At 61.5% G+C, this 57,116-nt stretch carries 51 protein-coding genes (2 of these 51 cut by a window edge); 25 read left to right on the top strand and 26 right to left on the bottom strand.

The window, feature by feature from the left end:
• On the top strand, positions 1-1,338 hold the 3' portion of the coding sequence (gene gptM, locus GMET_RS13705) for a geopeptide radical SAM maturase (RefSeq protein ID WP_004511726.1). It extends 3 nt beyond the left edge of the window; 1,338 of the gene's 1,341 nt are visible here — the last part of the coding sequence; its start codon lies off the left edge, out of view; it ends in the stop codon at positions 1,336-1,338.
• Here gptM and GMET_RS13700 read toward each other — a convergent pair.
• Positions 1,333-2,427 (bottom strand): AAA family ATPase, encoded by a 1,095-nt coding sequence (locus GMET_RS13700; RefSeq protein WP_011366091.1) that lies wholly within the window; start codon positions 2,425-2,427, stop codon positions 1,333-1,335. The genes gptM and GMET_RS13700 overlap by 6 nt on opposite strands.
• A 140-nt stretch (positions 2,428-2,567) precedes the next feature.
• Here GMET_RS13700 and GMET_RS13695 point away from each other — a divergent pair, with 140 nt between their 5' ends.
• From GMET_RS13695 to GMET_RS13685, 3 genes are read left to right on the top strand one after another with little or no spacing between them, the layout of a single operon-like run.
• A complete protein-coding gene (locus GMET_RS13695; protein ID WP_004511728.1) occupies positions 2,568-3,122 on the top strand; it encodes a chromate transporter in 555 nt (184 codons plus the stop codon).
• Positions 3,122-3,646 carry a chromate transporter gene (locus GMET_RS13690; RefSeq protein ID WP_004511729.1) on the top strand — a complete coding sequence of 175 codons (525 nt, stop codon included), beginning with the start codon at positions 3,122-3,124 and terminating at the stop codon, positions 3,644-3,646. Before GMET_RS13695 ends, GMET_RS13690 begins: the two co-directional genes overlap by 1 nt.
• A gap of 50 nt (positions 3,647-3,696) precedes the next feature.
• On the top strand, positions 3,697-5,022 hold the full coding sequence (locus tag GMET_RS13685; protein ID WP_004511730.1) for a radical SAM protein: 1,326 nt from the start codon (positions 3,697-3,699) through the stop codon (positions 5,020-5,022).
• Between the two features lie 85 nt (positions 5,023-5,107).
• On the opposite strand, the gene GMET_RS19300 is transcribed toward GMET_RS13685, so the two are convergent.
• From GMET_RS19300 to ligA, 3 genes are read right to left on the bottom strand one after another with little or no spacing between them, the layout of a single operon-like run.
• Positions 5,108-5,194, bottom strand: a complete 87-nt coding sequence (locus GMET_RS19300) for a PEP-CTERM sorting domain-containing protein (protein WP_390138530.1) — start codon at positions 5,192-5,194, stop codon at positions 5,108-5,110.
• A 23-nt stretch (positions 5,195-5,217) separates the two neighbouring features.
• Positions 5,218-5,499 carry an acylphosphatase gene (locus GMET_RS13680; RefSeq protein ID WP_004511731.1) on the bottom strand — a complete coding sequence of 94 codons (282 nt, stop codon included), beginning with the start codon at positions 5,497-5,499 and terminating at the stop codon, positions 5,218-5,220.
• Positions 5,496-7,511: an NAD-dependent DNA ligase LigA gene (gene ligA, locus GMET_RS13675; protein ID WP_004511732.1), complete on the bottom strand. Its 2,016-nt coding sequence runs from the start codon at positions 7,509-7,511 to the stop codon at positions 5,496-5,498. The genes GMET_RS13680 and ligA overlap by 4 nt, the downstream gene beginning before the upstream one ends.
• A gap of 250 nt (positions 7,512-7,761) precedes the next feature.
• Here ligA and GMET_RS13670 point away from each other — a divergent pair, with 250 nt between their 5' ends.
• The 4 genes from GMET_RS13670 (at position 7,762) to GMET_RS13655 (ending at position 13,553) form a co-directional block, all read left to right on the top strand.
• Complete coding sequence (locus GMET_RS13670; RefSeq protein ID WP_004511733.1) at positions 7,762-8,958, top strand: OmpA family protein; 1,197 nt, start codon at positions 7,762-7,764, stop codon at positions 8,956-8,958.
• Between the two features lie 84 nt (positions 8,959-9,042).
• Complete coding sequence (locus GMET_RS13665) at positions 9,043-9,897, top strand: KPN_02809 family neutral zinc metallopeptidase (RefSeq protein ID WP_004511734.1); 855 nt, start codon at positions 9,043-9,045, stop codon at positions 9,895-9,897.
• A gap of 622 nt (positions 9,898-10,519) precedes the next feature.
• Positions 10,520-11,359 (top strand): PEP-CTERM sorting domain-containing protein, encoded by an 840-nt coding sequence (locus GMET_RS13660; RefSeq protein WP_004511735.1) that lies wholly within the window; start codon positions 10,520-10,522, stop codon positions 11,357-11,359.
• Between the two features lie 157 nt (positions 11,360-11,516).
• Positions 11,517-13,553 (top strand): ATP-dependent helicase, encoded by a 2,037-nt coding sequence (locus tag GMET_RS13655; protein ID WP_004511736.1) that lies wholly within the window; start codon positions 11,517-11,519, stop codon positions 13,551-13,553.
• Positions 13,554-13,724: 171 nt separating this feature from the next.
• Here the strand turns inward: GMET_RS13655 and GMET_RS13650 are convergent, their stop codons facing one another.
• Entirely contained in the window at positions 13,725-14,243 is a 519-nt protein-coding gene (locus GMET_RS13650) for a peroxiredoxin (RefSeq protein ID WP_202943498.1), read from the bottom strand.
• 309 nt (positions 14,244-14,552) lie between these two features.
• Here GMET_RS13650 and GMET_RS13645 point away from each other — a divergent pair, with 309 nt between their 5' ends.
• Positions 14,553-15,068 (top strand): peptidylprolyl isomerase, encoded by a 516-nt coding sequence (locus tag GMET_RS13645; protein ID WP_004511738.1) that lies wholly within the window; start codon positions 14,553-14,555, stop codon positions 15,066-15,068.
• A 109-nt stretch (positions 15,069-15,177) separates the two neighbouring features.
• Here the strand turns inward: GMET_RS13645 and GMET_RS13640 are convergent, their stop codons facing one another.
• From GMET_RS13640 to GMET_RS13630, 3 genes are read right to left on the bottom strand one after another with little or no spacing between them, the layout of a single operon-like run.
• Positions 15,178-17,238: a diguanylate cyclase gene (locus tag GMET_RS13640; RefSeq protein WP_004511739.1), complete on the bottom strand. Its 2,061-nt coding sequence runs from the start codon at positions 17,236-17,238 to the stop codon at positions 15,178-15,180.
• A 26-nt stretch (positions 17,239-17,264) separates the two neighbouring features.
• Positions 17,265-18,647: a TldD/PmbA family protein gene (locus tag GMET_RS13635; RefSeq protein ID WP_004511740.1), complete on the bottom strand. Its 1,383-nt coding sequence runs from the start codon at positions 18,645-18,647 to the stop codon at positions 17,265-17,267.
• On the bottom strand, positions 18,640-18,885 hold the full coding sequence (locus GMET_RS13630) for a DUF4911 domain-containing protein (RefSeq protein WP_004511741.1): 246 nt from the start codon (positions 18,883-18,885) through the stop codon (positions 18,640-18,642). The genes GMET_RS13635 and GMET_RS13630 overlap by 8 nt, the downstream gene beginning before the upstream one ends.
• A 413-nt stretch (positions 18,886-19,298) precedes the next feature.
• Here GMET_RS13630 and GMET_RS13625 point away from each other — a divergent pair, with 413 nt between their 5' ends.
• From GMET_RS13625 to GMET_RS13610, 4 genes are all read left to right on the top strand, one after another.
• Complete coding sequence (locus tag GMET_RS13625; RefSeq protein WP_004511742.1) at positions 19,299-20,177, top strand: formylglycine-generating enzyme family protein; 879 nt, start codon at positions 19,299-19,301, stop codon at positions 20,175-20,177.
• Entirely contained in the window at positions 20,174-21,979 is a 1,806-nt protein-coding gene (gene recQ, locus GMET_RS13620) for a DNA helicase RecQ (RefSeq protein ID WP_004511743.1), read from the top strand. The genes GMET_RS13625 and recQ overlap by 4 nt, the downstream gene beginning before the upstream one ends.
• 57 nt (positions 21,980-22,036) lie before the next feature.
• Positions 22,037-22,594, top strand: a complete 558-nt coding sequence (locus GMET_RS13615) for a hypoxanthine-guanine phosphoribosyltransferase (protein WP_004511744.1) — start codon at positions 22,037-22,039, stop codon at positions 22,592-22,594.
• A gap of 96 nt (positions 22,595-22,690) precedes the next feature.
• A complete protein-coding gene (locus GMET_RS13610) occupies positions 22,691-24,001 on the top strand; it encodes an NCS2 family permease (protein WP_004511745.1) in 1,311 nt (436 codons plus the stop codon).
• Between the two features lie 90 nt (positions 24,002-24,091).
• Here the strand turns inward: GMET_RS13610 and GMET_RS13605 are convergent, their stop codons facing one another.
• On the bottom strand, positions 24,092-25,048 hold the full coding sequence (locus GMET_RS13605; RefSeq protein WP_004511746.1) for an HD-GYP domain-containing protein: 957 nt from the start codon (positions 25,046-25,048) through the stop codon (positions 24,092-24,094).
• 254 nt (positions 25,049-25,302) lie between these two features.
• Here GMET_RS13605 and GMET_RS13600 point away from each other — a divergent pair, with 254 nt between their 5' ends.
• A complete protein-coding gene (locus GMET_RS13600) occupies positions 25,303-26,676 on the top strand; it encodes a S41 family peptidase (protein ID WP_004511747.1) in 1,374 nt (457 codons plus the stop codon).
• Here GMET_RS13600 and GMET_RS13595 read toward each other — a convergent pair whose 3' ends face one another.
• The 14 genes from GMET_RS13595 to GMET_RS13535 all read right to left on the bottom strand — a co-directional run bounded on the left by GMET_RS13595 (position 26,677) and on the right by GMET_RS13535 (position 41,320).
• Entirely contained in the window at positions 26,677-27,921 is a 1,245-nt protein-coding gene (locus GMET_RS13595) for a response regulator (protein ID WP_004511748.1), read from the bottom strand.
• Position 27,922: 1 nt separating this feature from the next.
• Positions 27,923-28,966: a chemotaxis-specific protein-glutamate methyltransferase CheB gene (gene cheB / locus GMET_RS13590; protein ID WP_004511749.1), complete on the bottom strand. Its 1,044-nt coding sequence runs from the start codon at positions 28,964-28,966 to the stop codon at positions 27,923-27,925.
• Between the two features lie 21 nt (positions 28,967-28,987).
• Positions 28,988-31,255: a hybrid sensor histidine kinase/response regulator gene (locus tag GMET_RS13585; protein WP_004511750.1), complete on the bottom strand. Its 2,268-nt coding sequence runs from the start codon at positions 31,253-31,255 to the stop codon at positions 28,988-28,990.
• Between the two features lie 82 nt (positions 31,256-31,337).
• Positions 31,338-32,945, bottom strand: coding sequence for a methyl-accepting chemotaxis protein (locus GMET_RS13580; RefSeq protein ID WP_187148451.1), 1,608 nt, complete (start codon positions 32,943-32,945; stop codon positions 31,338-31,340).
• A 66-nt stretch (positions 32,946-33,011) separates the two neighbouring features.
• The gene (locus GMET_RS13575) at positions 33,012-33,629 is read right to left on the bottom strand and encodes a chemotaxis protein CheW (protein WP_004511752.1); all 618 of its coding nucleotides are present in this window, start codon (positions 33,627-33,629) and stop codon (positions 33,012-33,014) included.
• 24 nt (positions 33,630-33,653) lie between these two features.
• Positions 33,654-35,171, bottom strand: coding sequence for a CheR family methyltransferase (locus GMET_RS13570; protein WP_004511753.1), 1,518 nt, complete (start codon positions 35,169-35,171; stop codon positions 33,654-33,656).
• A gap of 21 nt (positions 35,172-35,192) precedes the next feature.
• Positions 35,193-35,660 (bottom strand): chemotaxis protein CheW, encoded by a 468-nt coding sequence (locus tag GMET_RS13565; protein WP_011366087.1) that lies wholly within the window; start codon positions 35,658-35,660, stop codon positions 35,193-35,195.
• Between the two features lie 264 nt (positions 35,661-35,924).
• Positions 35,925-36,080 carry a hypothetical protein gene (locus GMET_RS18860; protein WP_004511755.1) on the bottom strand — a complete coding sequence of 52 codons (156 nt, stop codon included), beginning with the start codon at positions 36,078-36,080 and terminating at the stop codon, positions 35,925-35,927.
• A gap of 136 nt (positions 36,081-36,216) precedes the next feature.
• Complete coding sequence (phoU, locus tag GMET_RS13560; protein WP_004511756.1) at positions 36,217-36,906, bottom strand: phosphate signaling complex protein PhoU; 690 nt, start codon at positions 36,904-36,906, stop codon at positions 36,217-36,219.
• 47 nt (positions 36,907-36,953) lie between these two features.
• Complete coding sequence (pstB, locus tag GMET_RS13555) at positions 36,954-37,712, bottom strand: phosphate ABC transporter ATP-binding protein PstB (RefSeq protein WP_004511757.1); 759 nt, start codon at positions 37,710-37,712, stop codon at positions 36,954-36,956.
• Positions 37,713-37,732: 20 nt separating this feature from the next.
• Positions 37,733-38,572 carry a phosphate ABC transporter permease PstA gene (pstA, locus tag GMET_RS13550; protein ID WP_004511758.1) on the bottom strand — a complete coding sequence of 280 codons (840 nt, stop codon included), beginning with the start codon at positions 38,570-38,572 and terminating at the stop codon, positions 37,733-37,735.
• Positions 38,572-39,591, bottom strand: coding sequence for a phosphate ABC transporter permease subunit PstC (gene pstC, locus GMET_RS13545; protein WP_004511759.1), 1,020 nt, complete (start codon positions 39,589-39,591; stop codon positions 38,572-38,574). Before pstC ends, pstA begins: the two co-directional genes overlap by 1 nt.
• A 130-nt stretch (positions 39,592-39,721) precedes the next feature.
• Entirely contained in the window at positions 39,722-40,750 is a 1,029-nt protein-coding gene (gene pstS / locus GMET_RS13540) for a phosphate ABC transporter substrate-binding protein PstS (RefSeq protein WP_004511760.1), read from the bottom strand.
• Between the two features lie 132 nt (positions 40,751-40,882).
• Positions 40,883-41,320, bottom strand: coding sequence for a phosphate-starvation-inducible PsiE family protein (locus tag GMET_RS13535; RefSeq protein ID WP_004511761.1), 438 nt, complete (start codon positions 41,318-41,320; stop codon positions 40,883-40,885).
• A 149-nt stretch (positions 41,321-41,469) separates the two neighbouring features.
• On the opposite strand from GMET_RS13535, the gene GMET_RS13530 reads away from it, so the two are divergent.
• The 5 genes from GMET_RS13530 (at position 41,470) to GMET_RS13510 (ending at position 47,774) form a co-directional block, all read left to right on the top strand.
• The gene (locus tag GMET_RS13530; RefSeq protein WP_004511762.1) at positions 41,470-42,060 is read left to right on the top strand and encodes a DUF502 domain-containing protein; all 591 of its coding nucleotides are present in this window, start codon (positions 41,470-41,472) and stop codon (positions 42,058-42,060) included.
• 109 nt (positions 42,061-42,169) lie between these two features.
• The gene (locus tag GMET_RS13525; protein WP_004511763.1) at positions 42,170-43,900 is read left to right on the top strand and encodes a sensor histidine kinase; all 1,731 of its coding nucleotides are present in this window, start codon (positions 42,170-42,172) and stop codon (positions 43,898-43,900) included.
• Entirely contained in the window at positions 43,875-44,603 is a 729-nt protein-coding gene (locus GMET_RS13520; RefSeq protein WP_004511764.1) for a LytR/AlgR family response regulator transcription factor, read from the top strand. Before GMET_RS13525 ends, GMET_RS13520 begins: the two co-directional genes overlap by 26 nt.
• Positions 44,604-44,809: 206 nt before the next feature.
• Entirely contained in the window at positions 44,810-46,657 is a 1,848-nt protein-coding gene (locus GMET_RS13515; protein ID WP_004511765.1) for a carbon starvation CstA family protein, read from the top strand.
• Positions 46,658-46,781: 124 nt separating this feature from the next.
• Positions 46,782-47,774: a D-2-hydroxyacid dehydrogenase gene (locus GMET_RS13510; RefSeq protein WP_004511766.1), complete on the top strand. Its 993-nt coding sequence runs from the start codon at positions 46,782-46,784 to the stop codon at positions 47,772-47,774.
• A gap of 27 nt (positions 47,775-47,801) precedes the next feature.
• Here GMET_RS13510 and pnpS read toward each other — a convergent pair whose 3' ends face one another.
• Together pnpS and GMET_RS13500 are read right to left on the bottom strand one after the other, a co-directional pair.
• Positions 47,802-49,571 (bottom strand): two-component system histidine kinase PnpS, encoded by a 1,770-nt coding sequence (pnpS, locus tag GMET_RS13505; protein ID WP_004511767.1) that lies wholly within the window; start codon positions 49,569-49,571, stop codon positions 47,802-47,804.
• Complete coding sequence (locus tag GMET_RS13500) at positions 49,568-50,248, bottom strand: response regulator (protein ID WP_004511768.1); 681 nt, start codon at positions 50,246-50,248, stop codon at positions 49,568-49,570. The genes pnpS and GMET_RS13500 overlap by 4 nt, the downstream gene beginning before the upstream one ends.
• A gap of 462 nt (positions 50,249-50,710) precedes the next feature.
• Between GMET_RS13500 and GMET_RS13495 the strand changes: the two genes are divergently transcribed.
• The 4 genes from GMET_RS13495 (at position 50,711) to GMET_RS13485 (ending at position 55,489) form a co-directional block, all read left to right on the top strand.
• The gene (locus GMET_RS13495) at positions 50,711-52,369 is read left to right on the top strand and encodes an AMP-binding protein (RefSeq protein ID WP_004511769.1); all 1,659 of its coding nucleotides are present in this window, start codon (positions 50,711-50,713) and stop codon (positions 52,367-52,369) included.
• A 12-nt stretch (positions 52,370-52,381) separates the two neighbouring features.
• Positions 52,382-52,531, top strand: coding sequence for a hypothetical protein (locus GMET_RS18625; protein WP_004511770.1), 150 nt, complete (start codon positions 52,382-52,384; stop codon positions 52,529-52,531).
• Between the two features lie 46 nt (positions 52,532-52,577).
• Positions 52,578-53,771, top strand: a complete 1,194-nt coding sequence (locus tag GMET_RS13490; RefSeq protein WP_004511771.1) for a M24 family metallopeptidase — start codon at positions 52,578-52,580, stop codon at positions 53,769-53,771.
• A 392-nt stretch (positions 53,772-54,163) separates the two neighbouring features.
• Positions 54,164-55,489 carry a citrate (Si)-synthase gene (locus tag GMET_RS13485; RefSeq protein WP_004511772.1) on the top strand — a complete coding sequence of 442 codons (1,326 nt, stop codon included), beginning with the start codon at positions 54,164-54,166 and terminating at the stop codon, positions 55,487-55,489.
• 121 nt (positions 55,490-55,610) lie between these two features.
• Here GMET_RS13485 and amrA read toward each other — a convergent pair whose 3' ends face one another.
• Positions 55,611-56,153: an AmmeMemoRadiSam system protein A gene (amrA, locus tag GMET_RS13480; RefSeq protein WP_004511773.1), complete on the bottom strand. Its 543-nt coding sequence runs from the start codon at positions 56,151-56,153 to the stop codon at positions 55,611-55,613.
• 345 nt (positions 56,154-56,498) lie between these two features.
• Between amrA and GMET_RS18445 the strand changes: the two genes are divergently transcribed.
• Positions 56,499-56,738 carry a hypothetical protein gene (locus GMET_RS18445; protein WP_238378934.1) on the top strand — a complete coding sequence of 80 codons (240 nt, stop codon included), beginning with the start codon at positions 56,499-56,501 and terminating at the stop codon, positions 56,736-56,738.
• A 149-nt stretch (positions 56,739-56,887) separates the two neighbouring features.
• Positions 56,888-57,116, top strand: the 5' portion of a protein-coding gene (gene ndk, locus GMET_RS13475) for a nucleoside-diphosphate kinase (protein ID WP_004511774.1). It continues 185 nt past the right edge of the window; only the first 229 of its 414 coding nucleotides appear in the window; the start codon lies at positions 56,888-56,890; the stop codon falls past the right edge of the window.

The following is a 57,116-nucleotide window of genomic DNA, read 5'->3' as shown; positions in this document are numbered from 1 at the left end:
ATCCTCTCCCGCCACGTGAAAGTCTTCCCCTGCACGGAGCAGCCGGGCCATCTCATTCTCTTCTCCTGCCGCACCGGAGCGGTGCTCCGCGTACCCGCCCCCCTCCTCGAAGCCGCCCGCGGCGGCACCCTTTCGCCTAAGCCCGCCGAAACCCTCTCCCGCCACGGCTTTCTCGCCGAAGACCCGGGAACGGAGCAGCGGGAGATGCTCGCCTGGTTCGACCGGATCAACGCGCGGCGGCGCCGCTGCAGCGCCGTGGTGGTCCTGACCCGGGCCTGCAACCTCGCCTGCCCTTACTGCTTCGAGGCGAATCAGCCGAGCCTGCGCCAGATGGACGGGGAGACCGCCGACCTCTTCGTATCCTTGGTGGAGCGGGAACACCTGGCCCGGGGACGGAGGGTCTCGCTCAATTTCTACGGCGGCGAGGCGCTGCTGCGCCCCGACCTGATCCGCCGGATCGCCGGACCGCTGCGGGCGACCGGCGGCGACCGGTTTTCCTTCAGCCTGGTCACCAACGGTACCCTCCTCACCCGGACGCTGGTGAAAGATCTTCTCCCCCTCGGCCTGGACGGCGCCAAGGTGACCCTCGACGGCCCGCCGCAAATCCATGACCGGCTGCGTCCCTTTGTCTCGGGAGAGGGGAGCTTTGCCGCGATCATCGCCAACCTGCGGGAGGTGTGCGGCCTGATCGGCATCGCCATCGGCGGGAACTACACCCGCGACACCTGGCGGGAGTTCCCCCAACTCCTCGACATTCTCCCTGTCGCGGGGCTCACCCCGGAGCGGGTCCGTCTCGTCAGGTTCGATCCGGTGATCGGCCGGGAGGGTGTTGCGGGGCTTCCCGACTTTTCGGAAGGGTGCGGCGGACTCACTGAGCCGTGGCTCGTGGAGGCGTCCCTCGTCCTTCGGGAGGAGATCGTGAAACGAGGGTACCTGACGTCTAAACCGGCCCCGGCCGCCTGCATGGTGGAGTTCGACACCGATCTGGTGGTCGACACCGATGGGGCCATCTACCGCTGTCCCGCCTTCATCGGCCGGCCGGCGTTCGTTGCCGGCCATCTACGAAACGGCGCCGGCAGCGCAGGGGACGCGTACGGGATGGACGCCTGGAAGCAGGAGGAGTGCCTCGACTGCGCCTACCTCCCCCTCTGCTTCGGTGGCTGCCGCTTCATGAGGCTGGTGGAAACGGGTGCGGTGGACGGTGTGGCATGCCAGCGGGAGTACCTGGACGCGACCCTTGAGGCGATGGTGCGGCGAGGCGAATATCCCCTCACCCGCCCTCCGGGCACCCTCTCCCACGGGGAGAGGGAATTACACCCCTCGCCCTGCCCCCTATGACAGCATCCGGTCCAGTTCGTCGAAATCCAGCACCTTTTCCGCCTGGGCCTTGACGAGATCGATCTTCTCGGCGTCTTCGGCGCTGATCTTGGAGACGTGGTATTTCATGGCCGAGAAGATGTCGGCGGTGGTCTCGTGGATCCGGATGTAGGGGATGGAGCTGTCGTCGAGGATCTTCTGGGTGATGGCGGAGACCGGCGCGTGGCCGGGAACCACGAGGCCGGCGATCTTCTCCCGGTAGGCGGGGATGTTGTAGAGGGACGAGAGGGTGACGAGGAGCTCGTCCCGGGAGCTGGTGACCAGGAGCATGGTCGATTCGGCAAGTCCGTCGATGACCTTCTGGGACGAGGCTGCCCCCAGTTGGATATGGTGGATGATCCGGGTCCCCTGGCTCTGGTCCCCCCTGAGGGGGTGGGCCAGGAGCCGCGCAATGTTGTTGAGGGTGGGGTTGGCGAGGATCGGCGACCAGTCGAAGGCCCCGACGACGTTGATGCCGTGGGGGGTGAAGGCCCGCTGGAGGTAGGAGAGGGAGGTCTCCCGCTTCTCGGGGATGAGCTTGTTGACCAGGAGCATCCGCAGGTCGGCTCCCTCCATCCGGTAGAGGGGGAGGTTCAGCTGGACTGAGTCGATGACGTTGCCGATGCCGCCGCCGGAGACCATGATGGCCGGGGCATCCACCAGCTTGGCCACCTTGGCGTTGTTCATGCCGATGACGGAACCGACCCCGCCGTGGCCCGATCCTTCGATGATGAGGTAGTCGTTTTTCCGCTCCAACTCCCGCACTGCTTCGGTGATCCGCTCCGCGGGCCAGAGGGTGGGGATCTCCCCGTCGATGAAGCGCTTGGTGGAGCCCCGCTCCAGCACTACCGGCGACATATGGTTGATGTCCCCTTCGAGGCCGAAGATGCGCGCCATGAGGGCCGCGTCCATGTCGACGGTGATATCGTTGAAGAGCTGGCACTTGGGGCCGATGGCCTTGATGAAGCCGACCCTGCCGTACTTTTTCCGGGCCAGGTGCATCAGCGAGACGCTGATGGTGGTCTTGCCCGAGTTCATTCCCGTTGCCGCGATGAAAACCTTCTTGCACATGGTGATCGCTTCCATCTCTGACCGCTGAGATCCACTACCCAAACGACGAGTATAATTTTACCAGAAGATTCTATGCAAGCACGTATACCGTATGGCTTTTCCCTTGCCCCCCACGGATGCCCCTTGCTATAAGGAATTACATGGAAACGACAGGTAATCGGGTATCCCTCGGGGAAATTTTTCGCACGTTCCTCATCATCGGTGTTACCGGCTTCGGCGGGGGGATGGCGGTGGTGGCCCTGGTGGAACGGGTCTGCGTCCACGACAAGGAATGGCTCAGCCACGAGGAGTTCATGCACGGCCTCGCCTTCGGGCAGTTCCTGGGCCCCTTCTCCCTCAATTCCTGCACCTTCGTCGGGTGCACCCTCCGGGGCCGCATCGGGGGCACCGTGGCCGCGTTCGCCTTCATCCTCCCGTCGTTTCTGATTGTCTCATTCCTTTCGCTCCTCTACTTCCGCTACCATGAACTTCCCGAACTCCAGTCGGCCCTGCAGGGGACCAACCCCGTCATCATCGCCCTGATCCTGGTGGCGGCCATTGGCATGGGCCGCAAGATTCGCGGTGTGGAGCCGTGGGCCATCGCCCTTCTCACCTTCGGGCTCGCCGCGTTCTTCCAGGTGAACGGCCTCGCGCTCCTGGCTCTGACCGCCTTCTGGTCCCTGGCCCGGGCCCGGTTCCGTCAGGTGCACCACTGATGGGGTCCCTTGCCACCATTGCCTGGACGTTCCTGAAGATCGGCCTGGTCTTCGTGGGGGGAGGGTACGTCCTCATTCCGCTTCTCCACCGGATCATGGTGGACCAGTACCACTGGCTCACCATGAAGGAGTTCCTGGACGGACTGGCCCTCTCCCAACTCACCCCCGGCCCCCTGGCGATCCTCGCCACCTTCGTGGGATACCGGGCCGGAGGCTTTGCCGGCGCCCTGGTGGGGACCGTCGCGATCTTCCTCCCCTGTACCGCCCTCATGGTCTTCCTTACCCGGCGCTACGAGCGGCTGCGGAACATTCGCCTGATCCGCGAGGTGCTGGACGGGGTCGTGCCGGCCGTGGTGGGGCTCGTGGCGTCCGCCGGCTGGAAGCTGGGGAGCACCTCCCTCGGCTCGGCGCGGGACATTCTCCTCTTCGTCGCCGGCTTCGCCATTCTCCAGTTCACGAAGGTGAGTCCCCTCTTCGTCATCCTCGGCGCCGGAGCGCTGGGGTATTTTCTTCATTTTTCCTGAAAGATCATGGCCGGTTGGCAACGCTCACCGGTCCGTGGTAAGGTAACGCCATGAAACGAAAAACCCTTCCAAAACTCCTCTATGCCGACGCCAAGGGGAACATCTTCGACCACCCCGACCTCTGCATGGCCGGCATGAGCGGCCCCGAGGCGGTGCTCCCCGAGGGGGTTGAGCTGATTCCGCTCCCCGAGGGGAGCCGGCTCTTCACCATCCCCGATACCCCGCCAGTTGCCTGGGACGAGAAGCAGCGGAAATTCGTGACCGTGCCCACGGTCCGGGAGGGGCGGCGAAACCTGCCGGTGCAGGCGGTGTCGGCCTTCATGGCGCCGGGGTACGTGCGGACGCTGCTTCCCGCTTGCGATTACGGCAGGAAGAAGGTGCACCTGCCGCTCTGGTCCTACACCGCCGTGGGGTGGGACGAGGAGCGGGACTGCTTCGTGGTGGCCGCCTCAAGGGTGGATACCAACGACAACTGGAACCCGAACAACTACGACGACCGGAAGCTGGATCCCCTGGTGCGACAGCGGCTGGCGGAGATGCCCAACAACCGCCTCCTGGAGCAGCTTGCCCGCTGCGCCGTGGATTACCACTGCTTCGCCGCCAAGAACCTTTTCTTCCGCCGCTGGGAGGCGCCGCTACCCACGTCGCCGGCCTGCAACTCCCGGTGCCTGGGGTGCATCAGCCTCCAGCCCTCGGACTGCTGCCCGTCCAATCACGAGCGGATCGGCTTCGTCCCCACGCCCGAGGAGATCGTGGAGCTGGCCCTGCCGCACCTGGAGCAGGCGCCGGAGCCCATCGTCTCCTACGGCCAGGGGTGCGAGGGGGATCCCATCATGCAGGCCGACACCGTGGCCGAGGCGACCCGGCGGCTGAAGAAGGCCACCAGCCGGGGAATCGTGAACTTCAACTCCAACGGCTCCTTCCTCGACCGGATCGCCATGCTCTGCGACGCGGGGATGGACTCTATGCGCTTTTCCATGAATTCGGTGCGGGAGGAGTTTTACGACAAATACTACCGGCCGGTGGGGTACCGCTTCGCCGACGTGAAGGAATCGGTGCGGCTGGCCAAGGAACGGGGGCTTTTCGTGATGATCAACTACCTGGTCTCGCCAGGGCTCTCCGACAATGCCGACGAGGTGGAGGCGCTCCTGCGGTTCATCGGCGACACCGGCCTGGACATGATCCAGATGCGGAACCTCTCCATCGATCCCGACTTCTACAATAAACGGATGGGGGTCACGGGACGGGGGATCGGCATGTACCGGATGCTGGAGCGGGTGAAGCGGGAGTTTCCCCGGATCCAGTACGGCTACTACAACCGGACCCGGGAGAACTTCTACCCCGAGGGACTGGAGAAGAGCTGGCCGATCCGCTGACTTCGACTTTCCAACGCTGTTGAACGAAAAAGAGGCTTCCCGAACAGGAAGCCTCTTTCTGCGCGTAACGAATGGGCGTGTCGGTTCAGTTCTTGTTCCGACGCCACCCGGCGATGCCCAGACCCAGATGCGCCACAGTGGAGGGCTCAGGGGGCGGGGTCGGGTCTAGCAAAATGAAATCATTGCTGCGTATCTTCAGTACCGCACGTCAAAAGTGTCGAATTCTCCTCTAAAAGACTTTCGTTCGACGATCACCCGGTCGACCCGGGCTCGGGAAGGGCCGTGGTGGCACCATTCAACAAGGGCCTGGACGTCTGTCTCGTCCCCTTCGAAGCATCCTTGCACGTCGCCATTTGGTAGATTTTTCACCCAGCCGGTCACCCTGAGCTGATTTCCCTGGAGTACCGTGTGATGGCGGAATGCGACCCCCTGCACAAGCCCCTTGACGGTGACGATGGCGCGAATCTTCATGGTCATTGCTCTCCCTCCAGCATCTGCAGAAATTCATCCTCGGCGAGAACCGTGACCCCCAGCTGCCGGGCCTTGTCCAGCTTGCTCCCTGCTTCGTCCCCGGCCACCACGTAGTCGGTCTTCTTCGATACCGACCCGGCCGCATGGCCCCCCTCGCTCTCCACCATCTTCTGGGCCTCGCTCCGGCTGAAGCGGATCAGCGTACCGGTGAAGACGAAGGTCTTGCCGGTGAACTTTCCCCCCACCTTTTTCTCTTCCACCGTCGGCTCCACCCCCGCCTCCACCATCCGCCGGATGGTCTCCCGGTTCCCCTCGTTGTGGAAGAAGGTGGTGATGCTTTGGGCCACTTGGGGGCCGATCTCCCGGATGGAGAGGAGCTCCGCCTCCGTGGCCCGGGCCAGGTTGTCGATGCTCCCGAAGGCCGTGGCCAGGAGCTTTGCCGTGTGCTCCCCCACGTGGCGGATGCCGAGGGCGAAGATGAAACGGGAGAGTTCCCGTTTCTTGCTGGCCTCGATGGCGTTCAGGAGGTTCTCCGCCAGCTTCTCCCCCATCCGGTCGAATTTCATGAAATCGTCCCTGGTGAGGGTGTAGAGGTCGGCCACGTTACCCACGAGCCCCAGCCGCAGGAGCTGCTCGATGTACTTCTCGCCGAGCCCCTCCATGTCCATGGCGTTGCGGGAGGCGAAATGGATGATGGACTCCCGGATCTGGGCCGGGCAGGAGAGTCCCATGCAGCGGACCGCCACCTCGTCGGGGATCTTCACCACCTCGGAGCCGCACTCGGGGCAGGCGGCGGGAATGGGGAGGAACCGCTCGCTCCCCGAGCGTTTCTCCGTCAGCACCTTAACCACCGCCGGGATCACGTCGCCGGCCCGCTCGATCACTACCGTGTCGCCGATGCGGATGTCCTTGCGCTCCATCTCCTCCCAGTTGTGGAGGGTGGCCCGGGAGACGGTGACCCCGGAAACCTCCACGGGGCGCAGGTTCGCCGTGGGGGTGATGACCCCGGTGCGCCCCACGGACGGGACGATGTCCTCGATGACCGTGACCGCCTGGCGGGGGGGGAACTTTACCGCCACGGCCCAGCGGGGAGAGCGGCTCTTTTCTCCCAGTTCTCGCTGGAGGGGAAAGGAGTCCACCTTCACCACCACCCCGTCGATCTCGTAGGGGAGGGTGTCGCGCTTTTCGGTCATTTCGCGATAGTAGGCGAGGACCCCGGCGACTCCCGTCACCTGACGTGCCAGGGAGGTCACCGGAAGCCCCCGCTGCCGGAGGGCGGAGAGGAACTCGCCTTGGCTGCCGAAATCGGCGCCGCGAATCTCTCCCGGCGCATAGCAGAACATGGTGAGGGGGCGCCGGGCCGTGATGCGCGAGTCCAACTGCCGGAGGGAGCCCGCCGCCGCGTTGCGGGGGTTGGCGAAGGGGGGCTCTCCCTCCTCCTCCCGCTGGGCGTTCAGCCGCTGGAAGGCCGCCAGGGGGAGAAACACTTCGCCCCGCACCTCCAGGAGCTCCGGGGGATTCTCCCCTTCGAGCCGCAGGGGGATGCTCTTGACGGTTTTCAGGTTCTGGGTAACGTTCTCCCCCACGACCCCGTCGCCCCTTGTGGAGCCCACGGTGAGCGTGCCGTACTCATAGACCAGTTCCACCGCAAGCCCGTCCAGCTTCGGTTCGCACACGTAGGCGATCTCTTCCCCGGCCGGAAGCGCCAGGGCGCGCTTCACCCGGGCGTCAAACTCGGCGATATCGCCATCGGTAAAGGCGTTTTCCAGTGAGAGCATCGGGATCCGGTGGGTCACCTGCTTGAACTTCTCCAGGGGTGCCCCCCCCACCCGCCGGCTAGGGGAGTCGGGGGTGACCAGCTCGGGATGCTCCTCTTCCAGCTTCAGCAGTTCGCGATAGAGAGCGTCGTATTCCGCGTCGGTGAGCTCGGGGCGGTCGAGGACGTAATAGAGGTGGTCATGGCGCCTGATCTCGGCGCGCAACTCAGCAATGCGCCGCTCGGCGGCGTTTCTGTCCATGGTGAATCTCCGTGGTTTGATGATAGGTGCTTATAGCATAGCGGGGATGTCATGGCAATTTGTCGGGATGGTTAACAGGGCTGTGCAGGGATTGGTTACAGGCGCCTCTGGTTTTCGGTAGAGCAGGGTACAAGGACGCGACTTTTCGCTAAAACCTCGAAAGGATTGAATGTCGCAATAAGTATGTTTTAATTGTCACTGCCGGACACGGCGCGAATAGTGGTGATTGCCACGTCACAAGGAGGGAGCCATGGCGACGAACCTGTTGGAGCAGCTTAGCGGGATGTTTACCAGTGACCTAGTGGGGCAGATCGGCCATTTTCTGGGGGAGGGAACGCCGGCCGTCCAGAAGGGGGTGCCGGCTGCCCTCTCGGCATTGGTGGGTGGGGTTGCGGCAAAGGGTGTGTCGACGGACGGTGCGTCGCAGATTCTCGGTCAGGTCCGCTCCGGCGGGTTCGGGGAGAATACCCTCTCGGGGATGGCCGCGTCACTGGCAGGGGGTGAGGCGACCAAGGGGCTCCTGGAGCAGGGAAACTCCCTCGTCGGCTCGCTCCTCGGCAACAGGGCCGGCGGGGTTGCGGAGTGGCTGTCGTCCGTGAGCGGCCTCGGAAAGGGGAGCGCCCAGTCGCTGCTGGCTCTCCTGGCCCCCTTCGTCATGGGGAAGATCGGCAAGGAGGCACAGGAGAAGGATCTGGGGGCGGTGGGGCTTTCGGGGCTCCTGGAAGGCCAGGGGCCATTTCTGCAACAGGCCGCCCCGGCGGGACTGGCCGGCCTGCTCGGCCTCTCCAGCCTGTCGGGCCTCGGGGGCGGCGCGTGCCCCAGCGCCCTCTTCTCCGGCCCCCTCTCGAAGATCGTCTGGATTCTGGCCGGCATCGTGGTTGCCTTCCTCCTGTACACATTGCCCCAGCGCTGCTCCATGAAGACTCCGGCAATCCAGCCGGCGCCGCCCCAAGTGCAGGCACCGGCCGTCAAGGTTGATCCGAAGCTGGGAGCCTTCGGTGATGTGACGCTCCCCGACGGCGTCACCCTGAACATTCCCGAATTCGGCATCGAGCGGAAGCTCCTCGCCTTCATCCAGGATGGGGCGAGACCCGTGGACAAGACCACCTGGTTCACCTTCGACCGGCTCCAGTTCGAGACCGGCAGCGCCGTGCTGAAGCCTTCATCCCAGGAGCAACTCGGCAATATCGCCGCGATCCTCAAGGCGTTCCCCCAGGTGGCCATCAAGATCGGCGGCTACACCGACAACGTGGGTGATCCCCAAGCAAACCTCAAGCTCTCCCGGGACCGGGCAAGCAACACCATGCAGGAACTGGTGAAGCTGGGCATCGATCCCTCCCGCCTTGAATCCGAAGGGTACGGGGAGGAGCATCCGGTTGCCGACAACGCCACGGAGGAAGGACGGCAGCAGAACAGAAGGATCGACGTCCGGGTGACAAAGAAATAGCTGACACGGGGCGCGGATGGTTCATGGGGGTTATCCGCGCCCCGTGTGCATTCAATCGGCAGACCATGACAGGAGTGCCTTGCCATGCGATGGAGTGACGGACGGAGAAGCGACAACGTGGAAGACCGCCGGGGGATGACCGTTGGCCGGAAGGCGGTGGGGGGCGGCATCGGCACGATCATTCTCGCGCTGGTCGCCATGTACTTCGGCATCGACCCGTCGGTGGTCCTGCAGCAGGGGGGCTCTCCCCTCACAGCGCCGACAGAGACGAGACAGGCCGGCAAGCCTCCCGCCAGTGACGAACTTGCCCAGTTTGTGTCGGTGGTTCTGGCCGACACCGAGGATACCTGGCACGAGCTCTTCCGGAAGAACGGCAAGACCTACCAGGAGCCGAAGCTGGTCCTCTTCACCGGCGCCGTGGAGTCGGCCTGCGGCTATGCCCAGGCCGCCATGGGCCCCTTTTACTGCCCCCTGGACCAGAAGGTCTACATCGACCTCAGCTTCTACCGGGACCTGAAGGAGCGCTTCAAGGCGCCGGGGGACTTTGCCCAGGCGTACGTCATCGCCCACGAAGTGGGGCACCACGTCCAGTCGCTCCTCGGCATTTCGGAGAAGGCCCACGACCTCCAGCAGCGGAGCGGTAAGACCCAGGCGAACCAGCTCTCGGTGCGACTGGAGCTCCAGGCCGACTGCCTGGCCGGCATCTGGGCCCACCACGCCGACCGGAGCCGGCAGGTTCTCGAAAGCGGCGACGTGGAGGAGGCGCTCCAGGCGGCCACCAGCATCGGCGACGACCGCCTCCAGCAGCAGGCCCAGGGGTACGTCGTCCCCGAAAGCTTCACCCACGGCAGCTCCGAGCAGCGGGTCCGCTGGTTCAAAACCGGCCTCGACACCGGCAACTTCGGGGCGTGCAATACCTTCGGGGCCCAATCGTTGTAGATTGATGGTGCCTTTCCCCTTGGCACGGTAATCGCCTTCTCGTATTTCGCCTGATACCTCTGCTATCAATGGTGACAGCCGGGCCGACCAGCCCGGCTGTTGTGCGTTTTGAGCACCGATTTGCCGTTTCGAGATTCCAATGCCTGAGCCCTTCACCGGACCTTCCCCCCACGACAAAGCCAATGTGCCAATGTAGCGCCCATCTCCCAATTAGTTGAAATTAGCTAACGTGGCTCGTTATTTCTTGTGATTTCATTAAGTTATGCCTGTGTGTCGAGGGTTCTTACAGATGTGCCCTGGACATTTTACAAAAAGTGTAATGATATTTTAATGTTGGCTCAATTTTAATGTTCAACGTGCGAAGAATCGCCATGTTACGTCATGGCTTGGATTATGCAACTTTAATTTTGAAAAAAGTGCAATAATTCCGTTTGGTTGCCGTTGTGTTGGTTGTGTTGTTTTACTTTGTTACCACCCTGTGCTGGCACTATGAACCTGCCGTAACGCGGTCGATATCTGAGATGCTTACCCATTCCCGTGAGGATGGGTCAAAATCACAGGAAAGGAGGACCGTTACAACACCCATCGGAAGTACAAATCAGTTTGTGAAAGGAGAGTGACAATGAATGGGAAGATGAAAAGTTTCACCAGTAAAGCCTTGGCAATTGCCGCCGGCATGGTAGTGCTGGTCCTCGTTCAGTCAAATCCGACACAGGCGTCGACACTCCAGGTGGGAGTGACCGTGTATGACACCGCCGATCCCACCAATTTCTACAGTCGGGTAATTGTGGACAATGGTGCAGGTGACCTTGATCCGAATCCTCATGCAATCCTCCTCGGGAACAATTTTGAGCCCATCCCAGGTTTTGTTGTCCAAGGTTCATATCATACCGCCCACTTGGAGCCGAATATCCTCACCAGCGCGTCATCGTCCGTGACCAATACCAGGGGGACCACGAGTCGCGCTTTCGTCGTGGTCAGTGATACGGATTTCAAGCCGCCGACCAATGCCACTTTCGTCACCGGCAGCGGCACGTGGACCAATGCGGCAGGCTCGACTATTGCTCTGGGGTATTATAATGATCCCAACAACGGGCAGTATGCTGCTCCGTTCGTTCCATTTGATACCCTGGGAAATCCGAATCCTGCGCCGGTGCTTTTTGCAGATTTTGATAGCTTTGACCAGGGCTGGGCCTCGCTGCTTTCGGGAGATCTGGTTGCGAGCTTCAGCGATACAGCAACCAGTGATCATGATTCGTTCGGTTTCAACGGCGGTCCCTATGGCGTTAGCAATGTCGATCCGTTTTCGATGGCCTTAATGTTCGATTTCAGCGTTGTTCCCAACGGCATGCTGACCTCTCGCGGCCTGTCGATGGAGGCAGACCCGATCCCTGAACCATCCACGTTCCTTCTCCTGGGCGCCGGCCTTGGGGGAGTGGTGTGGCTGAGGCGCCGGAAGTAATTCATTGGAGACATGGTTCCAACCGGTTTCCCTTGGCACGGTAATCGCTCCCTTGCATTTCTCCCGACACCTCTGCTATCAATGATGACAGCCGGGCCGACCAGCCCGGCTGTCGTGCGTCTGGAGCACCGATTCAACCGTTTCGAGGATTATTTTTATGCTTGACCTCTCCACCCTCAATCCACCCCAGCGGGCCGCTGCGGAGCACACCGAGGGGCCGCTCCTGGTCCTGGCCGGCGCCGGCTCCGGCAAGACCCGGGTCATCACGTACCGGATCGGCCACCTCCTTCTCGACAAGAAGGTGAAGGCCGAGGACATCCTGGCGGTCACCTTCACCAACAAGGCGGCAGGCGAGATGAAGGAGCGGGTCCGCGAGCTGGTTGGGCGTGGCAAGGCCAAGGGGATGGTCATCTCCACCTTCCACTCACTGGGGGTCCGAATCCTGCGCCGGGACATCGAACGGCTCGGTTACAAGAAGAATTTCAGCATCTACACCACCTCGGACCAGATCGGCCTCATCCGCCAGGCCATGCGGGAGGTGAACGCCGACGGGAAGAAGTTCGACGCCGAGACGCTCCTCTGGCGGATCTCCGGCTGGAAAAACGGACTCATCCCGCCGGACCGGGCCGTCCCCCGCTACGACGATCCCGACGAGCTCCTGGCCTGCGACGTCTACCCTCGCTACCAGGCGCTCCTCCACGCCTGCAACGCCATCGACTTCGACGACATCATCATGCTGACGGTGCGGCTCCTCCAGGACTACCCTGAGGTGCTGGACCACTGGCAGGAGCGCTTCCGCTATATCATGGTGGACGAGTACCAGGACACCAACGCCTCCCAGTATCTCTTCATTTCGCTCCTGGCGCGGAAGTACCGCAACCTCTGCGTGGTGGGGGACGATGATCAGTCCATCTACGGCTGGCGCGGGGCCGACGTGGGGAACATCCTCGACTTCGAGCGGGACTACCCGGGGTGCCGGGTGGTGAAGCTGGAGCAGAACTACCGCTCCACCGGCACGATCTTGGAGGCGGCGAACCAGGTCATCAAGAACAACGCGAAACGGAAGGAGAAGCGTCTCTGGACCGATGTGGGGGAGGGACGCCCCATCGACATGGTCATCGCCCAGGACGACGAGGAGGAGGCGACCCTGGTGGTGGAGCGGCTCCAGATGGAGCGCTACCAGCATAACCTCTCCTTCGGCGACTTCGCCATCCTCTACCGGACCAACTCCCAGAGCCGGGCCTTCGAGGAGCAGCTCCGCTTCGAGGACATCCCCTACGTGCTCGTGGGGGGGATGCAGTTCTACGAGCGCAAGGAGGTTAAGGACGCCCTCTCGTACCTGAAGGTGATCGACAACCCCCTGGACGAGCAGGCCCTGTTGCGGGTGGTGAATTTCCCCCGCCGGGGGATCGGCGACGGGACCGTGGTGAAGATCAACCAGTGGTCCCTGGAGCACGAATGCCCGCTCTTGGAGGCTATGGGGAGGGTGGAGGAGATCGAAGGCATCCCTGGCGCGACCCGGGAGAAGGTCCTGACCTTCCACCGGCTCATCACGGGCGCGGCCGGGGAGTTCCGCCGTCCGGGAGATCTGGCGGCGCGGGTGAAGGGGTTCTACGACCGGATCGGCCTTGAGGAGGAGCTCTACCGTACCATCGAGGAGCCGGCCACGGCCCGGCGCAAGGTGGAGAACGTGGAGCAGATCATCAACTCCATGGCGGGGTACGAGGAGAGGATTCCGGGGGCGACCCTCTCGGGGTTCCTGGAGAAGGTCTCCCTCATGGACGAGGATCGCTTCAGCGGCAAGGACAAGAAGGAGCATGGCAAGGATGCCGTGACGCTCATGTCGCTCCACTCCAGCAAGGGGCTGGAGTTCCCCTTCGTTTTTTTAGTGGGGTTCGAGGAGGAGATCCTCCCCCACAAGAAGTCCGTGGAGGAGGGGATGAGCATCGACGAGGAGCGGCGCCTCTGCTACGTGGGGATCACCCGGGCCCGCCGGCACCTCACCATAACCCGCTGCCTCCACCGGAAGAAGTACGGCAAGCTCCTGGAGCGGCAGCCGAGCCGCTTCCTGGAGGAGATTCCGGAGCGGCTCGTGCAAGTTCATGAAGGTGAGGTGAAGAAGGCCGCCACCGAGGAGGAGCAGGAGGCCATGGCCCAGGATTTCTTCGCCCGGATGCGGGAGAAACTTTCCTGAAAAAGTTAGTTTGAATAACACGGAGAAACGGAGAGCACGGAGAAAATCAATAACGTTAATGGATTTGGTTGGGGTCTCAGCAGGTGATGCCAATCAGATGGTTTTGAATGGCAATTGACTGATTCTACTCCGTGTTCTCCGGTTCTCCGTGTTATTGAAGGCTTATAAGGCTTATTTGATCGTCTTCTCCCCCGGTTTCCACCCCAGGGGGCAGAGCTCGCCGGTCTGGAGCGCTTCCAGCACCCGGAGGGTCTCATCCACGCTCCGTCCCACCGAGAGGTTGTTCACCACCTGGTACTGGAGGACACCGTTGGGGTCGATGATGAAGAGCCCCCGCAGTGCCACCCCCTCCTTTTCGTCGAGGATGCCATAGCGGGCCGTCGCCTCTTTCTTGTTGTCGGCCAGGAGAGGGTACTTCAGGTCGCCCAGGTCCCCCCGCTTGATCCAGGCCAGGTGAGAGTACTTGCTGTCCACGGAGGCGCCGAGAAGCTGGGCATTGAGTTCCGTGAACCGATCCATGGCCTTGTTGAAGCCGGTGATCTCCGTGGGGCAGACAAAGGTGAAGTCGGCGGGGTAGAAGAAGAGGACCACCCACTTGCCCCGGTAGTCGCCCAGGCTCACCTTCTTGAATTCCTTGTCCACCACCGCATCGAGGGTAAATGGCGGAGCCGGCTCCCCCACCTTGGCCATCTCGGGAGCGGTGCGGACCATCCCCTTGTGGTGCTGGACCATGAGCTCCGTGGCCTTGGTCATGTCGTCGGCTTTTTCGGGGGCGGCGCAGGCTGGGCCCGCAAAGAGTGAGGTGGCGAGGATTGCAGCGAGTAGTGCCGTTATGCGGTTCATGGGAACCTCCTGGTGGGATTTATTGACGACGGAAACGTCACAAGCATATCCCCATCAAAGGAAGTTGCAAGTGGGCAGGGTGATTCAGAAAACGGTTCTCCTGCCACGGCTTTTGTGGTACAAGAGAGCGATTTTTCATCGAGAAAGGAGCACACCATGGGCGAAGAAACCAATCCCCGCGTCGTCATCGAGACATCCCAGGGGAACATCACCGTCGAACTGTTCAAGGACAAGGCCCCCATCACCGTCCGCAACTTCATCTCCTACGTGAAGGAAGGGTTCTATGACGGCCTCATCTTCCACCGGGTCATCAAGAATTTCATGGTCCAGGGGGGCGGACTCGACGAGAATATGCAGCAGAAAAAATACAAATTTGCCATCAAGAACGAGGCCGCCAACGGTCTCAAGAACAACAGGGGAACCCTGGCCATGGCCCGGACCGCCGTGGTGGACAGCGCCACCTGCCAGTTTTTCATCAACCTGGTGGATAACGCCTTCCTCGATCACAAGGGGAAAACCCCTGATATGTTCGGCTATGCCGTGTTCGGCCAGGTTGTGGAGGGGATGGATGCGGTGGATGCCATTGCCCAGGTGAAGACCGGCAATAAGGCCGGCCACTCCGATGTGCCGGTGGAGCCGGTATTCATCACCAAGGCTTCCGTGGTGGAGTAGGCTCCCTGCCCCTCTCCCTTGGGGAGAGGGTGGCCGAAGGTCGGGTGAGGGGAAATAGCGCAGGTTGAGGGTAGATAAAAAGGCCGTCCGAGTCATCGGGCGGCCTTTTTCATGGCAGATTAGTGACGGTCTTGAGGCGGGTGCCGTGTTCCTCCTCGGCCGGCGGTGGGCCGGAGATAACCACCCGGTTGCGTCCCTCCGATTTGGCGCGGTAGAGGGCCACGTCGGCGGCCTTGACGAGTACTGCCTCGACGTTGCCGTCCTCCGGGAAGGAGGAGACGCCGATGCTGGCAGTGAGGCGCCCCTGGGGGAGGTTCTCCTCGTGTGAAAACTCCTCCCCTTCGATCTCGCGCCGAATCCGCTCGGCCACAAAGAGCGATTCCTTCTTGGAGGTGCCGGGAAGGATGATGCAGAACTCCTCCCCGCCGTAGCGGGTTACCACGTCCATCTGCCGGGCGGTGTCGGAGAGGATCCGTGCCATTTTCTTCAGTGCCCGGTCGCCGGCCAGGTGGCCGCAGAGGTCGTTGTAGATCTTGAAGTTGTCCAGGTCGATGAGCATCACGGTGAGGGAGAGGTTCTGCCGGATGCTCCGGGCCAGTTCCTCTTCCATGCGACGCTTGAGAAAGCGGCGGTTGTAGAGGCCAGTCAGCGGGTCAGTGATTGACAGCTGTTCCAGGAAGTCTGCCCGCTCGATGGACAGGGCCCGCTCGATCATGATGGAGGCATGGTCGGCGAAGGTGATGAGCAGATTCAGGTCATTCTCGGTGAAAATCCCCTGATTCTTCTTGTCCGACAGGTTCAGAACGCCGGCGACGCTCTCCCTGAGCTTGATGGGGATGCTGACGAATGACTTTGTCTTGAAACGGGGACGGTTGGGGATGCCGATCCGCTTGTCCTTCTCGATGTCGTTCACAAGGAGGGGGTTGCCGCTGGCCGCCACCTTGCCGGCAATGCCGCTCCCCACCTGGACCACCATGCTCTGGGCCAGCTGCATGTTCATGCCGAGGGCCGCCTCGATTTTGAGGTTTTCGCCGTTTTCGTCGATGAACATGAGGGAGCCGCTGGAGGCATCCGCCAGGTCGGCCGCCATGGCGAGGATTTGCTCGTTGAGCTCTTCCTTGGAGGTGGCCCGGGAGAGGGCGGTGAACATGGTCATGAGCTTGGTTGCCTGGGCATTGTCGGCGGAGTGCTTTTCCTCCTCCCGCAGGCGCAGGAGTTTCGCCGAGGCCCGGTCGGCGACCAGTTGCACGAGGAGCTTGTCCCGGCGGGTGATGGCCGCATCGAAGAGAACCATGATGCCGAGAAAATCACCGTTGGAGGCGAAGCGGATGCACAACCCCTGATTGGCGGCGATTTCAGGGAAGAGGGTCCGGCACTCATCGTCGAGGGTGACGACGTTCTCTTTCCGGTTGCGGGGAAAGATCGACAACGCCCGTGCCGCCGGCATGGTTCCCAGGTCGGGCTCCATCCCCCAGAGCCCCTTCATGGAGAATGTGCTGCTTCCTTCGGGGGAGAGCATGGCGATCCGGCCGATATCGAAGAGGATGCCGAGGGTCTCGCTCAACAGCCCCAGGACTTCGTCGGCGGTCTTTGCCGCGTCGATGCCGCCGGCAACCCCGGAGATGGAGGCGAGCCGCCGCATGGTGTTTTCGAAGATGAGGGTGTGGATGTTCCGGCCGAGCAGTGTCGGAAGCAGTTCGTGAATCTTGCGGGCAGTTTCGGCCACCTCCTCCTCGGTGACGGCGGGGAGGTTTTCCAACTCTTCCAGAAGGGCAACAGCGTCCACGCTGTCTGTCTGGGCGAGGGATTCCATGGGGGCCAGGTCGACATCTTTCTCCCTGACTCCGCCGCCGATGAGGCAGGTGAAGGGGATATCCCTCCCCCGGAGCGGCACGGCAAAATTGAGGAGTCCTGTCTGACACCGGAAGACCACCGCCCTGTTTTCGCCCATGGCCCTCTGGACTGCCTCTTCCACGGCCGTCTGGCAGGCCTTGCCGCAGAGCAGGCTCTGGGCGATGGCCTCGCAGACGGGGAAGAGGGACCGGTAGAGCGGCATTCCCCCTTCTGTCTCGGCGCAGAAGGTCAGCTGGTAGGGCGCGAGGAAGGGGTACGATTTGAGTACCTCAAGCAGCTCCACCGGCTGGATTGTAGTCAGTTCAGCATGGTGCACGATAGTTGTCCCGTTTCTTCCAAAGGTCAGGCGGCTCCGCCCACGGTTATTTCCTCGATGAGCAGCGTCGGCTGGGCATCGGACACCGGCACCCCCTGGCCGTCTTTGCCGCAGGTGCCGATGCCGAAGCCCAGGTCGCTTCCCACCTTCACGATCTTTTTCAGCACGTCGGGGCCGTTGCCGGTGAGGGTCGCACCCCGGACCGGTTCGGTCACCACCCCGTTTTCGATGAGGTATCCCTCGGAAACCTCGAAGACGAAATCCCCGTTAACCGTGTTCACCTGCCCGCCACCCATCTTGCGGACGAAGAGCCCCTTTTCGACCCCTCGGACGATCTCCTCCGGCGAGCTTTCCCCCGGCGCGATCAGGGTGTTGGTCATCCGGACGATGGGCTTTGCGTGGTATCCCTCCCGCCGGCCGTTGCCGGTGGAGGCGCACCCGTCCTTCATGGCGGAGAGACGGTCGTAGAGGTATCCCTTGAGGATGCCGTTTTCCACGAGCACGGTCCGCTGGGCCGGCGTCCCCTCGTCGTCGAAGGAGAAGGAGCCCCGGGCGTTGGGGATCGTGGCGTCGTCGATGACCGTCACCAGGGGCGAGGCCACCTGCTCCCCCACCTTGCCGGTGTAGACCGACATGCCGCTGCCGGCCAGGTCCGCTTCGAGGCCGTGTCCGATGGCCTCGTGGACCATGGTTCCCCCCGCCTCGGAAGAGAGGACCACCGGCATCAGCCCGCCGGGGGCCTTGCGGGCGCCGAGCATCATCACGGCTCTCCGGGCAGCCGCCAGGGCAACCTCCTCGGGGCTCCGCTCCCGGAAGATCTCGTGACCCATGAATCGACCCACGGGCTCGTACCCGGTCTGGATTACATCTCCGTCCGCCGCCACTACTTGCGTCAGGAAGAGGGTGCCGGTCCGGAGAGCCTCCGTGAAATCACCAAGCGAATTGGCGATCTGAGTTTTGACGGCGCCGTCGCGGTAGACGGCCGTAACTTGGCGTATTCTTTTGTCGAAACCGCGCGCCGCCGCGTCGCCCCGGTTCACGAGCGCAACTTTGTCCTGAAGTGGTACGTTATCTGGCGGAATCTCGATGGGGAAGCCCGGTCCAACGAGCTTCGTCCGCATGTCGATGGCGCGGCCGAACTGCTCTCCCTTTACCGCCCTGCTCACGGTCTCAGCCAGCGCCAGGAGGGCCGTTTCGGTCACCTCGTTGGTGTAGGCGTAGGCGGTGCGCAGGTCCGAGATGACCCTGATCCCCACCCCCCGATCGGTGCCGGCGAGGACTTTCTCAATCTTTCCGTCTTCGCAGATAATGGAGGTGCTTGAGCCCTCCTCGTAGTATATGTCCGCGAATTCACCGCCTCCCGCAAGGGCGCGGCGCAGGATGACACTCAGGTTCATTCCGTCAAGCATGGCTGGAAAACTCCGTGGCTGACACCTCTTTGATAGCAATTTCGGTGCCGAGCGATTTGAGGAGGGCGTCTAATGTTCCCGCGAAATAACTATTATACGTGATGACGACAGTGCTGGTTTTCCGGTCAGCCGTACTGAGGGTGGCAAGGCCTTCGTAGGCTTCCACGATGAACTTCAGGTAGGCGAGGTCATGGCGCGGAACCTGGAAAAAGCGGGTGATTTCAGTGGGCTGGTACACGGTGCTCCCGAGAATGATAATTTGTACTTTTTAACACGCAAGTACTTAAAAAACAACATAAAAAAGTGTGCTTTGCAATGGCTGTATTACTCGGTGGTTAGCAGCCCGGCGGGTTAAATTCGTTGCCTCCGGGGCCCCTGGCGCGTAAAATGCGTTCGGTTTGCAGCAACCAGTTTTTCCTCATCTGAATTCTATTTTGTCGCACGGTGTCGGAAGGGGTGGAACTCTCGCTCCGAACCGATCCAGCGTCACCAGCCGGTCTTCGTGGCACGTAAACAGCTATTCCCGAGGCTTTCCCTCCGCTAGTGCCTAAGGTGGTTTTTTGCGGGGATCGCTTCTCCGCGAGAGCTCCACCCCTTCCGGGGACTAGCGGTGGAAAATGTGACATAAGTAGAACTAAAGGAGTATCGGATATGATGAATACCCACCGTCTGGCCACGGGAGCGGCGCTCCTGGCATTTCTCGTTATTGTATCGCCATTGGCTGCCGAAGTGAAACCCGCGGCAAAAGTTTCTTCGCCTCCCCCCGCGGCCGGCTCGGTTTTCCGCGATCGCCTGAAGAATGGCTCCTCCGGTCCCGAGATGGTGGTCATCCCCGCCGGCAAGTTCCGGATGGGGGCCATCTTCGGCGGCGGCGACCCCGACGAGAAGCCGGTCCACTGGGTATCAATCGCCCGCCCCTTCGCCATGGGGAAGTATGAGGTGACCTTCGGGGAGTACGACCGGTTTTGCGATGCCACCGGCCGGGAGAAGCCCAAGGACGGCCGTCGCTGGTTCGGTCCTCTCTCCCGGGACTGGGGCCGGGGACGGATGCCGGCCATGAACGTCAGCTGGGAGGATGCCGTAGCCTATGCCAAGTGGCTGTCGGAGCAGACGGGGCAGAAGTACCGGCTCCCCAGCGAGGCCGAGTGGGAGTTCGCGGCCCGTGGCGGCAAGGATACCCCCTTCTGGTGGGGGGGAACCGCCGGCGAAAAAAGGGCCAACTGCAAGGGGTGCGGCAGCAAGTGGGACAACAAGAAGGGTGCGCCGGCGGGCTCCTTCGCCGCGAATCCCTATGGCCTCTTCGATACGGCAGGCAACGTCTGGGAATGGTGCCTCGACACCTGGCACGACAGCTATACCGGAGCTCCCACTGACGGCTCCCCCTGGCTCGGCGGCGACGACACCCGCCGCGTCCAGCGGGGTGGCTCCTTCGGGAGCAAGGTCCGTTACATCCGCTCCTCAGCCCGGGGACGCGGCGCCCCCGATGGGCAGTATGTCTATCTCGGCTTTCGGGTGCTGAGGGAACTGTGATCGCCAACAATCCCCTCGACACCCTCCGGACGGTCTTCGGCTACCGCACCTTCCGCCCCTTCCAGGAGGAGATCGTCACCCGTCTCATCGGCGGCGGCGATGCCTTTGTCCTCATGCCGACGGGGGGCGGAAAGTCCCTCTGCTACCAGATTCCGGCCATCCACCGTCCCGGCGTCGGCATCGTGGTCTCTCCCCTCATCTCCCTCATGAAGGACCAGGTGGATACGCTGCGGGAGAACGGCGTGGCGGCCGCGGCCTACAATTCCGCCATGGGCGAGCGGGAGGCCCGGCAGGTCCTGGCCCGGCTCCACGCGGGCGAGCTGGATCTCCTCTACGTGGCGCCGGAGCGGCTCATGACCGACGCCTTTCTGGAGCGGCTCCGGGAGATCCCCGTGGCCCTTTTCGCCATCGACGAGGCCCACTGCGTTTCCCAGTGGGGGCACGACTTCCGCCCCGAGTACGTGGGGCTGGGGCGGCTGCGGGGGCTCTTCCCCGGCGTGCCGGTCATCGCCCTCACCGCCACCGCCGACGTCCAGACCCGCAGCGACATCATCGACCGGCTGGGGCTTCGGGACGCCCAGGTCTACGTCACCGGCTTCGACCGGCCGAACATCCGGTACACCGTGGTCGATAAGCAGAAGCCCTTTCACCAGCTCCTGGCGTTTCTGGGGAACCGCCCTCAGGATGCCGGCATCGTCTACGCCCTCTCCAGAAAGCGGGTGGAGGAGGTGGCCGGCAAGCTGCGGGATGCCGGCATCGAGGCGGCCGCCTACCATGCGGGGCTGGCCGACGGCGAGCGGGGCCGGGTCCAGGAGGCGTTCCTGCGGGATGATGTCCGCGTTGTGGTGGCCACCGTCGCCTTCGGCATGGGGATCGACAAGCCCAACGTCCGGTTCGTGGTCCACTACGACCTTCCCAAGAACATCGAGAGCTACTACCAGGAGACGGGCCGGGCCGGGCGCGACGGGCTGCCGGCCGAGGCGCTCCTTCTCTTCGGCTATGGAGATATTGCCGTCTCCCGCTCCCTCATCGAGTCCGGCAACAATCCGGAACAGGTGCGGATCGAGCTCCACAAGCTGAACGCCATGGTGGGGTTCGCCGAGGCCGGCACCTGCCGCCGGGAGGCGCTCCTGGGCTATTTCGGCGAGCGGCTTGCCGAGCCGTGCGGCAACTGCGATCTCTGTCTCGATCCCCCCGAGAGCTTCGACGCCACCGAGGATGCCCGCAAGGCCCTCTCCTGCGTCTACCGGGTGGGGCAGCGCTTCGGCATGGGGCATGTGATCGACGTGCTGCGGGGCTCGAAAAACGAGCGGATCCAGCAGCTGGGCCACGATCGCCTCTCCACCTACGGCATCGGCGCGGACCGCTCCGCCGAGGCGTGGGGAAGCATCATCCGCCAGCTTATTCATCGCGGGTACCTGGAGCAGGACCTGGCCAACTATTCGGTGCTGAAGCTGACCCCGGCGGCCCGTCCCCTGTTGCGGGGGGAGGTGAGCCTGACCCTTGCGAAGCCCCGGGTGAAGGTTGCCCCGGTCAAAAAGGAGCCGAAGCGTAAGGGGGTAGTGGCATCGCTGGCCGAGAGGGACGAGGATCTCTTCCAGGCGCTGAGGGCTCTCCGCAAGCGACTGGCCGACGAGCAGCAGGTCCCCCCCTATGTCATCTTCAGCGACGCCACGCTGGTCGAGATGGCGACCCTGCGTCCCGCAACCATGGACGACCTCCTGCGGGTGAACGGGGTAGGGGAGCAGAAGCTCGGGCGCTACGGCGCGGCGTTTCTTGAGGCGATTCGGAACAATTCGTGAGTATTTGTTTCTGAGCGAAATTTTCATTTCCACTATTTTCAACGCCCGGAGGTTCCCATGTCCGTCACCCTCGACGAGGTAAAACAAGTCTACGCGGAGGCCGACTGTCTCTACACCGCTCCCCAGGTTGAAGAGACCATCGACCGGATGGCGCGGGAGATCACCGCACGGCTGGCCGATGCCAACCCCGTCGTCTTCTGCGTCATGAAGGGGGGGATCATCGTTACCGGCAAACTCCTGCCGAAGCTGGAATTCCCCCTGGAGGCGGAGTACCTCCACGCCACCCGTTACGGCCACAAGCTCTACGGCACCGTCCTCGACTGGAAGGTGCGGCCGACCAAGGAACTGAAGGACCGCACCGTCCTCATCATCGACGACATCCTGGACGAGGGGGAGACCCTGGGCGCCATTGCCGACTGGTGCCGGGGCATGGAGGCGAAGGAGGTGCTGACGGCCGTGCTGATCGACAAGGAGCATGACCGCAAGGCCCGTCCCGACCTGGTCCCCGAGTTCGTGGGGCTCAGGACGCCGGATCGCTATCTCTTCGGCTTCGGCATGGACTACAAGGGGTATTGGCGGAACGCACCGGGGATTTTCGCTCTCAAGGGGTACTGAAACGCGGCACCGGCCCCTCACCCCCAACCCCTCTCCCCGGGGGAGAGGGTGGCCGCAAGGCCGGGTGAGGGGAATTGTTCGGGGTTTTTTTCATACATGAAAACTATCGCTTCGTTCTTCCGTTTCGACCACTACCGTACCAGCTTCCGGAAGGAGACCGTGGCCGGGATCACCACGTTCCTGACCATGGCCTACATCATCATCGTGAACCCGGCCATACTGGAGGCGGGGGGGATCCCGCGGGGGCCCCAGACCACGGCCACCATCCTGGCCGCGGTCTTCGGCTGCGTGGTCATGGCGCTGTGGGCCAACCGACCCTTCGCCATCGCCCCCTACATGAGCGAGAACGCCTTTGTCGCCTTCACGGTGGTGAAGACCCTCGGTTATACCTGGCAGACGGCCATGGGCGCGGTCTTCGTGGCCGGCATCGTCTTTTCCATCCTCACGGTCTTCAGGGTCCGGAGCTGGCTGGCGGAGGCGATCCCCCTCTCCCTCAAGTGCGCCTTTGCCGTGGGGATAGGCCTCTTCCTCACCTTCATCGGCCTCAATGAGACCGGCCTCGTCACCCTGGGGGTTGCCGGGGCGCCGGTGAAGATGGGGAACATTGCCGCGCCGTCGGTGCTCCTGGCGGTCTTCGGCTACCTTCTTACCGTCTTCCTTATGACGCGGCAGGTCCGCGGGGCCATTGTGATCGGCATCGTGGCCACCACAACCCTCTCCATCGCCTTTGGCGTGACCCCCATGCCGAAGGAGTTCGTGAGCCTCCCCCCCGACATCTCGCCGATCCTCTTCCAGCTGGATATCGGGAGCGTCTTCGAGATCCGTTTCTTTCCGGTGGTCCTCACCATTTTCATCATGGCGTTCCTGGACACGGTGGGGACCCTCATCGGCCTCTCCATGCGGGCCGACCTCCTGGACGAGCACGGGAACCTCCCCGAGATCGAGAAGCCGATGCTGGCCGACGCCTTGGCCACCACCGTGGCGCCGCTTTTGGGAACCACCACCACCGGCGCCTACATCGAGTCGGCCGCCGGCATCGAGGAGGGGGGGCGCACCGGTTTCACGGCCCTCGTCGTGGCGGGGCTCTTCCTCCTGGCCCTCTTCTTCGCTCCGCTGTTCACCATCGTCCCCTCCCACGCCTACGGCATTGCCCTCATCGTCATCGGCTCCTTCATGATCGAGCCCATCAAGCGGATCGCATTCGACGACTTCACCGAGCTGGTTCCCGCCTTCCTCACCATCGTCCTCATGATTTTCACCTACAACATCGGCGTCGGCATGAGCACGGGGCTCCTCACCTATCCGCTCCTCAAGGCCGCAGCCGGCCGGGGGCGCGAGGTGCCGGCCGGCATGTGGGTGCTGGCGCTCCTGGCGGTGTCGCTCTTTGTGTTCTTTCCTAAGATGTGAACAGACAACGCAAAAAGGCCCGCCAAGTGCGGGCCTTTAAGTTTTGGAGAGTCATGGTGCTGTCGCGTGTGGCAGTCTCGGAGGATTCCCTCAGGCTTTACCTTTCCCTTTGACCACGTCCGCAAAACGATAGAACAAATCCGGGCTGAAAGCGCCTCCCACCTCGTCTTCCATGATCCGGAGGGCTTCCGCGCCGGGGAGGGCGGTGTGCTTGGGACGGTCGGTGGTCATGGCGCAGTAGGTGTCGCAGAGGGCCGCCAGTTGGGCGCTGCGGGGGATGTCGTCCCCCTTGAGGCCGGCGGGGTAGCCGCTCCCGTCGTATTTTTCGTGATGGTGCCGCACGATGGTCAGCGAAACCTCGCTCAGGGTGCCGGCGCTTTGCAGATGCTCGTATCCCTTCTGGGCATGCTGCTTCGCCTTGTGGTACTCGATAGCGGCCAGGGCGTCCGGTTTGTCGAGGAGTTGGCCGGACAAGAAGACCATTCCCACGTCGTGGAGGAGGGAGCCGATCCCCACGTCAATCATTTCGTCCTGGTTCAAGCGGAAAAGCCGGTCGTGGACCAGCATCATCAGGGCGGCCACCTGGACGCTGTGGGTGAAGATGTAGTAGTTCTGGGACGTGATGGCCTGGAGCGCCTTCAGGGCGTCTTCGTGCCCCGCCACGTACTTCATGAGGTGGCGGATCAGGCTCCGGCAGCGGATGATATCCGCGGTCTTGCCCGGTTCATCAAAGACGTCAGTGACGTAGTTGGCGGCGGTCTGGTAGAGGATGGTCCCCTTGGCGTTGCTGTCGATGTCGTCCCGCGCCAGGAGGGTGTCCAGGTTCTGTTCAAGGTATTCGGTCACCGCGTCCATGTCGCCGCTTCTCACGTAGAGGAATGAGGTGTTGGTCCGTTCGAGCCGGTGCCGGTCCTCCTCCGTGAACTGCCGGTCATGGTTCTTGTACAGGATGTAATTGCCGCTGTTCCTGACGTAGAGGGCGATTTCCGGGAAGTAGGAGGGTGAGACGGATGCGAGGGAAAGGGGTCTGTAGAAACGGCTTTTCATGGAAGGGTCCCTGATATATTCATGGGGCTATTGAAACGCACAGTATGTTGATTTGTCAAGGGTTTCATTGATTAATGAGAGTGTCGCGCAACCGGCTGAATTTCTTGAGGGATGGCGCCTTCGGTTGCCTCTGCCGAATTTCTTCCGTCTCCGGTCCCGGCGATTGACAAGAGAAGACCGGGGCACTACAGTAGGTGTCATTATGCCGGTTCGGCCGCAGCTGGCAGCCGGTGCCGCCGACGGATGGAGATTCGATGGTGCAGACGAGAACGAAGATTACCCTGGGACTCATGGCTGTGATTGCCTGCCTCGCCTTCGGCGGTGCCACCCTCTGGCGGCTTGCCGCAACCGCCCCCGACCGTGAAGGGGTGGCTTCCCTGAAGCTTTTGGCCGAAGTGCTCCGCCAAGTGGAAGAGAACTACGTGGAGAGGGTGGACCGGAAGAAGCTTCTGGAAGGGGCCGTCAACGGGATGCTCGCCGCCCTCGATCCCCACAGTGCCTATCTACCTCCCGAGCCGTTCTCGGAGATGAAGGTGGAGATATCCGGCTCTTTCGGCGGCCTCGGTATCGAGATTGCCCTGAAGGAGGGAAAGCTCACGGTTATTTCACCCATTGAGGATACCCCCGCCTGGCGGGCCGGCATCAAGGCCGGAGACCATATCTGGAAGATCGACGGCACCCCCACCCGCGACCTCACCATCGTTCAGGCGGTGAAAAAAATGCGGGGGGAGCGGGGGACGAAGGTGACTCTCACGATCCTGCGCAATGGCGAAACGGAGCCCCGGGAGTTTCCCCTCGTGCGGGACATTATCCAGACCAAGAGCCTCAAGGCCAGGAGCCTGGAGCCCGGGTACGGCTATGTGCGGATCAGCCACTTCCAGGAGCGGACCGGAGAGGATTTCGCCAATGCCCTGCGGAACCTCAGGGCCGAGAACGGCGGTACTCTCAAGGGGCTCGTGCTCGACCTGCGCAACAACCCCGGCGGGCTTCTGGAGGTGGCGGTGGCGGTGGCCGGCCGCTTCGTGGGTGAGCGGCTCGACAATGGCCTCATCGTCTACACCGAGGGGCGCGAGGAGTTCGCCAAGCGGCGTTTCAGTGCCACCGTCGGCGAGAAGGAACCCCCGTATCCCCTGGTGGTGCTCATCAACAGCGGCAGCGCCAGTGCCTCGGAGATCGTGGCCGGCGCGCTGCAGGACTATGGCCGGGCTGTCATCATGGGAACCCCCAGCTTCGGCAAGGGGTCGGTCCAGACCGTAATCCCCATGAAGGACGGCGCCGGGCTCAAGCTCACCACGGCCCTCTACTACACTCCCAAGGGGCGCTCCATCCAGGCTAGGGGAATCATACCCGACGTCATCGTGGAGAATGCCGAACTGAAGAGCGTGACCAAGGACAGGCGGGAGGACTTCCACGAGAAGGATCTGGACAATCACCTGGGGGGAGGGAAGGACGCGGTTCCCGCAAAGGGGCCGATTGAAAAGAACGAGGAGAGTGGGAAAAAGGGGCAACCCGCACGGCACGCCGTTGGGCCGGAGGATGATGCGAAGAAGGACTTTCAGCTCGCCCGTGCCCTGGATCTCCTGAAGAGCTGGGAGGTGCTGCAGAAGGTGGCGGGGGGGATCAAGTAATTACAGCGTGAAGTAAAAGGTTGCTCCCTTTCCGACCTCTCCCTCGCCCCGGATACTTCCCCCATGCCGCTGGATGATGCGCTGAACCGTGGCAAGGCCGATGCCGGTTCCTTCGAACTCCTGCTTGCTGTGCAGGCGCTGAAAGGTGCCGAAAAGGCGGTGGGCCTCGGCCATGTCGAAGCCTGCTCCGTTGTCGCGGACGAAGTAGACCTCTTTCCCCTCAGTATTGGTGACGCCGAACTCGATCACGGCGTTCTCCTTTTTGCCGGTGTACTTCCAGGCATTCCCCAGGAGGTTCACCAGCACCAGTTGCAGCAGCCGCGAGTCCCCGTTGCCGACGATTCCATCGGCGATTCTGAACTCGACCCGCCGCTCCCTGTCTTTCGATTTCAGTTCCACGGCAATGATGCGGGCCATGGTGCTGAGATTCACCTCCTGCCGCTGCAGTTCCTGGTGGTTCAGCCGCGAAAATTCCATCAGGTCGCCGATCAGGTCGTTCATCCGCATGGTCGCCCGATATATTTCCTGGATGTAATCCTGGCAGGTAGGATCAAGGGTGTCGCCGTGGAGTTCCTGAAGCACCTGGCAGTAGCCGCTGATGTTTGTCAGGGGGGAGCGGAGGTCGTGGGAAACCGTGTAGTTGAATGCCTCCAGCTCACGGTTCGTGGTTTCGAGTTGCTGGTTGAGCCGGCTCAGTTCGTCCTGCGCCCTGATCAGTGCGTCATTCTTCTGAATGGCGGTTTCGTAGGTGCAGAGGAGGAGGTCGAGGATCTGCCTGCGGTCCGCGGTTATGCAGTAGCGTTCTCCGCCGAAGAGGATTTCAAGGCCTGATCGCGCTTCGATCTGGCATGGATTCCGGCTTTCCAGCAGGTAGCTGACACGGGAGAGAAGGTGCTTCTCGTTGCAGGGCTTGGTGATGAAATTGTCGGCGCCGCACTCGAGCCCCCTGATGACATCATGGGGATCGGAAAGGGAGGTCAGGAGGATGACGGGTATGTTCCTGGAATCTTCCCGTTCCTTGATCCTGCGGCACAGCTCATAGCCGTCGATTCCCGGCATGATGACGTCGCTGATGATAAGAGAAGGTGTCTGCCCGGAAAGGAGCGCCAGGGCCTCCCTGCCGTTGCAGGCCGAAATGACGTGGTAGCCGTTCGTTTCCATGATGTGGCGAAGTTGTGCTGACTGGGTGGGGCTGTCTTCGATGATGAGGATGTTGCCGTTGCTTTGTTCCGTGGTTGCTCCCATGTCACTTCTCCATAGCCAGGCTGGTAAGGGCGGTCACGATCCGGTCGGGAGGGAGCGTGTGGGTCGCTGCCCCCAGTTTCAGGGCCTCGCCCGGCATTCCGTGAATGACGGAGCTTTCCCGGTCCTGCACGATGGTGACGGCTCCGGCCTCGCGTAAGCGCTTCAGTTCCCTGGCGCCGTCGCTTCCCATGCCGGTGAGGAGCACACCGACCGTCTGGGCGCCAAAAGCCTGCGTCACGGAGCGGAAGAGGGCAGAGACCGATGGTCGGAGGCCGTTTTCCGGGGGGGTGTTCTGCAACTCGATTGCAGTTCCGTCTTCGGTCACGAGCATGTGAAAACAGTCCGGCGCCACGTAGGCGTGGCCGGGGATGAGTCGGTCGCCGTTGCCGGCAATGTGCACCGGCAGGGCCGAGGTGAGGTTGAGCCACTCGACAAATCCCTTGATGAAGCCCGTGGCCATGTGCTGGACGATGAGGACCGGCAGCGGGAAATCCCTTCGCAGACCGGCAAGAATGGTCTGGAGAACCATGGGCCCGCCGGTCGAAGCGCCGATGGCTACCGCCTTGAGCCGCGCCGGAACCATCGCCTGGCATGGCAAAGAAGGGAGGGAGGCCGGGTTGTCGCGTCGGGGCCACCGCTTTATCACCTTGACTTCAGCCATCAGCTTCACGGCCTGGACGAAGGACCTGGCTTCCCGCTCGTGGTTCGGATGGCCGGGGCCCTGGGGGCGCGGCAGGGCGGTGACGGCCCCCGCCTCTATGGCACGGAAGGTCGAGGCGACTTCCTCGGCGTCAAGGTTTCCGCTCACCACGACGATGGGGACCGGGTGGGTTTCCATGATCCGGCGGGTGGCGAGCAGGCCGTTCATCCGCGGCATGTAGATGTCCATGGTTACCACGTCGGGATTCAGCCGCGCCACCGCTTCGACAGCTTCATCCCCGTCCGCCGCGGTGCCGATCACCTCTATCCCCGGGTCGGCGGCGAGCAGCCCCTGAAGGAACAGCCGCACGCTCGCCGAGTCGTCCACAATGAGAACCTTCACCATCTCAGCCTCTTACTCCACAGCTCAAATCAGCCTCCGTATGGCATCCAGCAGATTGCTCTGGTCGAAACTGCTCTTCACGATATAGGCGTTTGCCCCGGCATCGACCCCCCGTTCCCGGTCCTCGCGGGAGTCGAGGGAAGTTACCAGCACCACCGGCAGCTCGGCCAGCTGCCGTGATTCACGGATCCTTCCGGTCAACTCGAAGCCGTTCATGCGCGGCATGTCCACGTCGGAGACCACCAGGTCGAAATCCTCGGTGCCGAGCAGCGTCAGGGCGTCGACACCGTCCACGGCGGTTTTTACCCGGTAGCCTGCCGCTTCCAGGATGTTCTTCAGGAGCGTCCGGGCGGTGATCGAATCCTCTACGACCAAGATCGAGCGCGGAGCCGCTTCCTCCGCAGGAGGTGCGTAGCCGGTGACGGTGCCTGCCCCGGCGACCCTGACCGCCGACTTTACCAGGTCGCTGCTGTTCAGGATCGGCGCCACCTTGCCGCTCCCCAGAACCGTGGCGCCGGCAATGTTGCGCACGCGGCGCAGTTGAGGCCCGAGCCCCTTGACCGTCACCTCCTGCTCCCCCACGACCTCGTCCACCCCGAAGGCGATTCCCCCGTGCTCGGTGGGGAGGACGAAGAAGGAGAGGTGCTCCCCGTCTCCATCGCCCCTTTCCGTGCGCGGAAGCTCCAGGACGTCGCTCAATCTGGCAAAGGAGAGAGTTCGGCCGTCCAGTTCGATGGTTTCCCGGTTTTCAACGGTGGCGATGGCCGTTCTCCCTTTCCGGGCCACGCGCTCCACGTCGGTGGTCGGCAGCACGAAGAGGTGGCCGCCCGCCCGGACCAGCACCCCCCTGAAGGTGGAGAGGGTCAGGGGGAGGGTGATGCGGAAGGTGGTCCCGAGTCCCGCCTCGCTTTCGACGGCGATGGTTCCGCCGAGCCGCTCCACTTTATCCCGCACGATGGCGAGGCCGAGCCCCCTCCCCGAGATGTCGTCGATGACAGGGCTCGTTGACAGTCCCGAGGCGAAGATGAGGGAGAGGGGATCCTGTCCCTCATCCTGTTCCGCCCCTTCCAGGGAGACAAGGCCCAGCTTCACGGCCGCTTCCTGAAGGCGGATGACGTTGATGCCGGCCCCGTCGTCGGCAATGACGATCTCGACCCTCTTGTTATCAGAGAGGGCGACGGTGATGGCGATCCTCCCGCGGGGGGGCTTCCCCTGCCGCTCCCGCTCCGCGGGGCGTTCGATGCCGTGGTCGATGCAGTTCCGTACCAGGTGCACGAAGGGGTCCTTCATCTCCTCCAGGACCCGCCGGTCGATCTCGATGGCCTCCCCCTCCACGACCAGCTCCACCTCCTTGCCCCGGTCCCGGGAGAGGTCGCGGACGAGCTTCGGGAGGAGCGACAGCAGTGACGAGAAGGGGAGCATCAGCGCCTCCCGCACATCTCCCAGGAGGCTCTCCACCATGTCCCCCAGGTGCATGAGGTCGTGCTCCGCCCCTCTGGTCAGGCGGCTCAGCCGATACCGTGTCATCTTGACCACCACCTGATTCCAGTCGAGGAATTCGAGGAGTTTCCTGGTGGGCGCATCGCTTCCCTCCGAAGCGGTCCCGCTGTTCGCCCCGCTTTTCAGCTCCCTGCGCAGGCGCCGCAATGAAGGCAGCAGCTTTTTCCACTCCTTTTCCCAGAGGGCCAGCGCCTGGAGTTCACCACGCAACTCCTTCGCCCTTTGGGCCGCGGCCAGCTTCGCCGTCAGCATCCCTTCGGTCTGGTGGAGAAGGGTGTCGAGTTTCTCGGTGGCTATTCTCACGGTCTGCGGTGCTGTCGCTTTCCCGGCCTGGGAGGGTTCCTCCTGTTCCGGGGGGGGAGCGGGTGCCGGAGGACGGGGGGGAAGGGTGCCCCGCTGGGCCTGGTGCAGGCGGAACACCACCTCCTTGAGACGCTCCTTTTCCGTGGTGGAGGGGCCGGTTTCAAGGGACGGGAGTAGTCCCCCTATCGTGTCGACCGCCGTGTGGAGGAGATCGAACAGTTCCGGCACCGGCTCCACCTCCCGGCGTTTCATGGCCGAGAAGAGGTTCTCCAAGGCATGGCTCACCGCCTCGATGGACGCCGCATTGACGGAGCGGGCAGCACCTTTCAGGCTGTGGGTTTCCCTGAAGAGCGCCTCGATCAGCTCCAGCTCCCTCGCGGGGGAACTGCTCTGCTCCAGTTCCACGAGTGTGGTGGAGATGGCGTCGAGGCGCTCCCTGGATTCGACCGCGAAGGTTGCCAGAAGTTTTTTCAGAAAGTCTTTATCCATGGGTGTTCCATGTAGGGGCGACCAGTGCCTGTGCGCTGAAGCGCGTCGGCGCACGGGTGAATACAAGATTGCCCCTTGCCCGTTACAGTTTGAGTTGCTCCACCAGCCGCTTCAGCTTCTGTCCCAACTCATGGAGATTCTGGGCGGAGGACTCGGCCTGTTTCGTGCTGGTGACGCTCAGGGCGCTTGCCTCGCTGATGTTTTCCATGGCCAGGGCCACCTGATCCATGCCGACCAACTGCTGCTGGCTGGTGGCGGTGATCTGGGCCGAGGCGTTGGCCGATTCGGCGATGCTTTCCGTCAGGAGCTGGATTGCCTCTCCCGCCTCAGCCGCCTGTTTTTCGCCCGCCTCAACAGCCTTGCTCCCCTGCTCCGTCGCCATCACCGCGGCGTTGGTCCCTTTCTGGATATCGTTCAGCAGCGCCCGCACCTGGGCGGTGGCCTGCTTCGACTGGTCGGCCAGGCTCTTGACTTCATGGGCCACCACGGCAAACCCCTTGCCGTGCTCCCCCGCCTTTGCCGCCTCGATGGAGGCGTTGACGGCCAGGAGGTTCGACTGCTCGGCCAGGTCGTTGACCGTGGCGATAATCTCCCCGATGGCGTGGCTCTGCTCGCTGAGGTTCACGATGCTCTCGGCGATGGTCGCCATCTGCTCGCGGATCCGGTTCATCCCTTCGACGGAGCTTTCCACCGCTTTCCTCCCTCCCTGGGATACCTGCAGCGACCGCTGGGCGGTGTCGGCCACATTCCGGGCCTTCTGGGCGGCCAGTTGCGTGGTCTGCTTCACCTCTTCCACGGTGGCGGTGGTTTCGTTCAGGGCGCTCGCCGTTTCGGCCGCGCTGGAGGCCACCTGGGTGGTTGAGGCCAGGATCTCTCCCGCCGAGGCCGCAAGGACGTTCACCCCCTCCTGGATATCCATGGCCTGCCGGCGGAGATTCTCCACCATCCGGCCAAAGGTCTGGAGGAGGAGGTTCATCTCGTCCTGCCCACTGACGGGGGGGACCGTCACGGTCAGGTCGCCGTCGGCCACCCGCGCCGCGACCCCCATTGCCGTGCCGAGGGGGCGGATGATGCTGCGGGTGAGGGTGACGGCAACCAGAACGACGATTCCGGCGGCGGCGGCAATGGCGAGGGCGGTGAGGATCAGAGACATCCTTGCCGTACTCTGTGCCCCTTTGAAAAACTCGCTTGCGTTACGGTCGGAAAAGCTGAGTATATCTCCAGTCTCCTTGTCCAGGGCCGTGAAAAGCTTCGCTTCGGCACCGGAGAGGAGTTCCTTCGCCTTCCCTTTCTGGTTGGCGGCCGTCAGGGCGATAACCCGGTCCCGGAGCGGCTTCCACTCTTCATAGGTCTTGATGACGTCGTCAACGTCGCCCTGCTTGCCGAGGAACCGCTCCCTGATGATCCCCATGTTCTTCAGGAACTCCTTTTCGGAATCGTTGATCGCCTGCATGTCCGCGGAGACCATAGTGTTGTCCGGCGACGTTACCATCCTGTTCAGGGAGCGGTTCATCTGCATCAGGTTGAGATAGGCATCGCGGATCGACTTCCTGACGGTGAAGGGGTGTTCGTACAGATCGTTGGTGAGGTCCGCCAGGAGGTTCATCCGGTTCAGGGAATAGCCCCCGACTCCCACCAGGAGCGCCAGAACGATCGCGAAACTCACAAGGAGCCGTGTCCGTATTCGCATATCCATCATGTTCCCGTTCTTCCTTTCTTCAGTGCGTAGTTATTGAAAACTTTGCCCGATGGGCGTTCACCCTTCGTCATTGACGATGATGCGCCTGTCGTTGAGGATCCGGCTTCCGTCCAGGATTATCGCCCGCTCACCGGTGATCCCCTTCAGGTACTCCTCCCTGATGCCGGTGAGGGTGGGGAGGGTGGGTTGGATTGCATCGCCGGGGACCGGGCGCACGCCGAGGATCTCGTCCGCCAGGATGCCGAAGGTCATGTCGCCGCCATGGACGATGACCACCTTGTTGAGGTCCGTCAACCCCTTTTCCGGGAGGTCGAAGAATTTTTTCAGGTCGATGACGGAAATGATCTCCCCTCGCACGTTGATGAGGCCGAGGACGAAGGGTGGCGTGCAGGGGATTGGGGTGAGATCCTTCAGGGGGCAGGTCTCCCGAACCCAGGACATCTCGATGCCGTACCGTTCGTAGGCCAGGAGGAATTCGAGAATTTCCAGGTGCCCTTCGGTTGTCTCCCCGGAGAGGGGTTCCCGGGCAAGGGCAGCCGCCCGCGTCTTCAGGATGCGCTTCTCTTCGTCGGGAGACAGCTCCTGGCTGAGGGCTTTGCGGGCCGCTTCAAGCCGTTGGTGGATGTCATCCCAGTCGATGGCTTTCCCCGATTTTGCGAAAGGGGTATGTGTCATGGAGAACTCCTCACTTCATGCCCATCACGGATTTTGTCCTGCTCCCCGGGTCGAGCCGATGATGTCGGCAAGCCTGCCGGCGGTCATTCCATCTCCCCCCGGCACCGGATCATCGTCACGGTATGCGCCGAGAAGTTCCAGGGCATTGGCGAAATGGCGGTCCGCTTCCCTTTTCTTCCCCTGCCCCAGGGTGAGATTGCCCAGGGCGAAGTGGGTGAGCACGAAGGTATGGTCGAGATACAGTGCCCGCTTCAACGATGCCACCGCGTCGCCGATGGCCCCCTGCTCCTGGAGGATGGTTGCGCGGAGGTAGTGAAGCTCCCCGTTGAGCTTGTCGGCGGCGATTGCCTCTCCGGACCACCGGAGCGCCTCCTCCAGGTTGCCCAGGTCGGCGAAGAGCTGCGCCAGGAGGGCGGCAGCCTTGCCGAACAGGGGATGAGGGGCGTCGGTCGCGACGCTGCCGGAGAGAAAGCTGCACAGCCTTTCCGCGGCCTCCCGGTACTCCCCCTGTCGGTGGAGCGCCAAGGCCTCCTCATAGGTCGACGGTTCAGGCTGCGGGGGGAGCGTCTTCTCTTCACCGGCCTCCGGGGGAAGGTGCTCCCTGGGAACAGGCAATATGAATGGTGATGGCTCTTCCCGGTGAAGAGTCTCTTCAGTCGGGAGCGGGCATGAAAACGCGGCGGGACGTTTCCCTGTCCCGCCCTTCCGGTAGAAAAGCGCTCCCGGGAACGTGACGGCGTCAAAGTCCGCGAAAAGAGCCGACGATACCTCGCAGGGGCTGACAAGGAGCCACCCCCCATCGAGGAGGGAACGGTGAAAATTCCCGGTCGCCCGGCCGGCCTGTTCCGTTCCGAAGTACATCAGCACGTTGCGGCAGAAGATGATGTCCATCGCATTGGTGTTATTCACGAGGGACGGGAACGTGTCCTCCACCAGGTTGAGGTTGGCGAAGGTCACCATCTTCCTGATGGCGAAGGGAACTTCGAGGCGCCCGTCCGGGCAGCGGGTGAAATACCGTTCCTTCACCCACTCCGGCACGCCGCGGAACGACCAGTCGCTGTAAATCCCCGCTGCCGCCTTGGCGAGGGCGCGGGGGTTGATATCCGTGGCCAGGATGGCGACGTTCCACTCATCGATGTCGGGGATCATCTTCTTGAGCAGGATCGCGATGGAATACGCTTCCTCGCCCGATGAGCACCCGGCGCTCCAGATCCGCAGCCGCTGTTCCTTTCCCCGCCGCGAGTCGATCAGCTCCGGGAGGATGCGGGATTCAAGGGCGTCAAATCCTCCTTTCTCGCGGAAGAAGTAGGTTTCGCCGATGGTCAGGTGGCTGGCGAGAATCTCGATCTCGGCCCGCGATACCCGCGACGACAGGAGCCACTGCACGCATGCTTCCACCCTCTTGAAGCCGAGGTCCCGGGCAGCATGGATCGTTCTGCGTTCGAGGTCGCGCCAGCGCTTTTCCGGAAAATGGAGGCCGAGTTGGCAGGAAACGAACTCACTGAACCGTGACAGGAGCTGACGGGAAATATGGTGCGTCATGGCTCTGTCGCCAAGGGGGGATCAGGCATGGCGTTCCTGTTCCATTGCCGCGTCCAGGACCTGTTCTTCCTCCAGGGAAAGGAAGCCGTCGAGATCGTGGATAAAGACCATCCCATCCTCAAGTTTCACTACTCCATGCACATGCTCCATGCCGGGAAGGACCGCCTCGGGAGGGATGATTTCGCCTGCCGGCCGCTCGATGACCTCATGGACGCCGTTGACCGCAAGGGCCACGGTCCGTTTCGCCGTCCGGGCGATGACCAGGTGGTCGCCCAGGCCCGTTTTCCGCTCCGGGAGGGCGAAACGGCGACGGATGTCCAGGACCGGTACAATCATTCCGTTCACGGAGATGACGCCGAGAACTATGCCGGGCGCTTTTGGCAGGGGGGTGATCTCGACCATGCGGACGGTCCGGTCCACGGCTGAAAGGTGCAGCGCATAGCGCTGATCGTCGAGGGTGAAGATAACGAGGTGACAGGATTCGCTCACGGGGCCATCGCCTTATTGATTGCACGGGTGTGTCTGCGCTGAAAACCTTCGCGGGAAGTGACGGCGGACTTGCGTACATTTTCAACCGGTTATTCGGGTTCAGCGGAAAGGTGCGACGGAAAATAGGAGTGGCTTAATTAGGCGAGGATAGTAACAGAAAAGCGATGAAGAGACAAGATGTTGACCGATGCTGTAAGGAATTAATGCTGACACGGCATGGCTCGTTCAGTTGGGATCAAGAAGGCCAATCTTTCGGTGTAGTGCTTACGGTTCCTTTGTGGGTGGGAAGAAAGCGTGTGGCTCTTTCCGGGAATAGGACCGGTTTTCATTGGAGGCCCGGAACGAGTCCCGCAATTCCCTGAGCTTGGCGATCTGATGGTCGATCTCCGAAAATCCCGGTATGATGAGGCGCAAGAGCATGCGGCATGCCTCCTTCAGAGGGTAGATACAATGCTGTTAATGTATAAGGCCAGTGTTAACGCTGGGTTACGGCGGAGTGAAAGGTGGGTGGGGAGAGGGACAAAAAAAGGGGCGCCTGACGCGCCCCGGTGATAGCCTATGCAATCTCGCCGCTCGGCGGCGCCGTGTGGCGGATGTCCTTCCCCTTGACCATGAAGATCACCATCTCGGCCACGTTGGTGGCGTGGTCGGCGATCCGCTCCATGTACTTGGAGATGTAGAGGAGCTTCATGGCCCGGGTGATGCTTGAGGGGTCTTCCATCATGAAGGTGAGGAGCTCCCGCTGGATCTGGTCGTTGAGGCCGTCCACGAAGGCGTCTTCCTTGCAGACCTTGATGGCCAGTTCGGCATCGCCCCGGACAAAGGCGTCGAGGGCTTCCTTCACCATGGTCCCTGCCGCCGCGGACATGCGGGGGAGGTCGATATAGGGCTTGAGCGGCGGCTCCTCGTTCAGCTCCACGACCCGCTTGGCCACGCTGGTGCACTGGTCGCCGATCCGCTCCAGGTCGGTAACGATCTTGAGGGCCAGGGTGATGAAGCGGAGGTCCCGGGCCGCAGGCTGCCGCCGGGCCAACACCTGGAGGCACTTCTCATCGATCTCCAGTTCCAGGTGGTTGATCTGGTGGTCCGTGGCGATGAGGCGCCGGGCCAGGTCCGAGTCCCGATCCACCAGGGACTTCATGGCATCGGAGATCATCTGCTCCACCTTGCCCCCCATCTCCAGGAGCTTGTTTCTGATCTCGTTCAGTTCTTCGTCAAAATGTCTGCTGAAATGCTCGCGTTCCATCCATGTCTCCAGGGTGAAAATTAGATTTTTTGTGGGGTATTTCAGGTCTACCCGAAACGTCCCGTAATGTAATCTTCGGTCTGCTTCTTCTCGGGGGTGGTGAAAAGCTTCTTGGTCTCGCCCCACTCGACCAGGTCACCCATGTAGAAGAAGGCGGTGTAGTCGGAGACCCGGGCCGCCTGCTGCATGTTGTGGGTGACGATGATGATGGTGTACTTCTCCGTCAGCTCTTCTATCAGTTCCTCGATCTTCAGGGTGGAAATCGGGTCGAGGGCCGATGCGGGCTCGTCCATGAGGATGACTTCCGGCTGCACGGCAATGGTCCGGGCAATGCAGAGCCGCTGCTGCTGGCCACCGGAGAGCTCCATGGAGTTGCTCTTGAGGCGGTCCTTGACCTCGTCCCAGAGGGCCACCCGGCGCAGGCTGGTTTCGACGATCTCGTCGGCATCGCTCTTCTTCACGCGCCCGTTCAGTTTGTACCCTGCCACCACATTATCGTAAATGGACATGGCAGGGAAGGGGTTCGGTTTCTGGAAGACCATGCCGACGCGGCGCCGGATGGAGACCGGATCGACCTTGCGGTCATAGATGTCGTTGCCGTCCAGGAGGACCTTTCCGGTTACGCGGGCGTTGGGAAAGAGATCGTGCATCCGGTTGAGGGAGCGGAGCATGGTGGACTTGCCGCACCCCGACGGCCCGATGATGGCGGTGACGGTGTTTTCGGGGACGTCGATGGAGACATCCTTGACCGCGTGGGTCTGCCCGAAGTGTACATTCAGTTTGTCGATTTTGACCTTGGTGTTCATGGGTTCCTCTGGATAAATGGTTACGACTGCTGTCTGCTTCTGCCCAGGTAGCGGGCCGTGAGGCTCAACCCGAACATGATCGTCACGAGGACCAGGGCTCCCGCCCAGGCAAGCTTGTGCCAGTCTTCGTAGGGGGCGATGGCGAAGTTGAAGATCTGCAGCGGCATGGCGGCGATCGGCTCGGTCAGCTTCTTGCTCCAGAACTGGTTCCCCAGGGCGGTGAAGAGGAGCGGAGCGGTTTCGCCGGCGATCCGGGCAATGGCCAGGAGGATGCCGGTCATGACCCCTTTCGTGGCGCTCCTCAGGGTCACCTTGAGGCTCGTGCGCCAGAGGGGCACTCCCAGAGCCAGGGAGGCCTCCCGCAGGGAACCGGGAACCATCTTCAACTGTTCCTCGGTGGTGCGGAGCACGATGGGGACCATGATGAGCGACAGGGCCACGGCTCCGGCCAGGGCGGAGAAGCCCTTCATCGGCACCACCAGGAGGGTGTAGGCCACCATGCCGGTGATGATGGACGGCACGCCGGAGAGGACATCCGCGGCAAAGCGGACGGTGTTGGAGATGCGGCTTCCGCCGAACTCCACCAGGTAGAGGGCCCCGAAGACCCCGACCGGTATGCCGATGGTGGAAGCAAGCGCGATCAGGAGCGCCGACCCCACCATGCCGTTGGCCATCCCGCCACCGGTTTCTCCGGTCGGTTTCGGGATGTGGATGAAGAAGTCCAGGTTGATGGAGCTGGCCCCCATCTTCATGATGTGGAAGAAGATCAGCCCCAGCGGCACGAGGACGGCCACGGTGGCGCAGACCATGGAAATGGTGATTATGGAGTTTTTCAGGTTCCGGCGAGTGACGATGTTCATTATTTCGCGCCTCCTGCCGCCTGCCGCGTCATCCCCCAGAGGAGGAGCCGCGCCATGACGTTGATGACCAGGGTGACCACCAGAAGGAGGAGTCCGATCTCCATGAGGGCGGAGGCGTGGAGCTTGGAGGTGGTCTCGGCGAACTCGTTGGCGATGACGCTCGGCATGGTGTAGGCCGGGGAGAGGAGCGAAAGGGATATCTGCGGCGTGTTGCCGATCACCATGGTGACCGCCATGGTCTCGCCGATGGCCCGGCCGAGGCCGAGGATCACCGCCCCGAGGATCCCGGAGCGTCCGTAGGGGAGAACCGCCATCCGGATCATCTCCCAGCGGGTGGCACCGAGAGCGATGGCCGCTTCGCGCTGGCTTTGGGGAACGGCAAGAAGGACCTCCTTGGTGATGGAGGTTATGATCGGGACGACCATGATCATCAGGATAAAGACCGCGGCCAGCATGCTGACGCCGTAGGGAGCCCCCTGGAAGAAGGGAAGGAACCCGAGGTGGTCGCTGAGAAACGGCTGCACCGTCTGCTGGAGCCACGGGGCCATCACCAAAATTCCCCACAGACCGTAGATGACGCTGGGGATGGCCGCCAGAAGCTCGACCAGGGCCGCCACCGCGCCGCCGAACCTCTTGGGTGCTATCTCCGTGACGAAGAGGGCTGTCCCGACGCTGAGGGGGGTGGCCAGAGCCAGGGCGAGGAGGGAGGAGACCACCGAACCCCAGATGTAGGGGAGGGCACCAAAAATTCCCTGGACCGCATCCCAGTCGGAGCTGCCGGCGAATTTCCAGCCGAAGGCCTTGATGGCCGGGAGGCTTTCCTTGACCATCTCCAGGGTCATGAGGGCCAGGATGAGCAGGATGCTGAAGGCGAATGCGGCGGTGACAGCCTTGAAGACAAGATCGGCATTCAGCCTTTTACTTGGGGCAATCGGGGGTGAAGGAGTCTCGTTAGTCACCGTCTTCTCCGTACATCCGGTTGGTTGCTTGAGAGTCAGTTCTCCGGGATCATTGGGCATGATGGAGCCTTTGTTTTCTGATGTAGCCAGTTGTTGCATGATTTTAATGATGCTGTAACAATCGCAGACACACAAAGATGCCCGGCGGACGCCGCTTCACTGAAGCGGGCCGCCGGGCTTCAGGCGCTGATTACTTGACGGTCTTGATGGTCTTCTCCACCATCTTCTTGACGTTCTCGGGGAGCGGCGCGTAGAGGAGCGGTGCTGCCATCTTCTGGCCGTTGCGGAGGCTCCAGTTCAGGAATTCCACCAGCTTTTTCCCTTTGACGGCGTCTTTCTGCTTTTCGTACACGAGGAGCCAGGTGAAGCCGACGATGGGGTAGGCGTCCTTGCCCGGCTGGTTCACCAGGGAGATCCGGTAATCAGCCGGCATGTGTTTGACGGCTGCGGCTGCCGCTGCGCTCGTCGTCTGGATGGAGGGGACTACCCAGCTGCCGCTCTTGTTCTTGAGGGTCGCGTAGGGGAGCTTGTTCTCGAAGGCATAGGCAAGCTCAACATAGCCGATGGAGTTTGCAGTGGTCTTGATCTGGCCGGCAACACCCTCGTTCCCCTTGCCGCCGAGGCCGATGGGCCACTTGACCGAGGCACCTTTGCCGACCTTCTTGGCCCACTCCTGGTTCACGCCGGAGAGGAAGTCGGTGAAGATGCTGGTGGTGCCGCTGCCGTCGGAGCGGTGCACGACGATGATCGGGCTATTGGGAAGCTTGACGCCGGGGTTGTCGTCTGCGATGCGCGGATCGTTCCACTTGCTGATCTTGCCGAGGAAGATGTCGGCCACGTCTTCAGCCTTGAGCTTCAGCCCCTTCGGAGCGCCCGGAAGGTTGTAGGTTACGACGACCGCACCCATGACGGTCGGAATGTGGAGGAGCTTGCCGGGGGCCGCCTTCAGTTCCGCATCGCTCAGGAACTTGTCGCTGGCGCCGAAGTCGACGGTCTGGGCAGTGATCTGCTTGATGCCGCCGCCGCTGCCGATGGACTGGTAGTTGAATTTCACCGAGGGATCGATCTTGGCGTACTCGCTGAACCACTTGGAGTAGAGCGGGTAGGGGAAGGTGGCGCCTGCGCCGTTGATGAGGGTTTCCGCACCGGCCTGGCCGGCCGCGGCGGTTACTGCCAGAGTCGCGAGGATCGCGAGACTTTTCCGTAATGCTTTGAGCATCTGGTTCCTCCTGGGAATTTGTTTTCAACACATGCGTGATAATAGGCTGGCTTCTGTTACATTCAGGTTACGACCATGCAAAGATCCTCTGAAAAACCTGAAAACCGTCGCTGAAACGGACTCCTCCCACTGTTACAACTCCTCCCGGAGCCGACGGGGGGAGAAGCGCACGGTGATGATCCGCACCGCTGCCAGCGACAGGACCAGGGCGATCACCATGGTGATCTTTTCCCAGTTCATGTCCCGGTACCAGAAGGCCATCACCTCGGTCAGCACCGTGACCAGTACCGTGTCGATGATGTAGGTCACCTTCACCCGTCCCTCAGTAAAGTAGGCAAGGGCCGTGCGGAGGACCTCCACGATGGCCAGCACCGTCAGCACATCCACCAGGATGGTCCTGAAGGCCCCGTGCATATCGTGCCCCATGACCAGCCGCAGGTCGTGGAAGGTGCCGATGATGGCCGCCAGGATGGCCAGCAGAATAGCGAAGATAAGAAGGCTCAACAGCGCCCGGGCCGAGATCTCGAAAAATCGCGTGAGCTTCAGGTCGATGACGTTTTCTTTCCACATGCTCTCTCCTTTTTCTCTCGTTTGTTTTGGGGCAAGGGTAGCAGGGAAATGTCACAGCGGCGTGAAACCGGGGTGAGGAGTTGGAAACTGTTGACTTTGCCGGCGCCGGGGGTATCTTCGTCGGAAATTTGCACTGCAAGGGGCTCGGTATGGAAAAGGTCATCAACCATCTCAAATCGCGGTTCGTCACGGGGCTCTTCGTGGTGGTTCCGGTCGGGGTCACCATCTTCGTCCTGAAGTTCCTCTTCAGCTTCGCCGACGGGCTCCTGGGCTCCTACCTGGACCGGCTTCTGATCGCAGTCACCAATCACGACTACTATTTTCCCGGCCTCGGCATGATCACCGGCGCCGTGGTGGTTTACCTGACCGGGCTTCTGGCCGCCAACGTCATGGGGAAGCGGCTTCTTCGCTGGTGGGATGCCCTCCTGGCGCGCATTCCCCTGGTGAAATCCATCTACACCTCCAGCAAGCAGCTGACCCAGGTGTTCCAGGAAGGGAAGAGCTCCTACCGCCGGGCCGTGTTCGTGGAATGGCCCCGGAAGGGGGTGCGGGCCGTGGGCTTTGTCACCGCCGAGGTGGAGCGGGAAGGGGAGCGGCTCGTGGTGGTCTACGTTCCCACCATGCCGAACCCCACGTCGGGCTTTGCCCTCTTTTTTCGGGAGGATGAGGTGTACGAGAGCGGCATGACCGTGGAGGATGCGGTGAAGTTCGTGGTATCGGGGGGCGTGGTGGTGCCGTGAGGGGGTATCTGTCCCGCTTCCCCGAAGACTACAAGTCTTGACAGGGGCGGGACGACAACCGTAACCTGCTGACAGTACACAGGCATCGCACCGCTGCGGGGGGAGGACCATGCTGCACCTTCTCGTGAATCTTCTGGAGCGCCTCGGGCTGTTCGCCATCGCGTTCATCCTGGTCATGCGCTTCGCCATCGTCAAGCGGTTCCTGATCGGCAAGGCGAGCCGCTACGAAAAGCTCACCCTGTCGGTTCTCTTCGGCTTCATCGGCATTGCTGGGACCTACATGGGGGTGCCGATCCAGAACGCCATCGCCAATTCGCGGGTGGTGGGGGTGGCCCTCGGGGGGATCCTCGGCGGCCCCCTGGTCGGTTTCGGGGCCGGGCTCATCGCCGGTGGGCACCGTTTTCTCATCGATGTGGGGGGCTTCACGGCGACGGCCTGCGGGGTGGCGACCATCGCGGAGGGGGTTGCCGGCGGCCTCATCTACCACCGCCTCAAGAGGGGGCAGTTCGATCCCGCCGTGGCCTTTATCACGGGGGTCGCGGTGGAAACCCTCCAGATGGTGATCCTCCTTGTCATGGCGAAGCCCTTCACCGCGGCGGTGAGCCTGGTGAGTGTCATCGGCTTCCCCATGATCCTGGTGAACTCCATCGGCTTGGCCCTGTTCGTGGAACTGGTGTCATCGGTGTTCCGGGAGAAGGAGCGCTTCGCCGCGGTCCAGGCCCAGACGGCCCTCAATATCGCCCTGCGCACGCTCCCCTTCCTCCGGGGGGGGCTCACCGAGGGGTCTGCCGCGGCAACGGCCCGGATCATCCGGGAGATGACTGATCTCGATGCGGTGGCCATCACCGACGAGGCCGCCATCCTGGCCCACACCGGGGCCGAGGAGGATCACCACCGCCCCGGCTTGCCGCTTCTGACCGCTTCCACCAGGTCTGCCCTCGCCTCGGGGGAGATCACCACCCCCCTGACCCGTGACGACATCGGCTGTACCCACGAAGGGTGCCGGCTCGGCTCGGCGATCATCGTTCCCCTCAAGAAGCGGGAGCGCACCGTGGGGGCCCTGAAGCTCTACCGGCTCAAGGAAGGGGGAATTACCCCCCTCGACATGGAGCTGGCCAACGGTCTTGCCCACCTCTTTTCCAACCAGCTGGAGATCTCGGAGCTGGAGGCCCAGCGAAAACTCGTCCGGGAGGCGGAAATCCGGGCGTTGCAGGCGCAGATCAACCCCCACTTTCTCTTCAACACCATCAACACCATCATCAGCTACACCCGGACCAGTCCCGAGACCGCTTCCGACCTCCTGGTGAAGCTCGCCGATTTCTTCCGCAGGAACATCAACCCCGGGGGGGACAGCGTTCCCCTGGCGACCGAGCTTGAACACTGCCGCGCCTACATTGCCATCGAAAAGGCGCGCTTCGAGGATCGGCTCAGGGTGGTGTTCGATGTCGACGAGGAGGCCCTGGGCTGCAAACTTCCCACCCTGACCCTCCAGCCCCTCGTGGAGAATGCCCTGAAGCACGGCATCCTCCCCCGCGAGGAGGGGGGAGAGATCCGGGTCGGTGCCCACCGGGAAGGGGGCGTGGTCAGGATCGTGGTGGGGGATAATGGGGTGGGGATGCCCCCGGAGCAGGTTGCCCGCCTCTTTTCCGGGGAATCGAGTCAGCTCCCGACGGAGGGGGCGGGGATTGCCCTGAACAATGTCAATGCCCGGCTCTCGGCGCTGTACGGGCCGGAGCATGCCCTGCGGGTGGAAAGCACCCCGGGAGCGGGGACCACCGTGTCATTCACGGTGCCCCAAGGGGGGAGGGGGGAGTATGCTCATGAGAGTCTTCATCGTTGACGACGAGGCACCGGCTCGGCGGGAGCTCAGGTACCTTCTGGAGCGCGTGGAGGGGGTGGAGGTTGCCGGCGAGGCCGCCAACGGCACCGAGGCCCTCAAGGGGATCAGGCAGACCCGCCCCCAGCTGGTGTTCCTTGACATCCAGATGCCGGGCCTGTCGGGGTTGGAGCTGGCCCAGTTCCTGGCCGAACTTCCCACAAGACCGTTGCTGGTCTTCGCCACGGCGTTCCAGGAGTATGCCCTCCAGGCCTTCGAGGTGGAGGCCTTCGACTACCTGCTCAAGCCCTTCGACAAGGAGCGCCTGGAGAAGACGGTGATGAAGGCCGCCCGGGCGCTCGCTCCCCCAGCGGGGCGGGAACCCGGCGAACCCGGCAGGAAGATAGCGCTCTATCGGGGCGAGACTATCATCCCCACCGCACCGGAGCGGATCCTGTTCGCCCGGAGCGAGGGGGGGGAGGTCGTCGTCCATGCCGGCGACGGGCGGTACCGTACCCGCTTCACCCTCAACGAACTAGAGCAGAAGCTCTCCCCCTCGGGCTTCGTCCGGGTCCACCGGAGTTTCCTGGTCAACACGAACCATGTCCGGGAGGTCGTGCCGTGGTTCCACGGCAGCTACAAACTGATCATGGACGACCGGGAGAAGTCCGAAATCCCCGTCAGCCGGTACAACGTGAAAGATCTAAAAAGGTATTTCGATATCTGAGCCCCCATTCGTCTCCCCGCGGCAACCATTCATCCCCCGATTACGACCATTCACCGTTTTTCCGGTTTTTCCCCGCGCGTTTCCTCTATGCTGAACCATAACGGAGCATAACCCTGTTGCAGCGCTACGACCCGCACCCTAGCGGGGCGGAGAGGCGACGGGGTGGACGAGACGACGGTTTCTCAACGGAGAGAAAGGGGGAGACAATGAATGCGTTGACACTCATTTTTGTGGCACTGTGCGTCTTTGCGCTTGCCTACCGCTACTATGGCCTGTTTCTGGCGAACAGGGTGCTGGGGCTGCGGGAGGACCGCGCAACGCCTGCCACCACCATGGCGGACGGGCACGACTACGTGAAGACCAACAAGTACGTCCTGTTCGGCCACCACTTCGCGGCCATCGCCGCGGCGGGCCCCCTCCTGGGGCCGGTGCTCGCTGCCCAGTTCGGGTTCCTGCCGGGGGCCCTCTGGATTATCGTCGGGGCCGTTCTGGCCGGCGCGGTCCACGATGCCATCGTCCTCTTCGCCTCGGTGCGGCACCGGGGCAAGAGCCTTTCGCGCATCGCCGAGACCGAGATCGGCAAAGCCGCGGGGAAGGTGGCTTCCGTGGCCATTCTCTTCATTCTCATCCTGACCCTGGCCGGCCTCTCCATTGCCGTCGTGAACGCCATGTTCAACAGCCCCTGGGGAACCTACACCGTCTTCTGCACCATTCCCATCGCCATGGTCATGGGGGTTTACATGCAGAAGATCCGGCCGGGGGACGTGAAGGGGGGGAGCATCATCGGCGTTGCACTCCTCGCCCTGGCGATCCTGACCGGGCCCTACGTGGCCGCCAATCCCGAGCTGGCGGCGTTCTTCACCTTTTCCAAGAAGCAGATCGCGCTCATCATCCCCATCTACGGATTCTTCGCCTCGGTGCTGCCGGTCTGGTTCCTCCTGGTCCCCCGCGACTATCTCTCAACCTACCTGAAGATCGGCACCATCGCCCTGCTGGCCCTCGGGATCGTCGCCGTGCATCCCCAGCTCCAGATGCCCGCCATCACCAGCTATGTGAGCGGCGGCGGTCCGGTGATCCCCGGCGCGGTCTTCCCCTTCATCTTCGTGACCATTGCCTGCGGCGCCCTCTCCGGTTTCCACGCCATCATCGGCTCCGGCACCACCCCGAAGATGATCGCCAACGAGCGGGATATCCTCTTCGTCGGCTACGGCGCCATGCTGACCGAAGGGTTTGTGGCGATCATGGCCCTCATCGCCGCCTGTGTGCTGGTCCCGGCCGACTACTTCGCCATCAACGCCGCCCCCAAGGCGTTCCAGGCCCTCAATATGGCCCCCGTGAACCTGCCGGCACTCTCCCAGGCGGTGGGCGAGCAGGTCCAGGGGCGGCCCGGCGGCGCGGTCTCCCTGGCGGTGGGGATGGCCTACATCTTCTCGTCGATTCCGGTCATGAAGAGCATGATGGCCTACTGGTACCACTTCGCCATCATGTTCGAGGCGGTCTTTATTCTCACTGCCGTCGATGCCGGTACCCGGGTCGGCCGCTATCTCCTCCAGGAGATGCTCGGCAAGCTCTATCCGCGCTTTGCCGATAACACGTGGACGCCAGGGGTCATCGTTACGAGTATCCTCTTTACCTCCGCCTGGGGCTACCTGGTCTACACCGGCGACATCACCACCATCTGGCCCCTGTTCGGCATGAGCAACCAGCTCCTCGCCACCTGCGCCCTCATCGTCGGCACCACCATGCTCATCAGGCTCGGCAAGGCCCGCTACGCCTGGGTCACCGCGGTCCCGGGGATCTTCATGATTCCGGTCACCATGACCGCAGGGTACCTGAACATCACCAAGAACTTCCTGCCCAAGGGGCTTACCCTGCTCGTGGTCCTGTCCGTCGTGCTGATGGTGCTGATGGCCATCGTCTTCATCGAGGCGTTCCGTAAATGGTATGCGTTGTTGCAGATCCGGGAGAAGGTGCTTGATGCCAACGGCGACCTGGTTCTGGTGCCGGTGGAGTCGCCGGCCGAGAGGTACGAGCCGCTCCCCTTGCAGGAGTAACGGTTTCCGTCCCGTTGCGGTTGCGGATGGTTATGGCATGATTGCGGGGAGGGGAGGAGAAGGTTCCCTCCCCGTGGTCATCGGCGGTGTTGAAATTTGAATATTCTTGCAAGGAGAGGAATGAATGGGAGAGAGGACCCGCATTGTCATTCTGGACGGCTACACCATCAACCCGGGAGACAATCCCTGGACGCCGGTGGAAGAATACGGCGACTGCACCATCCATGACCGTACCCCTCCCGAGCTGAAACTGGAGCGAGCCCGCGATGCGGAGATCATCCTCACCAGCAAGGTGAAGCTGGACGAGGCGACCATCGCGGCGCTGCCGAGGCTTCGTTACATATCGCTCCTTGCCACGGGGTACAACAACGTGGACGTGGCGGCCGCGGGCCGGCGCGGCATTCCGGTTTCCAACGTTCCGGCCTACTCGACCGAATCGGTGGCCCAGACCGCCTTTGCCCTGTTGCTGGAACTCACCACGCGGGTGGGGCTCCATGACGCCGCCGTTCGAGGCGGCGAATGGAGCCACTGCCCCGACCACTCCTTCTGGAAAACATCGATCGTGGAGCTGGACGGCCTTACCCTGGGCATTGTGGGCTACGGCGCCATCGGCCGCGCCGTGGCCCGGATCGCCCAGGCCTTCGGGATGCGGACGATCGCCCATGCGCCCCGTATTCCCGCCGATCCGGGGCCGGTTCCGGTGCGTTTCGTATCCCTCGAAGAGCTCTTCGCCACCGCCGACGTGGTGACCCTCAACTGTCCGCAGACCCCGGAAAATACCGAATTTGTCAACGAAGGGCTCCTCTCCCTCATGAAGCGGAGCGCCTACCTCATCAATGTGGCCCGGGGAGGGTTGGTGAACGAAGCCGACCTGGCCCGGGCGCTTCGGGATGGCACCCTGGCCGGCGCGGGGCTCGACGTGGTGGCCCATGAGCCGATGCTTCCCGACAACCCCCTCCTGGCGGCACCCAATTGCATCTTCACGCCGCACCTGGCCTGGGCGTCGCTGGCGGCCCGCCGGAGACTCACCGGGGTCGTTGCGGCCAATGTGGCTGCGTTTCTGGCCGGTTCGCCGATCAATGTGGTGAATGGCCCGTGGCTGGCCGGGGGACGGTGACGGCAGCGGACCAGCCCCGCCTCGGCATCAGGCCTTCTTGATGGTAAACCAGAATTCCGATCCCTTGCCGGGCTCGCTCTCCACCCCCACGGCGCCGCCATGGAGCTGGACGATGTGCTTCACGATGGAGAGCCCGAGGCCGGTCCCCCCTTCATCGCGGCTGCGGGCCGTGTCCACCCGGTAGAACCGCTCGAAGATCCGGGGGAGGTCCTTGGGAGGGATGCCGACGCCGGTATCCTTTACGCCGATGCGGACCATATTCTCCTTGACTGCGGCGGAAAACGAGATTGCCCCCCCCTCCGGGGTATATTTGATGGCGTTGTCGAGGAGGTTGACCAGCACCTGTTCGAGCCGGCCCGGATCGGCCAGCACCGACTGCGCCCCGCTCAACCCCGAGCAGTCGATGGTAATCCCCTTCCGGGCAGCCTTCGGCTGTAAAAGCTCCATGGCACGCTTTGCCACCTGCTCCGGTCTGACCGTCGTCTTCTCAAGGTTCATGCTCCCCGCCTCCAGCTGGGAGAGGGTGAGGAGGTCGCCGATCAGGGCGGCGAGCCGCTCCGAGTGGCTGAGGATGATCCCGACAAACTTTCGCGCCCGCTCGGGATCGGTTTCCATGGCGCCGTCGATGAGCGCCTCGGCATACCCCTTGATGACGGTAACCGGCGTTCTCAGCTCATGGGAGACGTTGGCCACGAAATCCCGCCGGATGTTTTCCAGCCGCGTCAGATCGGTGATGTCATGGAAGACCGCCACGACCCCCTGCAACTCCCCGTTGTCCACAAGGGGCACCCAGTGGGTCAGGACATGCTTCTCCTCCCCCATGGTGAGAGTCATCTTCTCGACCCGTTCGTCCCCGGAGGCGACGATGGCCTTGAAGGCATCGTTGAGGACCGGATGCCGCGCGATCTCGATGATGTGTCTTCCTTCCACGCTTTCATTCAGGGAGAAGAGGCCGAGAAAGGCTGGATTGACCAGGGTGATCAGACCGTTGGCATCCGTTACCATAAGCCCTTCCCCCATCCCCCGCAGGATGGTGTCGAGCCGGTTTTTCTCTGCCGAGGTTCGCTCCAGCTGCTGCTCTATCCGGGCCGCCATGTCGTTCATCACCCGGGCCAGCTCCCCCACCTCGTCGCGGGTCGGGACCGGGATCCTCCTGTTGAAGTTTCCCTTGCCGATCTGTTTCGCCAGCGCCGTGATGGTGCGCAGTGACCGGGACGTCACCCGGGAGAGGATGTAGCTCAGAACGAGGGCAACGAGGAGTGAGACCGCCAGGGATGCCCCCAGGAGTGTTCTGATGCTCCCCTCTGCCTTTTCCAGGGCGGTGAGGGGAAGGGAGAGCCGGACAAATCCCTCTTCGCCGCCGGCGGTCTGCAGCGGAACCGCCACGTAGAGCATGGGGGTCTTGATCGTCGCCGAGTAGCGGATTGATTCCCCACTGCCGCTCTTCAGCGCCTGCTGGACCTCCGGTCGATTCAGGTGGTTCTCAAGTTCCTTCAACTGGCCGGGAGCAATCTCCGAATCCCCGACCACCTCGCCGCCGGCGAGGATGATGGTCACCCGCGCCCTCGTCTCCCGCGAGATTGCGGCAGCCACTGCCGGGGCATCGTCCTTCATTCTGCCGATGTCGCGGTGGGCGATCATCCGGGTCAGCCGGGCCTCAGTGGCGAGGTTTTGCCGGATCTCCGCCGTCAGGTGCTGGTTCAGGGTGTGGTTCAGGTAGGCGAAGAAGACCCCGCCGATGAAGAGCACGAGAAGGAGGTAGGAAGCCATGAGCTTCCACTGGATGGTGAATCTCACGGCTCCTCCATCTTGTAGCCGAAACCGCGAACTGTCTTGATCAGGTCGCCGGCCGGGCCCAGCTTCGTGCGCAGACGAGTGATGTGCGTGTCAACCGTGCGGGTGTCCCCCACGTAGTTGTATCCCCAGACGTTTTTCAGGAGAAGGTCGCGGCTCTGGACCCGCCCCAGGCGTTCGGCGAGATTGAGGAGCAGCTTGAATTCAGTGGTGGTAAGGACTATCTCTTCCCCTGCCACGGCCACCGTGTGGCGGTCCGGGTCGATGGCGATCGGCCCGATCCTCATGGTTTTTCCCGAGGGTTCGTCCGGCAGCGAACGGCGCAGCACCGCTTTGATCCTCAGGAGCAGTTCCCGGGTGGAGAAGGGCTTCACCACGTAATCGTCGGCGCCCACCTCGAACCCCACCACCCGGTCGATCTCTTCTCCCCGGGCCGTCAGCATGATGACTGGGATTTTCGCGGTTTTCTCCGACTTTTTCAGTATCTTGCAGACCTCGGTTCCCATCATGCCCGGGAGCATCAGGTCGAGTAAGATAAGGTCCGGGACCTGCCTCTGTGCCTCGTCGAGGCCGCTGATGCCATCGGGGGCCGCGATGGTCCGGTATCCTTCCTTCTCCAGGTTGAAGGAAACGAGTTCCGCCAGGTCTTTTTCGTCTTCGATGATCAGGACGGTTTGCATTCGTTTAGTATCTCCTTGCCGGAGATGGTATGTTCTGAATATTGCATTCGTGTTACAGGTGTGAAAAAAAGCCGTAAAAACGGCCTGTAAGCGGACTTTCCACACAAAATGTGGATACCCTTGTGGAAAAAAACAGAAACGAAATGCAAAGGGTCATTAATACGGCCATAAATAGCGTAATGCATAAAAAATGTGCAGTTAAAGTCGGCGGCTGCAGATGATAAAAGTCAATTAAATCAGGCTGTTGCTGTAAGTGCCTGAAAGGTAGACCTTACTTGCTGTCAAGCATTATTTTCGGAAATGTGTACCACGGAAATGGTGAAGAAGCGTACTAAATAATACTCCGTTCTAATTCCTTGACTTGCCGTCTGTAGCGTGATAATTCATCAAAACTCCATTAAATCAAATGGTTGTGGTTTGTCAAAGGTGGGGTCGACAGAATGAAACAATGGAGGGGGTTCCATGGCGCAACATCTTGATTTTACGATCGGTGGACTGCTCGACCACATGGCTGTAACGTTTCCCGACAATGATGCCCTTGTCTACCCGGAACGGGGGCTCCGGTACTCCTACCGGCAGTTCAATGATATCTGCCGCCAGGTGGCCAAGGGGTTGCTGAAGCTCGGCGTCAGGAAGGGAGACCACGTGGCCATCTGGGCCTACAACGTTCCCGAGTGGGTCATTCTCCAGTTCGCCACCGCCAAGATCGGCGTCGTTCTGGTGACGGTCAACACTGCCTACAAGTCGGCGGAACTGGAATACCTCCTTGACCAGTCCGATTCCACCACTCTCTTCATGGTCCGGTCCTGGAAGGACACGGACTATGTGGCGACCCTTTCCGAGGTGGTGCCAGAGCTGGCATCGGCCGAAGCGGGTCTCCTCACTACTCCCAAGCTCCCCTTCCTGAAAAGAGTTGTCTTTATCGGTGAGGATACGCCGGCAGGGATGCTCAATTTCGAGAAGATCGCGGAGATGGGGAAAGAGGTGCCCGATGAGCAGCTGGCGGCAGTTGAGTCCTCCCTTGATGTCCACGATGTCATCAATATGCAGTACACTTCCGGCACCACCGGCTTTCCCAAGGGGGTCATGCTGACCCACTACAACCTGGTCAACAACGGCTATCACATTGGCGAGTGCATGAAGTTCACGGATAAGGACCGGCTCTGCATCCCCGTTCCCTTCTTCCACTGCTTTGGCTCTGTGCTGGCTGTCATGGCCAGCGTTACTCACGCCACCGCCATGGTGCCGGTGGAGATTTTCGACCCGCTCAAGGTTCTTCAGACCGTTGAAAAGGAGCGCTGCACCGCCGTTCATGGCGTGCCGACCATGTTTATTGCTGAGCTGGAGCATCCGGATTTCGCGAAGTTCGATCTCTCCACCCTCCGCACCGGCATCATGGCCGGCTCGGTCTGTCCCATCGAGGTCATGAAACGGTGCGTCAAGGATATGAACCTGACCGAGCTTACCAGTGTCTATGGGCAGACCGAATCCTCCCCGGGAATCACCCAGACCCGCACCGAGGATTCGGTTGAGCTGCGCGTCTCCACTGTCGGGCGGGCGCTCCCCGGCGCCGAAGTAAAGACCGTCGATATCGAGACCGGCGCCACGCTGCCGCCCGGGAAGCAGGGCGAGCTCTGCGCCCGGGGCTACATGGTCATGAAGGGTTACTACAAGATGCCGGAAGAGACCGCCAAGGTCATCGATGCCGATGGCTGGCTCCATACCGGCGACCTGGCAGTGATGGACGAGAACGGCTACTGCAAGATCACCGGTCGCATCAAGCAGATGATCATCCGCGGCGGTGAGAATATATACCCCAAGGAGATCGAGGAGTTTCTCTACACCCACCCGAAGATCTCCGACGTGCAGATCTACGGCGTGCCGGATCGCAAGTACGGCGAGCAGGTCATGGCTGCCATCATCCTGAAAAACGGGGTGGAGATGACCGAGGACGAGGTCAAGGAGTTCTGCCGGGGGAAAATTGCCAACTATAAAATTCCCAAGTACGTGAAGTTTGTGGCTGGCTATCCCATGACTGCCAGCGGCAAGATCCAGAAGTTCAAGCTGCGGGAAATGGCCATCAAGGAACTGGGCCTCGAAGGTGCCGGCGATGCCGCGTAGGGGGGCTCGGTTATGAGGGAAAAGATACTGGGCATACTCCTGGTCCTTTTTGTCGCCTGTTTTGTGGCGATCATCGTCGAGGAGGCCTTCCTCGGCGGCCGGAAGCGCCGTCAGCTCCAGCGCAAGGCGCGGGCCGCCGCTTCAGAGCCGGAACAGCAGTAGATATAATCAGTGATTTTCTGACGATTCAGTCCGGGAGAACCCAACCATGCGCCTTACCCCGAGGGATGAACTCGAATATCGCATCAAGAAGCTCCAGGCTTACATGGCGGAAGCGGGGCTCGATGCCGTCATAGTTGTCCAGAATGCCGACCTCTTCTATTTCACCGGCACCATTCAGAACGGCGCTCTCTACGTGCCGGTGGCGGGCGACCCCATCTACATGGTCCGCAAGGAGGTCTCCCGGGCTCGGATGGAATCCGGGCTGAAAGAGATTGTTCCCTTTGCCTCCATGAGAGAAATCCCCGAGATTCTGACAAAGTACGGTTATGCTACGCCCATCCGCATCGGCATGGAATTCGATGTCGTGCCGGTCAACTTCTTTGCCCGTTACCGCGCGGTCTTCCCTGCTGGCGATTTTGTCGATGCATCAACCCTTATCCGGCGTGTCCGGATGATTAAAAGCAAATACGAGATTCACCTGCTCCAGGATGCGGCCAATCAGGTCGACAAGGTCTACCGCCGTGCCCGGGAGGTTGTCCGCGAGGGGATGACCGATCTGGAACTGGCAGCAGAGCTTGAGTTCGCCGCCCGCAAGGAAGCGCACCAGGGGTATGTCCGCATGAGGGGCTTCAATGCCGAACTCTTTTTTGCCCAGGTCTTCTCGGGAACCGATACCGCAGTTCCCGCCTATATGGACACCCCTCTTGGGGGGCTCGGGCTCAATCCCTCCTTCGGGCAGGGGGCTGGGCTGAAGCGGATAGAGAGGGGGGAGCCGATCATTGTCGACTTCGCCGGTTGCGTTGACGGCTACCTTGTGGACCAGACCCGCGTCATTGCTCTCGGCGCTCTCTCCGATCGCATGAAAAAGGCCTATGATGACATGCTTCGGGTTCAGGAACGGATGACCGAAGTGGCCGTGCCCGGCACACCCTGGAGTCACGTTTACGATGTCTGTGTCGCCCTGGCCGCTGAACTCGGCTATGCCGACAATTTCATGGGGGCGAAGGGGGCGCGGGTTTCCTTTATTGGTCATGGCATTGGTATAGAAGTCGACGAATACCCCTTTATCGCCAAGGGGTTTACGGACATGGTTCTCGAGCCGGGAATGGTTTTCGCGTTCGAACCGAAGGTCATCTTCCCCGGAGAGGGGGCCATCGGCATTGAGAACACTTTTTATATCTCCCATTATGAAGGGTTGAAGCAACTCACGTTCTCTGACCAGGAACTGCTTATTCTCTGATTTTTCCCACCGCTGGCCGCTCTCTTTACCTGCTCCGTGGCTGTGTGTCCGCAGTCCACGGAGTCCTTGTCGCCTTCAGGCGACGGTTGCTGTTTACGCATTCCGTCCGAGTCCCTTTTTCCCATAAAAATTATGTTGAGTTTAATCAAATTGAGTGGTATAAATTTTTATAGAAAATTGTATACAGTATACTAAAAAAATATTTCTGCCCTGCTAGTCATCCGGTAACCCGTCGAAGCGATGCGTGATTTATGGGTGTTAATGGTGTAGGGTCAACGGTTTGGCGGTTCCAGTATACTACCAGTGGAAAGGAGGGGGAAGAAAAGGTAGTCGAGGTTTATGGTTTGTTTTTGTTTATTAAAACACTATAACGTGAAAGGAGAGTACGTAACATGGCACTCAAGGAAACCCTGAAGCAAAAAATTGAGGAGTTCCGTCCCCGTACCACCAGACTTGTGAAAGAGTTTGGGAAAGTGGTTATCGACCAGGTAACAATTGATCAGGCCATTGGCGGTGCCCGTGACATCCGCAGCCTGGTAACCGATATCTCCTACCTCGACCCGCAGGAAGGTATCCGGTTCCGCGGCAAGACCATTCCCGAGACCTTTGAGGCGCTCCCCAAGGCCTCCGGCTCTGATTATCCGACCGTTGAGTCCTTCTGGTACTTCCTCCTTACCGGCGAGGTTCCGACTCAAGCCCAGGTTGACGAGGTGGTTGCTGAGTGGAAGACCCGTCAGGTAGTCCCCCAGTATGTATTTGACGCAATCAGCGCCCTGCCGAAGGAAAGCCACCCGATGGTGATGCTGTCGGTCGGCATCCTCGCCCTGCAGAAGGATTCCAAATTTGCCGGTTTCTACAACTCTGGCAAGTTTAACAAGATGACTGCCTGGGAATACGTTTATGAAGATGCCAGCGATCTCGTTGCCCGTATCCCCATCATCGCCGCGTTCATTTACAACCTCAAGTACAGGGGTGGCAAGCAGAGTGCCATAGACCCGACTGCAGACTGCGGCGCCAACTTCGCCCGCATGATCGGTCAGTGCAAGGAGTACGAGGACGTTGCCCGGATGTACTTCATCCTTCACTCCGACCACGAATCCGGCAACGTTTCAGCGCACACCACTCACTTGGTACACTCTGCCCTGTCCGACCCCTACTATGCATACTCTGCCGGTCTTAACGGCCTTGCCGGTCCGCTGCACGGCCTTGCCAACCAGGAAGTCCTCGACTGGACCATCAAGTTCCAGCAGAAGTACTGCAAGGATGTGGAGCCGACCAAGGAACTGGTCACCAAGGCCCTCTGGGATACCCTCAATGCCGGCCAGGTCGTACCGGGCTACGGCCACGCCGTTCTCCGCAAGACCGACCCGCGCTACATGTCGCAGCGTGAGTTCTGCCTCAAGACCCCGGGTCTCAAAGATGATCCGCTCTTCAAGCTTGTTGCCATGATCTTTGAGACCGCCCCGGGCGTCCTCATGGAGCACGGCAAGGCCAAGAACCCCTGGCCGAACGTTGATGCCCAGTCCGGTGTCATCCAGTGGTACTATGGCCTCCGTGAGTGGGACTTCTACACCGTCCTCTTCGGTGTAGGCCGCGCTCTCGGTTGCATGGCGAACATCACTTGGGACCGTGGTCTCGGCTACGCCATCGAGCGTCCGAAGTCCGTTACCACCCCGATGCTTGAGAAGTGGGCTGAAGAAGGTGGCCGGAAGTTCTAATACTTCCTGTGTGCGGGAGTCTCCCAAGGACTCCCGCATGTAGCCAGAAGTGCAGAAAAAGGGGAGATGTCTAGACATCTCCCCCTTTTCGTATGTGCGGTTTTCTTGGCGGTGTAATTGCTCAGGAAATTATCTGGGCACTGAATACATAGAGGTCGGCACCTTCTTTCCAGTCATCGGGTTTCAGGCCCGCTTTGAGACATGTTTGCGACAGAAAGGTATCCTTGTCCCAGTTGTATTCGACTGCCACCTGGGGAAGGAGTACGCCGCGGCAGGAGTTCTTCTCTATGTAGATGCCATGGGTTCCCACCTTGATACCTTCTGGTGATGAAATTTTTTCAAGGGGGCCGAGGACGGAGATTTCAATCGAAAATCCTTCAAGATCTGCCGGTTTCATAGGGTAGAACCGAGGATCGCGGGTGGCGGCGGATATGGCCATATCTTGAACGAGTCTGTAGAGCGGCTTGTCTGATACAAAGCTGCCAATACATCCGCGGAGGGTGCCGTTCATCTTGATGGTGACGAAACAACCCTGCTGACCTTGGAGGGAGGGGGCGGTCTCGAGACGATGCGGTAAGTTCCCTTCACGGATGTAATCAATGATTGCTTCTCTGGCAAGAGAGAGAAGCTTCTTCTTCTCTGTGAGGGTTAGATTCTGTGACACATTCTCCCCCCTTCTTGAAGGTTTGTCCATTTCGTACGCTACTAACTTTTCCCTTTGGTGACAAGAGCTAATTCCTGTTGTCTGAGAGGGAGCATGGTCAAGCGGGATTGGGCCCTTTGGGGAGAGGAATGGAACAGGGATGCTGGTCAGGAAGAGAGGACGAATACAAAAATGGAGTGTATTTATTTATAATTTATAGCAGCCACTGTTGTTTTTGCGTTATAATATACTGAAATTGTTGCACGAATACGAAATAATGTGGCGATTAAAAAAATCTTGACATAATTTTCAAAGCCAGTATATTCTCCCTTCGTTGTGTTTATAAACCATGCGCTGTGCGCGAATATGGCAATCAAAAAAAGGAAAAGAGGTGAAACGTCAATGAAAAAACTGCTCTCTCTGACTCTGTGCCTTGCTATGGCTGTAGCTTTTGCTGCTGGCTGCAAGAAAAAAGAAGAAGCTCCGGCTCCGGCTCCTGCTGAGCAAGCTGCTCCGGCTCCGGCCGCTCCGGCTCAAGCTCCGATGTCTTCTGCTAAGGCCCCGGCCCCTGAAGCTGCTCCGGCTGCTCCGGCTGAGCACAAGTAATCAGCTTACTTCTGCAAGTATAGAAAAAGGCCTACAGAACACGTTCTGTAGGCCTTTTTCTATTTGAGCTTCCGAACCGGATTGACACAGGACCAGTTACGTGGTATCTAGTGAGGTCATTTTATCTCGTATATATACTGGAGGCCACGATGGAAAGAACATTCGCTATTATCAAGCCTGATGCGGTTGAGAGGAATATTGTCGGCAAGGTTCTCGAGAAGATCGAGGCCGCTGGCTTCAGGATTGTGGGCATGAAGAAGATTCAGCTCTCCAAGAAGGAAGCCGAGGGCTTCTATTATGTTCACAGTGAGCGTCCCTTCTTTGGCGATCTCTGCTCCTTCATGTCGCGCAGCCCAGTGGTTGTGCTTGCTCTTGAGC

Source organism: Geobacter metallireducens GS-15 (genome assembly GCF_000012925.1).
Lineage (GTDB): Bacteria > Desulfobacterota > Desulfuromonadia > Geobacterales > Geobacteraceae > Geobacter > Geobacter metallireducens.
Note: the sequence above shows the minus strand (reverse complement) of the source record. Positions and strands in the feature narration are given on the sequence as shown.

Bases quoted from the DNA above. Each gene is read 5' to 3' on its own strand.
- GMET_RS13690 (WP_004511729.1), top strand. From the start codon at position 3,122: ATGGGGTCCCTTGCCACCATTGCCTGGACGTTCCTGAAGATCGGCCTG.
- GMET_RS13585 (WP_004511750.1), bottom strand. From the start codon at position 31,255: ATGGATAAAGACTTTCTGAAAAAACTTCTGGCAACCTTCGCGGTCGAA.
- GMET_RS13575 (WP_004511752.1), bottom strand. From the start codon at position 33,629: ATGACACATACCCCTTTCGCAAAATCGGGGAAAGCCATCGACTGGGAT.
- pstB (WP_004511757.1), bottom strand. From the start codon at position 37,712: ATGAACACCAAGGTCAAAATCGACAAACTGAATGTACACTTCGGGCAG.
- ligA (WP_004511732.1), bottom strand. From the start codon at position 7,511: ATGGACAGAAACGCCGCCGAGCGGCGCATTGCTGAGTTGCGCGCCGAG.
- GMET_RS13500 (WP_004511768.1), bottom strand. From the start codon at position 50,248: ATGCAAACCGTCCTGATCATCGAAGACGAAAAAGACCTGGCGGAACTC.
- GMET_RS13610 (WP_004511745.1), top strand. From the start codon at position 22,691: ATGAAAACTATCGCTTCGTTCTTCCGTTTCGACCACTACCGTACCAGC.
- GMET_RS13580 (WP_187148451.1), bottom strand. From the start codon at position 32,945: ATGCGAATACGGACACGGCTCCTTGTGAGTTTCGCGATCGTTCTGGCG.
- pstC (WP_004511759.1), bottom strand. From the start codon at position 39,591: ATGCCCAATGATCCCGGAGAACTGACTCTCAAGCAACCAACCGGATGT.
- phoU (WP_004511756.1), bottom strand. From the start codon at position 36,906: ATGGAACGCGAGCATTTCAGCAGACATTTTGACGAAGAACTGAACGAG.
- GMET_RS18445 (WP_238378934.1), top strand. From the start codon at position 56,499: ATGGCAATCAAAAAAAGGAAAAGAGGTGAAACGTCAATGAAAAAACTG.
- GMET_RS13625 (WP_004511742.1), top strand. From the start codon at position 19,299: ATGATGAATACCCACCGTCTGGCCACGGGAGCGGCGCTCCTGGCATTT.
- GMET_RS13570 (WP_004511753.1), bottom strand. From the start codon at position 35,171: ATGACGCACCATATTTCCCGTCAGCTCCTGTCACGGTTCAGTGAGTTC.
- GMET_RS13650 (WP_202943498.1), bottom strand. From the start codon at position 14,243: ATGGCCAAGGTGGGGGAGCCGGCTCCGCCATTTACCCTCGATGCGGTG.
- GMET_RS13660 (WP_004511735.1), top strand. From the start codon at position 10,520: ATGAATGGGAAGATGAAAAGTTTCACCAGTAAAGCCTTGGCAATTGCC.
- cheB (WP_004511749.1), bottom strand. From the start codon at position 28,966: ATGGTGAAGGTTCTCATTGTGGACGACTCGGCGAGCGTGCGGCTGTTC.
- GMET_RS13515 (WP_004511765.1), top strand. From the start codon at position 44,810: ATGAATGCGTTGACACTCATTTTTGTGGCACTGTGCGTCTTTGCGCTT.
- GMET_RS13685 (WP_004511730.1), top strand. From the start codon at position 3,697: ATGAAACGAAAAACCCTTCCAAAACTCCTCTATGCCGACGCCAAGGGG.
- pstA (WP_004511758.1), bottom strand. From the start codon at position 38,572: ATGAACATCGTCACTCGCCGGAACCTGAAAAACTCCATAATCACCATT.
- GMET_RS13635 (WP_004511740.1), bottom strand. From the start codon at position 18,647: ATGCTTGACGGAATGAACCTGAGTGTCATCCTGCGCCGCGCCCTTGCG.
- GMET_RS13680 (WP_004511731.1), bottom strand. From the start codon at position 5,499: ATGACCATGAAGATTCGCGCCATCGTCACCGTCAAGGGGCTTGTGCAG.
- GMET_RS13615 (WP_004511744.1), top strand. From the start codon at position 22,037: ATGTCCGTCACCCTCGACGAGGTAAAACAAGTCTACGCGGAGGCCGAC.
- GMET_RS13605 (WP_004511746.1), bottom strand. From the start codon at position 25,048: ATGAAAAGCCGTTTCTACAGACCCCTTTCCCTCGCATCCGTCTCACCC.
- GMET_RS18625 (WP_004511770.1), top strand. From the start codon at position 52,382: ATGAGGGAAAAGATACTGGGCATACTCCTGGTCCTTTTTGTCGCCTGT.
- GMET_RS13490 (WP_004511771.1), top strand. From the start codon at position 52,578: ATGCGCCTTACCCCGAGGGATGAACTCGAATATCGCATCAAGAAGCTC.
- GMET_RS13600 (WP_004511747.1), top strand. From the start codon at position 25,303: ATGGTGCAGACGAGAACGAAGATTACCCTGGGACTCATGGCTGTGATT.
- GMET_RS13645 (WP_004511738.1), top strand. From the start codon at position 14,553: ATGGGCGAAGAAACCAATCCCCGCGTCGTCATCGAGACATCCCAGGGG.
- GMET_RS13510 (WP_004511766.1), top strand. From the start codon at position 46,782: ATGGGAGAGAGGACCCGCATTGTCATTCTGGACGGCTACACCATCAAC.
- GMET_RS18860 (WP_004511755.1), bottom strand. From the start codon at position 36,080: ATGCTCTTGCGCCTCATCATACCGGGATTTTCGGAGATCGACCATCAG.
- GMET_RS13655 (WP_004511736.1), top strand. From the start codon at position 11,517: ATGCTTGACCTCTCCACCCTCAATCCACCCCAGCGGGCCGCTGCGGAG.
- pstS (WP_004511760.1), bottom strand. From the start codon at position 40,750: ATGCTCAAAGCATTACGGAAAAGTCTCGCGATCCTCGCGACTCTGGCA.
- GMET_RS13525 (WP_004511763.1), top strand. From the start codon at position 42,170: ATGCTGCACCTTCTCGTGAATCTTCTGGAGCGCCTCGGGCTGTTCGCC.
- GMET_RS13665 (WP_004511734.1), top strand. From the start codon at position 9,043: ATGCGATGGAGTGACGGACGGAGAAGCGACAACGTGGAAGACCGCCGG.
- GMET_RS13520 (WP_004511764.1), top strand. From the start codon at position 43,875: ATGCTCATGAGAGTCTTCATCGTTGACGACGAGGCACCGGCTCGGCGG.
- GMET_RS13695 (WP_004511728.1), top strand. From the start codon at position 2,568: ATGGAAACGACAGGTAATCGGGTATCCCTCGGGGAAATTTTTCGCACG.
- GMET_RS13700 (WP_011366091.1), bottom strand. From the start codon at position 2,427: ATGTGCAAGAAGGTTTTCATCGCGGCAACGGGAATGAACTCGGGCAAG.
- GMET_RS13595 (WP_004511748.1), bottom strand. From the start codon at position 27,921: ATGGGAGCAACCACGGAACAAAGCAACGGCAACATCCTCATCATCGAA.
- GMET_RS13485 (WP_004511772.1), top strand. From the start codon at position 54,164: ATGGCACTCAAGGAAACCCTGAAGCAAAAAATTGAGGAGTTCCGTCCC.
- GMET_RS13670 (WP_004511733.1), top strand. From the start codon at position 7,762: ATGGCGACGAACCTGTTGGAGCAGCTTAGCGGGATGTTTACCAGTGAC.
- GMET_RS13530 (WP_004511762.1), top strand. From the start codon at position 41,470: ATGGAAAAGGTCATCAACCATCTCAAATCGCGGTTCGTCACGGGGCTC.
- GMET_RS13495 (WP_004511769.1), top strand. From the start codon at position 50,711: ATGGCGCAACATCTTGATTTTACGATCGGTGGACTGCTCGACCACATG.
- GMET_RS13535 (WP_004511761.1), bottom strand. From the start codon at position 41,320: ATGTGGAAAGAAAACGTCATCGACCTGAAGCTCACGCGATTTTTCGAG.